Origin of the sequence: Microbacterium sp. ARD32 (assembly GCF_031844385.1) — a bacterium.
Classification (GTDB): Bacteria; Actinomycetota; Actinomycetes; order Actinomycetales; family Microbacteriaceae; genus Microbacterium.
Genome location: NZ_JAUZVD010000002.1, coordinates 282,171 through 337,122, shown reverse-complemented (window position 1 = coordinate 337,122; position 54,952 = coordinate 282,171). Strand labels below are relative to the sequence as shown.

The window sequence follows — 54,952 nt, the reverse complement described above, 5'->3', positions numbered from 1 at the left end:
CGATCACCAGGATGATCGCGATCAGCACCACGACGCCCAGTCCGATCAGCAGCGGCCACGGCATGGAGGCGTCCTGCGCGGGCGCCGGTGTGGAGCTCTGCGACGGAGCCGCGCTCGGGGCGTCGTTGGCGGTCGGCGCGGTGCTGGGCTCGGTGCTCGGAGCGGGGTCGGATGCCGCGATCGAGAACGAGTAGTCGCCCGACGTCGGGTGGCCGTCGCTGGAGACGACCTTCCAGGTCACGTCGTAGGCGCCGCCGGGCATCCCGCTCTTCAGCGGCACGGTGACGGTGTCGGCCTGCACCACGGGGTCGCCGGCCACCCAGTCGGTGCCGGCGTCGTCGACGACGGTCACGGCGGTGCCGCTGTTGTCACTCAGCGCCAGCAGGTCGTTCGAGAACGTGAGCACGACCTGCTCGGGTGCGCTGGTCAGTTGCTCGCCGTCGGCGGGAGTGCTCGACACGAGCTGGTCGTGAGCGGATGCCGGGGCGGCGACGGCCAGCATGGCGGCGACGGCCACGGCGGCCCCCGCCAGTGCGGTGCGGATTCGGAACATGGGAAACCTCTCTTCGGATGCCGCTGAGCGGCGTAAGCGTCTGTCTGCGGCGCGGGTGCGCCGGGGCGTGTGGCCGTCCGCATCGCGCGGTCGTCCGCAATCGCGCGCTTCCGTCCGCAATCGTGCGGACGAGCGCGATGGGCGATCAGGCGGCGAGCGGCGGACCCCGCCAGCGCAGGCCGGCGAGCGGGACCGCCTGCACGCGCGGCGCGACGAGCGCCGTCCACCGCGGACGGAGAGAGGGCCGAATGCGCACCGGCTCGAGCGGGCGCACCGTGCGCGCGAACCACGCGCGCACGTCTCGCGCCAGAGCCAGAAGGGCGCGGGCGATCAGCTCGCCGCGATGCAGCAGGAGCACCGTCAGCACCGCGGCCGCGCCGTGCGCCAGCCACATCCCGGCATCCTGCGGGGCGAGCGCGGCCGCGTCACCGAAGGAGATCGGCGCGATGCCGTGCACGTGCGGTCGGATGCCGCCCTGCGGCGTGATGCTGCCGAGCACGAACAGAGCGTGGAACAGCAGCTGCGAGACCAGCACCGAGGCGCTCAACCGCACGACCGACAGCCGGCGGCCTGCCAGCAGCGTGCAGACTGTGAGCGACAGGATCCAGGGCACGGCGATGCCCAGCATCCCGGGCATCCCGCCACCGACCCAGACGTGTGAGGCGAGCGCGACGAAGGTCGCGACGTTCGCGCCGACGAACCCGCGCAGCAGCGGGGTTCTCCGGGAGGGGCGCACCCTCCCATCCTTTCACGCCGGCGCGGTCACTCGGCCGCGGGCGCCTTGCAGATCGCGATGTCGGTGATGGTCTGCCCGTACTGCTCCGCCGTGAACGGCAGACCGAAGTCGGGGGCGGTCTGGCCCTTCGCCGCCGGCGCCTTCGACGCGATCGCGGCCACCTGCCAGGAGAGATAGGCGGCCACCGAGCTCCCCGACGAGGAGTTGTTCAGCGTGACGGCCACCGTGAAGCCGGTCGCCGGGTCGGAGTATGCCGCCGTGGAGTAGCCGGGAACCCAGCCCTGCTGGCCGATCATCGAGCCGACCAGCAGTGCGCCGCCGGTGGCCTGGTACCAGGCAGGCGCATTCGCCGAGACCGGCAGCGGGTTCTCGAATCGAGCCGGCTTCGCGTTCTTGTCGCGCAGCGCCTGCCGCGCCTCGGCCTGCAGATAGCGACCGAGGTCGGTGATGGTGGAGGTCACGCCGCCGTCGGTGAAGCCGATGCTGGCCGAGCTGGTGGTGATGTCCACCGGCGCGGTGCAGTCATACCCGGTGTCGGTGGCCGGCAGGTACGCGCCCTTGAGCGCAGGTGTGGGCTTCGGCTCGGCTGCGGTCGCGCCGGGGAGCGACGTGGACTTCAGCTCGAGCGGCCCGGTGACGTACTTCTTGATCAGCTGCGACGCGCTCAGGCCGGAGGCTCGCTCCAGGGCCAGGCCGAGCATGAGGTAGCCGGCGTCGGAGTCGCGGTACGCGGTGTGCGCGGGTCCGCGCTGCACGCCGAGCCCGAAACTGGCCTCCTGCAGCGGCGCCCACACGCGCTCCGGGGTGTTCAGCCAGTACGGCTTGACGGCCGCCTCTGACGAGCCGAGCCCGCTGGTGCCGTTGCACAGGTCGAGCAGGGTGATGTCGCTCAGGTCGGCGACGCCCGAGACGTACTTCGGCACCGGCGCGTCGAGCTTGATCCTGCCGTCGTCCGCCATGCCGTAGAGCACATCGCAGGTCATCAGGCGCGTCACATCGGCCACGCGGAAGGACATGTCGGCGGTCACCTCGGTGTCGTCCTCGGCCGACTGCGTGCCCAGTCCGGCGACCCACTGACCGCTCCACGGCACCCACACGCCGACGATCGCGCCGGTCGCCCCGGAGGCGACCATGGCGTGCTCGACGGCCGCCTGAAGCTGCGCGGTCATGTCGTCGGGAAGCGCCCCGTCGACCTGCTCGGGCGGGGTGTAGCTGAAGTCGGGTTCGTCGGATGCCGTGCATCCGCTCAGGGCCAGCATGAGGGCGACGGCGGCGACCGCGGCGGCGCGCAGACGGCGCGGCGAACGAAGATGCATGTATCGACTCTCCCGGGGATGGACCCTCCGAGTCTAGAGCGCTGTTCCTGAGAGCACGCCCCCTCAGCCCTCGACCTTCGCGGCCTGACGCGCCTCCCACGCCTCGCGCATGAAGCGTCGCACGTCCTCGTCCACCTGGATGTCACGCGGGCGTAGCGGCCGCGACAGGTACAGCCCGTCCAGGCTGGTCAGCCGCGACAGCGCCACGTAGGTCTGCCCCGGCGCGAACGCACCCGATCCCAGATCGACGATGGCGCGGTCGTAGGTCTTGCCCTGCGACTTGTGGATCGTCACCGCCCACGCCAGCCGCAACGGGAACTGCGTGAACTCGGCGACGACCTCGCGCGAGAGCGTCTTGGTGCCGGGGTTGTACGCATAGCGGAGCCGCTCCCACACCGCCGGCTCCACCTCGAACTCGTCGCCGTCGACCTCCACGCGCACCGTCCCGCCGAGGATGCGGGTGACCGTGCCGATCGAGCCGTTCACCCAGCGCGGCGGCTCGCCCTGCATGCCCACGTCGTTGCGCAGGAACATCACCTGCGCGCCGACCTTCAGCTTTAGCTCGGCATCGGCCGGGTAGTTCGACTCGCCGCGGCCGAAGTCGCCGCTCACCTCGGCGTGCGCGGTCTGCTCGCGGCCCGGGAGGGCCGCCAGATGCCGGCTGTTGATGCTGTTCACGATGTCGTTGCGGGTGGCGAGCGTGATGATCGGTGCCTCACCCGGCTCGGGCTCGGGCGGCGTGCGCGCGCCGCGCTCGTTGAGCACGTCGGCGATCTCCTTGGTGACCCGGCCGTACCGCACGGCGTTCAGCATGGCCTTGAAGCCGTCGTCGGACTGCCGGTGGATGTGCACCAGCTCGTGCACGTGCAGCTTCGCACCGTGCTCGCCGATGTCCAGCATCCCGCCGCCCTCGCCTGTCGAAGGGGAGATCCCGCCGGTCCACACCTTCGCGTCGAAGAACCAGAACGACCGGTAGTGGTCCTGGATGTAGCGCAGCTCGTCGCCGCGGGGCGGCACCGGCGCCAGCTGGTACGGGTCGCCGAACATGACCACCTGCACGCCGCCGAACGGCAGGCCGCGCTTGCCGCGCGCCTGGCGCAGCGACCGGTCGATCGCGTCCATGAGGTCGGCGTTCACCATCGAGATCTCATCGATCACGAGCGTCTGGATCGAGTTGAGGATGCGGCGGGTGGCATCCGACTGCTCGATCTCGCTCTCGGCGATCAGCCCGATCGGCAGCCGGAACAGCGAGTGGATCGTCTGCCCTTCCACGTTCAGCGCGGCCACGCCCGTGGGCGCGCAGATCGCGATCTGTTTCTCGGTGTTCCACGCGAAGTGCTGCAGCAGCGTCGACTTGCCGGTGCCTGCTCGTCCCGTGATGAAGACGTGCTCGTCGGTGTCCTCGATGAGACGGAACAGCGCCTGCTGTTCGTCGGAGAGTGTCACGGGCACGCACCCCATGTTAAGCGGACGGGTCGGCGCGTGACGTCGCTCGGCTTCGTCCCAGCCCGCGATCCCTAGACTTGACGGCATGATGCAGGGGCGGGTGTCACGGCGTGGTCGGTCGGCGCTCGGCACCGACCTGACGATCCTCGCGCTCGTGGGCGTGATGCTGTTCGCGGCCCTGGGTGCCGCTGGTGTCTCGCTGTACCAGCAGGTCTACAGCGCCTCCGCGTTCGTGCAGCGCTACCTCGACCTGCTCGCCTCCGGTCGCGCGGCCGACGCGCTGCGCGTACCCGGCGTGTCTCTGGATCTGGCGCTCCAGAAGGACACCGGCATCCACTCCACCGCATCCGAGGCGCTGCTGCGCAGCGCGGCACTGGCGCAGCTGACCGACTACGACGTCGTCTCGGAGCAGCAGAAGGACGGCGTGTACAGCGTCACGACCGAGTACCGGGCGGGCGGCGTGCGCGGCACCTCCACGTTCCACATCGTGCAGAACGGCTGGATCGGCGTGGTCCCCAACTGGGAGTTCGAGAGCAGCCCGCTCGCCGAGATCGAGCTCACCGTCCGCGGAGCGGACGTGTTCGCCGTCAACGGCTTCCAGCTCGACCGGCGGCAGGTCTCCAGCCACGGGATGGATGCCAAGCCGCTGGATCCCCTGCATCTGCTGGTGTTCACGCCCGGCGCCTACTCGGTGACCGTCGACACCTCGATCGCATCCACCCCCGGCGTGCGCGTGCTGGCCGACCAGCCGCTGGCACGCACTCCGGTGGACGTGCAGGCGCAGCCGACCGAGAAGTTCACCGAACTGGTGCAGCAGAAGGTGGAGGAGTTCCTCAGCGGCTGCGCCGAGCAGCAGGTGCTGCTGCCCACCGCCTGCCCTTTCGGGCTGGAGGTGTCCAACCGCATCGCCGACGGCACGCTGCCGAAGTGGTCGATCTCGCAGCAGCCGGTCGTCAAGGTGCTGCCGGACGGCGCGAACTGGAAGATCCCGCCGACGGATGCCGTCGCCCACATCGTGGTCAAGATCATGTCGGTGTTCGACGGCTCGGTGCGCAAGGTGTCGGAGGACGTGCCGTTCCAGATCGACGGGACGATCAGCATCCTCGCCGACGGCACGGCGTCGATCCGCGTGGGATCACCGGACATCGACCCGGACTGACGACCGGGACGGCGCTGAGAGAAGACCGCACCCCCGCCGGACAGGCCGGCGAGGGTGCGGAACGGTGCGACGTCGCGCGCCGGGTCAGCCCTGCGCCTCCTCGCGACGGCGGCGGGTGATCAGCAGCGCGCCGGCGCCGGTGATCAGCAGCAGGAGCGCGGCTCCGAGTGCCGTCCACGCCGGCTCACCGCCGGTGGTCGCCAGCGGCGGGTTCCGATCGAGCGGATGAACGGTGCACAGCGGCGAGTCCGGTGCGCACAGCGGCTCCTCACCCGTGACGGCCACGACATTCCCCAGTTCGTGGTCGCCCTGGTCCTGCCAGGAGCGCACCTTCACCGTGTACGAGACGGTGACCGTGCTGCCCGATGCCACCGCACCGGTCACGCGGATGCCGTCCGCAGACCGCTCCGCCGCCACCGAGTCATCCGTCGCGACGGGATCACCCGTCAGGTCGGCGTCGTCGAGCACGTCCTTCAGGTGGTCCGTGTAGTCGATCGCAGCGGGGGCCGCGCTCGGGTCCGCCGACACGTTGCGGAACGTCAGCGTGTAGGTGACGGAGCGTCCCTCCCCGACGTGCGTGCCGCTCTCGGGATCGGCCGCCTTGGAGGCGACCACATGCGAGACGTGGTTCACGGTGCAGTCGGGCCGGTCCTGATTCGCCGGGTCGCAGGTGGGCGGTGCGTCCTCGCCTGCGGGGACGAGGGCGTTCGCGAGGCGATCGTCACCCCGGTCGCCGTCGGCGTTCACCGTCACCGCGTATTCCACGGTGACGAGGGCGCCCGGCAGCAGCCGTCCGGTCACCGAGAATCTGCCGTCCTCGATGGGCGAGACGCTCAGTGCTGCATCCGAGGCGCGCGGAGCCGACGTCACGTCGGCGTCATCGAGCACGCCGGCGAGCACGTCGTCCCTGGCGACCTGAACCGGAGCGGTGCCGGTGTTCTCGAAGTGCAGCGTGTAGGTCAGCACCTGTCCCGGCTGCACGGACGAACCGGAAGCCGGGTCGACGGTCTTCCAGTCGTCGAGCTCGCCGATCGGGTGCACCGTGCACGACACGCCCGCGTCGGAGCAGTCCGGGTCGTCGTCGCCCGTGGGGGCCAGCACGTTCGCCAGGCGGTTGTCCCCCCTGTCGCCGTCGGCGCGGACGGTGGCCGTGTAGCTGACCGTGACCGACGCACCCGCCGGCAGCACGCCGGTGATGCGCACCTCGTCGCCGTCGCGCACGGCGCTCAGCGCTGCATCCGACACCGCGATGTCCGCGCCCAGATCGGCGTCGTCGAGCACACCCGCCAGGCGATCGGTGTGATCGACCGCACCCGCCGCGGCGCCCGTGTTCGCGAACGTCAGGGTGTAGGTCACCTGCTCCCCGGCCTGCACGTCCTCGCCGGAGCCGGGGTCGGACGACTTCGTCGCCGTCAGGTGCGGCAGCGGGGTGCTGGTGCACTGATCGGAAGCGGCGTCGCAGTCCGCGGACGGGTCCGCGCCGGGCTCGACGAGGAAGTTGTCGGCGGAATCATCCCCGCGCTCCTCCTGCGCTCGCACCGTGACTTCGTACGTGATGCGCGCGGTCCGCTGCGAGGCGAGTTCGCCGCCGATGCGGAACCGGCCGTCCTGCACGTCGGTGACGGTGACGGATGCCGTGTCGGAGCGCGGCGCGCTGGTCAGATCGGCGTCGTCGAGAACTCCGGCGAGCACGTCCTCACGAGCCAGGGTCGCTGCCGCGGCGCCCGTGCTGCGCACGGTGACCGTGTACGTCAGCACGGTGCCCTCCTCGATCGGCGAGGTGGAGGCGACCACCGACTTCTCGTACGTGACGGCAGCGATCGGCGTGGTGGTGCAGTCCGGTCGCTGAGCGTCGGAAGGAGTGCACGTGGGTTGCGTCGGCGGCTCCTCGCCGTCGTCCAGCAGGAAGTTCGCCGCGACATCGTCACCGCGCTCACCGTCGGCGCCGACGGTGATCTGATAGCTGACAGTGCGCGTCTCGCCGGCCGGCACTGCGCCGGTGATCACGATCCGCTCACCGCTGCGAACCGCGCTGAGACCGGCCTGCGCCGTCGGCTCCGTCGTCACTGCGGCGTCGTCGAGCACGTGGTGCAGGTCGTCGACGGCGTCGACCCGAGCCGCGGTGGCGCCGTCGTTCGCGAAGTGCAGAGTGTAGGTCAGCACGCTGCCGGCCACGGCCGGCGAGTCGGACGAGCTGACGCTCTTCCACTGGTCGAGGCCCGAGCCGGGCACGCGCACGCTGTCGCAGGGTTCACCGCTGGCCTGCGACGCGGGCACGCACGCGCTGTTGGTCAGAACGTGGTCACCCGCACCGGTGTACGTGACCGCATACCGGATGGTGGCGCTCTGCTCTGCGGCGAGCGCACCGCTCCACGCGAGCTCGCCGGCGTCGATCGTCGCCGTTCCGCTCGTCGCGGTGAGCGACCCGGCCACGAGGGTCGCGTCGTCGAGCACGTCCGACAGGTCGTCGGTCATCGCCGCGGGCGCGGCGAGGGTGTACGCGCCGGGGCCCGGGTTGGCGACGACGATCGTGTACTCCACCTGCTCCCCGACAGCCGGCAGCTCAGTGCGATCGGCCGACTTCGCGACGGTGAGCGCCGGCAGCGGGAAGCGGTGCGTCGCACACGGCTCGCCGGTGTCGGCATCCTGCCCGTCCGGCGCGGGATCGCAGGTCGGCGTCGTCGGGTCTGCCGGATCCGCTGGCGCCCACGCGACATTGGAGACGTCGCGATCGCCATCGGCTCCGAGCACCACCGAATACGTGAGCTCGACGCTCTCTCGCACCGGGAGCGCGCCTGTCCACGACAGCAGCGGCTCCTGATACGACACCGTGCCCGCACGGTCGGCAGCGGCGTCATCGACGAAGACGCCGTCGTCGAGCACGCCCGAGAGGTCGTCCATCACCACTGCCGGGTCGGCCTCGGTGTAGTCCGAGCTGCCGGTGTTCGTCGCGGTCACGGTATAGGTGACGGTGTCGCCGGCGCGGGTGTCGGCCGTCGCATCCGAGGTCTTCTGCACCTGCAGGCATCCGGCCGAGAGGGCGAGGGATGCGGACACGTCCACATCGCTGTACGCCCAGTGGTCGGATGCGACCTGATTGCCCCAGGGGTTGCTGCCGGTGTTCTCCCAGCGGTGCACCCCGTCGGCGCTGTCGACGCCGGCGGACGCGTCCAGCGGCGACGTCAGCGAGGTCTTGCCCGTGGTCGAGATCGATGAGTCGTTCCAGTGCAGCGTCGTGCTGCCCGGGGAGTTCCCGCGCAGCTGCTCCACGCGCATGCCGCCGGTCATGCCCTCGACATCCGCGAGAACCATGTGCAGCTCGTCGGCGCGGTCGATCGCGACTTCGGCGTTCAGAGCGGTGCAGGGATCCAGCAGCGCGCCCTCGCCGTCTCGTCCGTCCCACGCGTAGCTGTGCGATCCCGCCGATCCGCCGAGCGGGATGATCCGGTCGACGGCGTCGTCGAACGCGCCGTCTCCGTCGGCATCGATGCGCAGCTCGTACGCGCCCGTGAAGTCGGCCAGCTGGTAGGCGAAGGTGCCCGCCCAGGAGCCGTCGGCCGTGCGCTCGAACCTCAGCCCGTCCACGCGCGGCGCGGCCGCGGCGGGCAGCACCCAGAGCGGGCCGCGTGCGGATGCGGCGGTCGCGGGCAGATCCGCCGACGGCTCCTCGAAGAACAGTCGATACGGGTCGCCGCAGTCGGCCCCGGCCTGGTTGTAGCGGGGCACGTTGCCGGGAGTGGGGGTGGACTCGTAGGTCGGGGTGCAGGTGTCGCCGTCGACGATGCCGAACGCGTTGCTGTCCAGCGACCATCCGGCGCCGGAGAAGCCGTTCAGCTCAAGGCTGTACACAGCTCCGAACTCAGAGACGGCCCACAGCGCCACGTCGTAACCGCCCGACCTCTGGTCGTACGCCATGTAGAGGTCGGTCCACACCCGGCCGGGCAGCTCCGTCCCGCTGTCCGATACCGTGATGTCCCAGCGAAAGCGGCTGCTGGAGGTGGGGCGCAGGTAGCTGCTGCTCAGGTTCGTCAGCGGCGTCTCCTCGATGATCCACACGCCCGCCGGCCCCGAGAGTGCCTGCTGCTCGCAGAGCGTGCCGACCGCGGCGCCGCTCGCCAGCTCGCAGTCCATGCGCTCCGTTCCGGCGGGATCGGTGATGCGGAAGCGCACATCCGACCCCGCGGAGCCGACCATGTTGTTCCACTTCTCGAACCGCACGTCGAGCTGCTCGCCCGCGCCGACATAGGCGAAGTAGGTGTTCCCGCCCAGCGAGACCGTGCTGCCGACCGTCGCCGCCGAAGCCGGCACCACGGCGCCGAACGCCACCAGCGTCGCACTGATCACGCTGATCACCATCGCCATCGCGGTGGCACGTCGGGTGCCGGGCCGCTTCCCGTCGCGCTGCTCCACGCTGCCGCCCCTGCGCCAGGCGCGCCGCATCATGTTCGCCGTCATCGGCTCTTCCCTCCTCATCGACGCGATCGCACGCCCCTGCCGTTCGACCCACGCAGTGCAATCCAATCGAAGGGCGCGCGCACACCGGTATATCGTCCGGATTTCTCATCCCCCTCTCACCCCCTCTCACCCCCCCTCTCACCCGCACGCCCCGCGCCCGTCACCTGGGCGGGCGATGACGATCCGCGTCCGCATTGGCGCTGCGCTGCTGGCGCCGTCTTCCCGCAGGCCGGGTAACATACCGCCGGGGACGAGAAAGCGCGAGGCGATCATCACTGCAGAGCAGCACCCACAGTCGTTCGAGGACGGCATCCTTCCCGACGCACCGGTCGACCACATCGATCTGTCCCACGTGCAGCGGCTCGCCGATGCCATGCGGACAGGCGCTCTCGATGCGGCCGAGGACATCACCCGAGCGCACTGGTTCGACCTCGCTCTGAGCCTGCGGCACGGCGTCGCGGACGCACTGGAACAGGTGCCGACCTCACGCCTTCGCGACCGGCCTCTGCTGCTGATGCTGCTCGGCATGGCATACAACGTGATCCCCCATCGGCGAGCGCGCGGGATGCGGTGCTTCGTGACCGCCATCTTCGCCGTCCGCGCCTCGCGTCAGAACGTCAGGAAGTCCGATCGGGTGCTCGTGCTGACCTCGCAGAGCGCCGCCTTCCGACTGATCGGACGGCCATCGCTGGGCGTGCGGCCCGCGCGGGCAGCGCTGAGTGTGCTCGAGCGCATGGATGTCGGCGAGCTCGACGAGGTCTCGACCCGCTCGGACATCTACGCCCACCTCGGCATCAGCCTGTACTACGGCGGCCGACGCGCCGAAGCGCTGCACGCCTTCCGTCGGGGGCTGGCCGAGTCGCCGTCCGTCGGCTATGCCTCCGGCTTCGCCAACGTGTCGATGCTGTGCGGCATCCATGCCCTCGACGGCGGACTGAAGGAGGCTGCCGGATATGCCGCGATCGCCCGTGAGGACCGTTGGACCGATGTGCAGCGCTCCTGGTATCCGGGCACGTTCTACCGCGTCGGCGAAGCGCTGCTCGCCCTGGAGCGCTTCGACGCCGCCGCGGCATCCGCGCACCTGGACGCGATGGTGCACGATCGGCGCACCATCGAGCACTGGCGAGCCATCGCCTCGACGGAGGCCATCGCCGCGCTCGTGGCGGGCAGGCCCGGCGCGGGTCTGGCCGGACTCACCGCCTTCACAGCCCTCCGCGGTCACGAGAGCCGTCATGCCGAGGGCGAGGACCGCATGCGTGCCGTGCACTCGCTGCTGCACCTCGCCACCGGCAATCTCGACGCCGCGGCGCGTGCGCTGCATCCCGCGCGCGGATCGACCTCGGCGGAGATCCGGGTCGCCGCCGCCCGGATCGCGCTGACGAGGGGGCGGGCGGGCGAGGCGATGCAGGATGCCCGGGTCGCGGCCGATCGCGCATCACGACCACGGCCCGCCGTCGAAGCGGCGGCGATCGAAGCGGCCTGCACCCTGCAGATCCCAGGGAGTCGCCGCAGGCGCGCCGTCGTGGAGCATCTGGCCGAGCAGCTGATCTCCACCGGGCTGCGCCTTCCCGTCGCGCTGCTGCCTCCCGATGACTACCAGCGCCTGCGCACGGCGCTCGCCGAGAGCGGCTACACGGCGCTGCGCGATGAGCTGCCCGAGCGCTCGCTGCTCGAGTTCGGTGCTGCGGAGCCCCTGCTCACCTCGCGCGAGCTCGCCGTGCTGCGGACCATGGGCTCGAACGCATCGATCCCCGCCATCGCCGAGCAGCTCAACCTCTCGGTGAACACAGTGAAGACGCATCGACGCAACATCTATCGCAAGCTGGGCGCGGAGGATCGTGACACGGCGATCGCCATCGCCCTCGATCGCGGGCTCATCGCCGCCGGCCGCGACTGACCGTCCGTCGAGGCGGCACGGATCAGCGCACGCCGGCGCGGTGCAGCGCCGCGACGATCCGGGCCGACAGCCACGATCCCGCCGTCGAGGCGGCGACACGCGCCAGGAGAGTCGCCACGAGCAGGCCCGGCAGAAGGTGCTCGGCCGACATCACCGGCAGCGATACCGCGAACAGGGCGACGCCGACCACGCATCCGATCACCGCGTGCCGCAGCCAGCGGGGTGCGGCCGAGCGCTCCGACAGCCACATCATCAGATCGAACGCGCCGCCGGCCGTCACGAGGGGGACCGCGATGAGCCAGCCGATGGCGTTGAACGGCCCGACCAGCACGGCGGTGATGAGCGCCGCCAGGGTGGCGGCCCAGCGCAGCGGAACCATCCGCCGAGCGGTGAAGACGAACAGCGTCTGCAGTCCGGCGAGCAGCGCGTAGACCGGAGGCGACCATGCGGCCAGCTGCGGCATCACCGGCGACAGGGCGATCACCGGCAGCACCTGGACCGCGGCGAACGCGGCGATTCGCAGGTGCATCCGGGTCGTTCCGCGCCGCGGCGCGCGCTCGCCATGCGCGTCGGCACCGGCGCGCGGCCCGTCGGTGAATCGCAGCGTCACGCTCGATCAGCCCCGGCCCGGTCGCGCTCGGCCAGCTTCGCGAGCCTGGCGTTGTACTCCTCCAGCTCGGCATCCCCCGTGCGGTCGGCGTGCCGGTCACGGCGACGCTGCAGCCGCTCGTCCGACCGCGACCACTGGATCGCGACCGTGATCGCGAGGATCAGGGTGGGGATCTCGCCCACCGACCAGGCGATCCCGCCGCCGATGTACTGATCCTCCATCGGCGTCGGGCCCCAGGTGCGCCCCATCGAGCCGAACCACTCCGCCACCATCAGACCGGACTGCATCATGATCGCCATGCCGAAGAACGCGTGCATCGCCATCACGGCGATCAGCGTGATCAGCCGGCCCGCGTAGGGCATGCGGTACGGGACCGGATCGATGCCCACCAGCGACATGACGAGCAGATACCCCGAGATCAGGAAGTGGATCACCATCCACTCGTGACCGACGTGGTCGTACATCGCCCACCGCACCAGGTCGGTGAAGTAGAACGCCCACAGCGAGACGACGAAGATCGCGGCGGCGACGATCGGATGCGTGATCACGCGCGAGAACGGCGAATGCACCGCCCACATGATCCACTCCCTCGCGCCGCGGGTGCCGTCCTCGCGCTTGTGCACCGCGCGCAGCGCCAGCGTGATCGGAGCGCCGCTGACCAGCAGCAGCGGGATGGCCATGCTCAGCACCATGTGGCCGGCCATGTGCACGCTGAACAGGTACTCCTGATACAGGTTGAGCGGGCCCGAGGTGACCCACAGCAGCAGCAGCATGCCCAGCATCCAGAACACGGTGCGCTGCACCGGCCACGCATCGCCCCGGCGGCGCAGGCGCACGACGCCGGCGATGTAGAAGAACATCGCGAAGCCGATGACGACCATCCACAGGATGTCGAAATCGTACGAGGTGAACCAGCGATCCAGCGTCAGCTCGGGAGGCAGGGGCGAGTCGGTCAGCCGCTGCGCGGCCGTCGGGTTGACCGGATCCTCCTCACCGAACGGAGGCGGGGTGCGCGCCAGGGCCGCCGCCGCACCGGATGCCGCGCCCATCAGCGCCAGCTCGCCCAGGACCAGCGTCCAGAACGAGCGCCTCTCCCGCTCGCCCGAGAGCGCGGGGATGAGCCGACGTCGATACCAGGCGCCGAACAGACCCAGTCCCAGCAGCAGGATCGCCTTGCCGATCACGATCAGGCCGTACGGTGAGAACAGCTCGCTCCACTCGCCGAGGGCGACCACGGTGCGCGAGACGCCCGAGACGGCGACGACGATGAACGCGATGAGCGCCAGCGACGAGTAGCGCGCCACCAGTACCGGCATGTCCAGGGCATCCGCCCATGCCCCGCCCTTACCCCTGCCCGGATTGCGCTTGCCGACCGTGCCGCGCAGCACGACGAGCAGGAAGAGACCGCCGATCCAGACGGCCGCGCCGAGCGTGTGCATGAGGATCGCGTTGACCGCGATGTTGTGCCCCTCCGCGGCTCCCGAGTGTCCCTGCGTCGCCAGCGGAAGAAAGGATGCCGCCGCCAGGACGCCCGTGATCAGGGTGCCCGTCCACCCGCGCACGGCGAAGGTGAGCAGCGTGATCAGAGCGCCCATCAGCACCGTGATCAGCCAGGCCTGCCCGAGTTCCAGGGTCAGCAGGAACATGCCCAGCTGCTCACCGAACGAGCGGTCGGCGGAGAGCTTCGGGTTGAACGCCGCCAGCAGCGTCATCCCGGCGGCGAGCGCCGAGGTCACCGTGAAGATCGCGGCGCCGACGGAGGCCGCGTCCAGCGCCCGCTCGAAGGGACGTGAGCCGCTGCGCAGACCGAACAGCGCCAGCACGAGCGAGCCGAGCATGACCGCGCCGGCCAGGTTGGCGACGAGCTTGACCGCCGGCAGGCCCCACATCACGACGGGCCCGGGATCGAGGAGTTTGGGCGGCACGGCACCGCCGCCGACGGCGAGCGCCGCGAGGAGTCCGGCGGTCGCGCCGACGAGCAGGATCACGAGTCCCGCGAGGCGGTACGATTTCACCTCTCCAGCCTACGGCGGACACGCAGAAGGCCGCCCCCGCAGGGACGGCCTTCGCAGGTGCGGTCTTACTTGACGGCAGCCTTCAGCTTGGAGCCGGCGGTCACCTTGACGCGCTTGCCAGCGGGGATCTTGATCTCGGCGCCGGTCTGCGGGTTGCGGCCGGTGCGGGCAGCGGTGTCGACCTGCTCGAACGAGATCCAGCCAGGGATCGAGACCTTGCTGCCCTTGGCGACAGCGTCGGAGACGGTGCCGAAGAGCGAGTCGAGGACACGCGAAACGGTGGCCTGGCTCTCGCCGGTGGCGGAAGCGATGCTCGCGACGAGCTCGGTCTTGGTGATGGACTTGTCAGCCATGTCATCCTCCAGCGACGACGTCCGTCGCATCGTGTTGATTACGGGGTTTCCCCCGCCGGTCGTTCGACCGCCTCGAATGTACCAACCACAGCCGACAAATCCGCGTCATTTCGCGGGTTTTGGGGTGTTTCGTCGGCGTGTCACGCCACATCCGTCACATCAGTCACACAATCGGGGTCCGATTCGGCGTCGATCGCCCGCCGCGACATGCCTGCGCCTCATCACGACGATCTTCAGCCGCATCCAGCTCGCGGGGAACGACCGGCGCGGCCCAGTGAACCACGACGCGTTCCGCTGAATGCAGGAGATCTCACGAAGCACAGGAGCGGATGCCGCGCAGCATCCTGCATTTCGTGAGATCTCCTGCGTGTCATGCCGAAAGGGGCGAGGATCCGAAGATCCTCGCCCCTTTCGAAGAGAACTGCTTACCAGCTCGACTTGGTGATGCCGGGCAGCTCGCCGCGGTGCGCCATGTCACGGAAGCGGACACGCGAGATGCCGAACTTCGTGAGCACACCACGGGGGCGGCCGTCGATGGCGTCACGCGAACGCACGCGAACCGGCGACGCGTTGCGCGGCAGCTTCTGCAGGCCGACGCGGGCGGCCTCGCGGGCCTCGTCGGTGGCGTTCGGGTCGACCAGGGTCTTCTTCAGCTCGGCACGACGCTCCGCGTAGCGGGCGACGATGACCTTGCGCTGCTCGTTCTTGGCGATCTTGCTCTTCTTGGCCATGTCTTAACGCTCCTCTCGGAATTCGACGTGCTTGCGGACCACCGGGTCGTACTTCTTGAGCACGAGGCGGTCGGGGGTGTTGCGACGGTTCTTCTTGGTCACGTAGGTGTAACCGGTTCCGGCGGTCGAGCGCAGCTTGATGATCGGACGGACGTCCTGAGCCTTCTTGGCCATCAGAGCTTCACCCCCTTCGCCTGGAGGTCAGCGACGACCTTCTCGATGCCACGGGCGTCGATCACCTTGATGCCCTTGGCGGACACGTTCAGGGTGACCTTGCGGCCGAGCGACGGAACGAAGTAGCTCTTCTTCTGCACGTTCGGGTCGAAGCGGCGCTTCGTCCGGCGGTGCGAGTGCGAGACGTTGTGACCGAAGCCGGGAACAGCACCGGTCACCTGGCACACTGCTGCCATGTTGTGACTCCTTCTATACCGTGAGGCCGGACGGCCCCACCCAAGATCCCTTGTCTGCATCCCGCCTCCGCGCACGGCCGAAGACCGTTTCGAAGAGAGTGGGACGCGAACTGCGCACAGGAGAGCGCGCAGACAAGGAGTCAGTTTAGCACGCGAGAAGCGGATGCCCCGCCCGCGCTCACGACAGCGGGTGCGCTTCGCGGATCACCCCGCCCGCGTCCCATTCGGAGCGGATGTCGCGCAGGCGCTGCGCGGATGCGCCGTACAGCGCCGCTGCGGCCGTGCGGCGGTCCGCGAAGGTCTTGACCTGACGCGCAGATCCGAACCGGCGCAGGCGCGAGATCACGGCATCCGCCGCAGCGCGCACGGGCTCCAGCGCCTCGGCCACGGGGACCATGCCGACCATGTACAGCAGGCCCTCGCCGTCCACGCTCGTGACCGCGCCGTCGACCGATGCGTCGGATGCCGCTCCGCCGAGGTGGCGCAGCTCGATCGACAGGAGGGGCACGGCGACCGGCTCCGCCGCCACGGTCAGCAGTGCCTCGACGACCTCTGACGTGATCTCGGTGATCAGCAGCGAATCACCGTGCGCCGGTGTGGGCTCCGGCGGGTCGCCGTGCACCGCCGCGAGCCCGGCCGCCGTCGTCGGGGCGAAGGTGTCCTGCTCGGGCTCGAGGGCACGCAGCGGGGCGAGCAGCCGCGCCGTCGTCTCGGCATCCTCCTGGATCGCCGCCTCGACCCCGACGAAAGCGCGTCCGCGCAGCGGCTCGGGGATCTGCTCGATCGGCGGGAAGCGCAGCATCCGCAGCACCGAGGTGACGCTGCGCGGCACTCCGGCGATCCAGTCCTGCCAGGCCGTCGCGACCTCGGCCGCCCGTTCCGCCGGCCACATCAGCGCGCCGGCGGTCAGCTCGGGCACCGGGTGCAGTCGGATGACGACCGCCGTGAGGACCACAGGCAGCGCGCCCCCGCGCGCGGCCCACAGCAGCTCGGGATGCTGATGCTCGTCGACCGTCAGCATCCGCCCCTGAGCATCCACCGCCTCGAAGGAGACGACCGCGTTGCCGCCGAGTCCGTGCGACCGAGCGAACCAGCCCAGCCCGCCGCCGAGCAGCAGGCCCGCCACGCCCACGCTCGCGGCCATCCCGGCGACCGGAGCGAGCCCGTGCTCGGCCGCCGCGGCGGCGACCGCACCCCACCGCGCGCCCGCCTCGACCCGGGCTGTCCCCACGGCCGGGTCGATGGTGACCGCATCCAGACGCGAGGTGCGCAGCAGGATCGTGCCTCCCAGCGCCGACAGCGCTCCTGCCGCATGCCCCGTCGACTGCGGTGCGACGCCGAGCCCCAGCGCTCGGGCCGCACGCACCGTCTCGATGACGTCGTGCACGTCGGCCGCTTCGACGACCGCATCCGGATGCTGGTCGGCCAGCAGCTGCCAGGCGGCGCGCGCGTCGTCCCAGCCGGGCTCGCCCGGCAGCCGCAGCTCGCCGTGCAGTCTGTCCCTCAGATCCTGGAGGCTCGACGCCTCGGACCGATCAGTGCTCATCTCTCCCCATTCCCCGTGTCACGCGACCGGTGCCCTGAGACCGCGGAGCACGGACTCGATGCCGGCAGGCCCCGGCGCTGCCGCGATCTCCGCGCCGAGGCGCGCGGCGTTCTCGCGGAACGACGGCTCGTGCAGCACCCGCCGCACCGCCGTGCGGATGCTGTCGGCCGACACCCGGCGCACCCGCAGACCGGCGCCGCTCCAGGCGACGCGCGCCGAGACCTCCGCCTTGTCCTCCGTGCTGCCCGCCGCGACGATCGGCACACCCCGCGCGAGGGAGTGGTGCACTCCCCCGTACCCGCCGTTGGTGACGAAGGCGTCCAGGCGGGGGAAGAGGCGGTCATAGGGGAGGTACTCGGCGATGCGCGCATTCGCGGGCAGCGACGACGGCGGCACGGGGCGCCCGCCGGTGGACACGACCACGAGCACGTCCTCGTCGGCCAGCGCGGCAAGTGTCGGCAGCACGAGCTCACCCAGATCGCCGTTGGCGACGGTGCCCTGCGTGACGTGCACGACGCGGCGCCCGTCGAGATCGTCCCACCAGTCGGGAAGGTCGCCGGAGCCACCCGCGCCGCCTGCCGCGGCCACCGACACCGGCCCGACGAAGTGCACCGGCACGGCCAGGTCGCTGCGCGGGTACTCGAACGACTCGACGGTGAACTGCATCACGGCATCCGCCAGAGCCGGGTAGTTCATCGCCGCCGTCGGCAGCGGCGCCCCGGTCTCGGCCAGCGCCATCCGCTCGGCGTCGCGCTGCAGCTCGGCGAAGACGAAGCGGTCGGTCATCGCGTTCATCACAGAGTTGCGCAGCCGGCCGAACGGGCCCGGCAGCGGCGGGATGCCGAGGGCGAACGGAGCCGTGTCGCGACTGCGCAGTCCCAGCGGCACGATGCCCAGGTTGATCACCGGCGGCCGGGCGGATGCCGGGCGGCAGAGCAGCAGCATCGCACCGAGGAACATGCTCTCGGCCAGCACGGCGTCGACGGCGCGCAGCCGCAGCTGCTCGTCGACCGCGCGCAGCTGCGCCGGCGCCGGCTCGAGGAAGATGTTCCGCAGGTCCCACCGCGCTCCGTCGACGCCGCGCCGCCCGACCCGACCGGGAAAGGCACGGTCCATGTCGCGGTCGTCGTAGTCGGCCTCGGCCGGAAGCGGAACCCACTGGGCCCCGGCCTGCTCGACGAGGGTGCGATAGCGGATGCCGGTGAGGAAGCGCACGTCGTGCCCGGCCTGGACCAGTGTGCGTGTGACCGACAGCAGCGGCAGCACGTGACCGTGCACGGGCGTGCAGCAGATCAGCAGCGACATCGGCGTCGCAGACGACGCTCGGGATGCCGGCGCCCGATAGGATGTTGAAGACATGGTGGAAGTATTCACTACCCATTAAGGAAAGTCAATGGCTCGTTACGTATCCCCGCTGCGCGAGGCGCAGGCGGCGCAGACCAGGCAGCGCGTGCTCGACGCGGCGGTGGCGACGTTCCGCTCGTCGGGCTACTCCGGCACCTCTCTGGCGCGGATCGCCGAGGAGGCGGGAGTGTCGGTCGAGACGGTCAAGCAGCTCGGTCCGAAGTCCTCGCTGCTGCTCGCCGCATTCGGTCACGCGTTCACCGGGATGGACACCGATCTGCCGCTCAGCGAGCAGAGCGGGTTGGACTGGATCCGCGCACTGTCCGACGAGGAGTTCACTCCCGGCTGGCTGGGATTCATCGCAGACGCGAACAGGCGCGTCGCGCAGCTGTGGCCTCGCCTGCTCGAGGCGGCATCGGCCGATGCGGAAGTCAGCACGCGACTGGCGGCACTGCAGGCCAACCGCCGCAAGGACATGGACTCGGTCATCGCGCTGCTGCGCGAGCGCGGCCTGTGCCGCAGTGAGCGCACGGACGTCGAGCTGGCCGCCGAGCTGTCGTTCCTCATCTCACCCGAGAGCTATTCGCAGCTGGTGATCGATCGCGGATGGAGCGAGCAGGCGTACCGCGGCTGGCTCGGCCGCGCCGTGGAGCGGATGATCCTGCAGCCCTGACCGATCCGCTGCGCGCCCGTCACTTCTCCGAACCGGCCACCATGCCCTTGATGAAGTACTTCTGCATCAGCAGGTAGACGATCAGCACTGGCAGGGCCGAGAGCAGGGATGCCGCGGCCGCGGCCCCCACGTCGCTGGACGTGGTGGAGAAGAACGTCGCCGTCGCCGGTGCGATCGTGCGCATCTCGGGACTGCGCATCAGGTACACGCTCAGCGCGTAGTCGTTCCACACGTTCACGCTGGTGAGGATCACCACTGTCGCGGTGACCGGCTTGAGCATGGGCACGACCACGCGGAACAGCGCCTGCACGGCGTTCGCCCCATCGACCGCCGCCGCCTCCTCGATCGAGATCGGCAGTCCGCGCATGAACGCGGTGTAGAGGAAGATCGCCAGCGGAAGCTGGGTCGCCGTCATCACCAGGATCGTGCCCCAGTAGGTGTTGATCGCCTGCCACTGGCTCATCATCGAGTACAGCGGCACCAGGATCGACAGCGGCGGGATCATGATCAGCCCGACGACCGCGGCGAGCACGAGTCTGTTCCCGAGGGTGCTGCGCCGCGCGAGCGGGTAGGCGGCGAGCGCGCCGAGCACGCACACCAGCACGGTGGCGCCGAGCGTCACGATCGCGCTGTTGCCGATCGCGCGCAGGATGCCGCCCTCCTCGATCGCGGTGGCGAAGTTCTGCCAGTGGATGCCGGTGAGCGGAGGCAGCCACTGCGAGGACAGATCGCTGCGCGCCTTCATCGCCGAGGTGACCGTGATGTAGAACGGCAGCAGCTGCACGAGCACGGCCAGCAGCACGCCGGCCCCGATGGCGAGGCGGGCGGGCCAGGGCGAGCGGGCGCGCGCGGCCGTCACAGCTGCTCCAGCCTTCGCCGGTTGAGCATCGTGTTCAGCACCAGGGTGAACACCGCGATGATCAGGAACAGCACCACGCCCATCGCCGAGGCGTAGCCGGCGCGCTGACTGCCGAAGTACATCTTGGCGATCAGCGTCGACACCGAGTTGGTCGAGTAGCCGGGCCCGCCGGCGGTGAGCACCTGGATCACGTCGAACAGCTTCATGCCGCCGATCAGGTTCAGCACGACGCTGGTCGCGAACGCGGGCTGCAGCATCGGCAGCGTGATGCTGCGGAACGTCTGCCCCGCGGTCGCCCCGTCGAGCCGGGCCGCCTCGTAGTACATGGTGGGAATGGACTGCAGGCCGGCCAGGTAGATCACCATCGAGATGCCGACGAACTGCAGCGAGTTCACCAGCACGATCAGCGCGATCGCGGTGCCCGAGTCGCTGAGCCACGCCGTGCGCTGCCCGCCGAGCGCCATGACCAGGTCGTTGAGCCCGCCGCCGTTGTAGGCGAAGAACAGGTAGTACATGGTGCCCATCACCACCGGCGAGACGAGCACGGGCAGGTAGATCATCGCGCGGGCCGCACCGCGCCCGCGCACGCGACGGTCCAGCGCGAGTGCGAGCGCCAGGCCGAGCACCTGCTGCAGGATCGTCGAGCCCACCCCGTAGATGAAGGTGTTGCCGAGCGCGGTCAGGAAGTTGGGGTCGGCGAACAGCCGCAGGTAGTTCTCCACCCCCACGAACGAACGGTCCGGCGTGTAGCCGTCCCAGTTCGTCAGCGACAGCAGCACCCCGTTCACCAGCGGCCACAGCATGAACACGCCGAGCACCGCCAGCGCCGGCAGGTAGAGCAGGTTGAGCGCGCGACTCCTCATCGCAGCGAGTCGTAGCTCGACTTCATCTGCTCGGTGGCCTTCTCCGGCGTCAGCTGCCCGGTGATCACCCCGTCGGTGGTGGTGACCATCGTGTCCCAGATGCCGCCGGGCAGGTACACGCGGTCGAAGTAGGGCTGCAGCGGCAGCGTGCCCGGCTCGACGAACTGCTCGTAGCTGGAGGTGAGCACGCCCAGGTCGCTCTCGGCGTTCGTGAGCCCGGGGATGCCGCCGATCGAGCTCGCGAGCTGCGACAGGTTGCCGGGCTCGGCCAGGTAGGCCAGGTAGTCCAGCGCCTGCTTCTTGTCGGGCGAGGTCTTCGAGACGCCGTAGGCGCGACCCTCACCGCCCACCAGGAACGGCTGACCGCTCTCGGACGGAATGGGCATGTAGCCCAGGTCGGCGTCCGGGTTGAACCCGAGCGCCGTGGCGACCAGGTAGTTCTGCACGAACACGAACGCCGTCGTGCCCTCGGCCAGCGCACGACCGAGGTCGTCGGTCGTGGCCGAGGAGTAGTCGGGGTTGAACCAGCCCGACTTCTGCCAGGTGGCGACGTGATCCAGGATGCGGGTGTACCCCTTCTCGTCGAAGGTGCCGTCCTTGAATCCCTTCAGCTCGTCGTCGGTGAAGTCGCCCGACCCGATGAAGTCGGTGATGTTGCCCGCGAACCAGCTGTCCTTCCCGGAGGACGAGACCGGGGTGACCCCGGCATCCTTCAGCTTCTTCATCGCGCCCTCGAAGGCGGTCCAGTCCGTGAGCGTCGTCGGGTCTATCCCGGCATCCTTCAGCACGGTGCGGTTGTAGACGATCCCGGCGACGTCGGTGTCGATCGGCAGTGCGAAGAACTGGCCGTCGGCGTTCTGCATCGCGGGCGCCAGCGCCTCGTTGAAGTCCTTCGCCCACGGCTGGTCGTTCAGCGGCTCGAGGAAGCTGCTGTACCGCAGCAGCGACCAGCCGTGCGTGGCCCAGATGTCGGGGATGTCGTTGGCGGCGAGCCGCACCTTGATGTCGTCCTCGTACGTGTCGGTGGACGGCACGAGCTTGATCGTGACGCCGGGGTTGTCCTTCTCGTACGCGTCGGTGATCGTCTTCAGCACCTTCAGCGACGGGTCGGTCGCCCCGAAGTTGGTCTGCATCTCGAGCTGGACGTCGCCGCCACCGCCGCTCTCACCCGAGCAGGCGGTCAGCGCCAGCGCCGCGGCGGAGACGACCGCGAGGGCCGCCAGGGTGCGCTGGGATGCTCTGGATGTCTTCATGTCCGATCCTCACTGTTCTTCGAGTCACTGTCGTCGGCTCTTCGAGTCGCTGTCGATGGCGAGAAAACTGATGCGCAATCGCCTGGTTCGTGATATGTTACCCGCGTAGATCACTGGGGTACAGGGGGGTCTCGGAATCGTACTGAGGGGCGCGATTCCGGGGCCCCCGTCCATGTTGACACCCGTAGAAGCACGATGAAAGACTCAGGGCCATGGCGTTCAACTTGGGGATGGTCGGTGCCGGCCAGTTCGCCGGCCAGTTCGCGACGCTGTTCCACCACCACCCCGGCGTCTCCGCCGTGCACGTCACCGACGTGATCGGAGCGCGTGCGGACGAGCTGGTGCGCGCCGCGGGACTCGCGGGGACCTTCGCATCCTTCGACGACCTGATCGCGTCGCCCGCGATCGACGCCGTCGCCGTCTTCACCCAGCGCTGGACCCACGGTCCGCTGGTCGTGAAGGCGCTGCGCGCGGGCAAGCACGTGTACTCCGCCGTGCCGATGGCGATCGCCGCCGAGGAGATCTCCGACATCATCGATGCGGTGCGCGAGACCGGCCTCACCTACATGATGGGCGAGACCAGCTACTACAACCCGGCGACGGTGTTCGCCCGGCAGAAGCTCGCCGACGGCTCGTTCGGACGGCTGTTCTACGGCGAGGGCGACTACGTCCACGACATGGACCTGGGCTTCTACGAGGCCTACCAGTACTCCGGCGGTGAGAACTGGAGAGCCACCGCCAGCTATCCTCCGCTGCTGTACCCGACGCACTCCATCGGCGGAGTGCTGGGTGCCTGGCCCACGCACGCCACCTCGGTGTCGGCGATCGGCGTGGTCGACCAGCGCGGCGACGGCGTGTTCGACCGCTCGGTGAGCCAGTTCGACAACGACTTCTCCAATGCCACCGCCCTGTTCGAGCTCGCCGGCGGCGGCTCCATGCGCATCAACGAGTTCCGGCGCGTGGGGTACCCCTCACACCTGCGCGAGTCCCGGTTCCGGTGGTTCGGCACCGAGGGCTCCTTCGAGCAGCTGGCGCGCACCACCGTGTGGCAGAACCGCGACGGCGTGGAGGACATCTCGCACCTGATCGACACGCACGCCTCGGTCGCGCACGATGACCCGGCGCTGGCGCACGTCGCGCCGGCGCTGCGCGACGCATTCGTGTCGGGATACGCCGCGATCCACGAGGCCGAGAGGGCCCGCATCCCCGCCGAGCTGCGCTCCTTGCACAACGGACACGAGGGCAGTCACCATTTTCTTGTGGACGACTTCGTGCGCGCGGTCAACGACGGCGCCCTGCCGCCGGTGAACGCGTGGCAGGCGGCTCGCTTCACCCTGCCCGGCGTGATCGCGCACGAGTCGGCGCGGCGAGGCGGCGAGCGCCTCGCGATCCCCGATCTGGGGGCCCCGGATGCCCGATGAACGTCGGCCGCGTTCGGTCACCCGCGCCGATGTGGCGCGATACGCGGGTGTGAGCACGGCCGTCGTGAGCTACGTGCTCAACGACGGGCCCAAGGGCGTCGCTCCGCTCACCAGGGAGCGCGTGCTCGACGCCGTGCGCGTGCTCGGCTATCGGCCCAACGCGGCCGCTAGGGCGCTGTCGATGGGCGCCGCCGACATGTTCGGCCTGCTCGTGCACGACAACCGCAGCCCGTTCTTCGCCGAGCTGTGCCATGCGCTCGACCAGGCGTCGGCGGATGCCGGGCGTTCGCTGCTGATCGTCAACTCCGACCGGTCGCAGGTGGCCACGTCGGAGCAGCTCCGCGATCTGGCGTCCCGGCAGATCGGCGGGCTGATCATCGCCGACGTGCTCACCGCGAGCGAGCAGTCGCTGGTGGAGTCGCTCGGCATCCCGGCCGTGGTGATCGGCCAGTTCGGCGAGACCGACGGCCTGCACAGCGTGGGTGTGGACTTCCCGGTGGGGGCGCGGCGGGCCACAGAGCACCTGATCGGCCACGGCTACCGCGAGATCGCGTTCGCGGGAAGCGCCGCGCGCTATGACGCCCGCGAGCGCGGCTGGCGCGATGCGCTCTCCGCCGCCCGCCTGCCGCTCGGCCCGCTGGTGCACACGCCGTTCGGCTATCAGGGCGGCTACGACGCGGCCGTGCAGTTGATCGACGGCGAGCGGATGCCGCGGGCCGTGCTGGCCGCGTCGGATCAGATCGCGATCGGCATGCTCGCGGCGTTCGGCGAGCGCGGCATCCGCGTTCCCGACGACATCGCGATCGTCTCCTTCGATGGCACGGTGAGCGCCGACTTCGTCTGGCCCCGGCTCACGACCGCCGTGCAGCCGCTCGAGCGGATGGCGGAGGTCGCGGTGCAGCTGCTGCTGGATCCGGATGCCGAGCGCGAGCACCGTGCGCTCAGCGCCCGTCTGCGCATCCGCGAGTCGTGCGGCTGCACCGCCGAGCCGGGTCACTGAGCCCCACAATCTGGGTCACTGAGCCTGTCGAAGTGCCGCCTCGGCCGCGCCCCTCCCCCAGCGGAACGGCGAGACCGTCGGGTCGCCGGTGATCCAGAACCGCCACGGGAACGCCATCGTGCCCGCGATCCCGGCCACGCCGACGCGCGGCCCGGCCGACACGTCCGGCATCGGCTGGTCGGCGAGCATCAGCCGCGCCACCGCGCCGTTCCGCTCCGCCCCCGAGACGACGTCGATGCCGTCGTGCAGCGCGTGCGTCAGGCCGACCGCCTGCCCCAGCCGGCCGGGGCCGCGGGCGAGGTCGCGCAGCCCGATGCGGCTCAGCGGCGTCGCCGCGCCGCGGCGCAGGGCGGCGGCATCCACTCCCGCGACCACCTCACCCGCGCGCAGCAGCACCCCGCCGGCCTCGCCCTCGGGACCGCAGACGATGTTGACGCAGGAGTGGATGCCGTGGCTCAGGTACACGTACAGATGCCCGGGTTCGCCCCACATGGTGGCGTTGCGGGCCGTCGGGCCCATTCGCGCGTGCGACCCCGGGTCGGGCACGGGGCCGGTCCCCTTGCCGTGGTACGCCTCGACCTCGGTGATCCGCAGCCGCGTCTCGGCGCCGGCGACGACGGTGATCAGCTGGGCGCCGAGCAGCCGGGGGGCCACCTGCACGGGCATCCCGAGCAGCTCGTCACGCTCGACCGGCCGCATCACTCCTCCTCACGCCGTCCGCTCACGGCTGCGGCGACTGACCGCACCACGAGACGTCGAAGCCGTTCAGGGTCGGCAGCTCGCGATCGCCGTCCAGGGCGATCAGCTGGGTGTGCAGCGTGCCCGGCAGCGGCAGCAGCATGTCGTCGTACGGGTTGTTCGGCAGGTCGGGAGCGACCACGACCGCGGCGTACTGGCCGCTGGGCGACACGCAGGTCTGCAGGATGGCATCCGCTCCGCTCACCTCGGTGAGCACGGTGGCCGCGCCCTCGTCGTCGACCCGCACCACGGCCTGACCTGTCGGCATGCCGCCGTCGTCGCGCTGCACCACGTGACGCAGCGTGCCGCCGGGGAACGGCACCACCTCGCTCGCCGGGCCGTAGTCGGGATCGGAGGCGGGCAGCGGCGTCTCGTCGCCGCCGGTCAGGTCGACCTGCACGATGGCGCCGTCGGCGCGCTCGATGATCGCCGTGTACGTGCCGCGCGTCACGCCCAGGATGCTGGCGGCGACCCCCATCGAGGTCACGTCGGTGCCGGCGCGCAGATCCTGCAGGCCCAGGGCGCCGTCGAAATCGATGAACAGCAGCGACGAGCTGTCGGGCACGAACTGCCACTCCGCCACGCTGGCATCCTCGCCCGCCACCTGCACGATGCTCGGCTCGCCCTTGCCGCTGAGCGGTTCGGTGACGAGCACGCTGGCGCGGCCGCTCGTCTCGGTCAGCTCGCGGTCGGAGTAGCTGTAGCCGATGTAGCCCCCGCGATCGGAGAGCTGCACCGACGAGACGAAGCCCTCGCCGGGCAGCTCGAGCTCTCGCCGGCCCGACCCGTCGCGGTTCATCGCGATCAGCCGCGAGCCGTCGTCCTCCTCCACGGCGACCACGATGGTGTCGCCGCTGACGCGGTAGTCGTCGATGCGCGGATGCTCGAACACGGGCGTCGCGCGCTCACCGGTCAGGTCGGTGCGGAAGATCTTGTCGTCGCCGTCGGCCGAGCGCTGCAGCAGCAGCACGCGGGAGGCGGGCGTGCGGAACGTCGTCGTCAGATCGGATGCCGGTCCGCCGCCGGCCCCGACGACTCCGGCGATCTCGACGGTGTACGTGGTGGCATCATCGAGCGCGTTCGTGAAGCGGATGCCGATGCTGCGGCCGGCCGTGTCGACGGTGAACGGTGCAGCGGGGGTGACGGTGACCCGCTTCGCGTCGATGTCGTCGACACGCTGATTGAGCGAGAGGGTCAGGCGGCTGCCGGAGCTCTCGATGGCCTGCGCGCCGTCGACGGTCGTGGCCGTGATGCGCGGCCCCTGCGTGAGGCTGACCACGCCGAGCACGGCGACGACGAGCGCGAGCACCCCGAGCACCGCCAGCAGCGTGAGGACGAAGCGGCGGTCGCGCGGCTGCCGGGCAGGCGCCTGTGTCGCAGACGGCGGTGCGGCGGGGAGCTGGGTGGCCGGGAGCTGGGTGGCCGGTGTCAGCGTGCTCCTGCCGCGGATCGGGCCGGGGACGGAGGCGCCACGACGGTGTGGTTCCGGCGCCGGCAGCGACAGCCCGGTCGTGATCGGAGTGGTCGGAACCGGGACGGCCGGTGCCTGGGTGGCGGCGTCCTGTGCCGGCGCCTGGGCACCGGCGTCCGGGGCGGCGGTGTCCGGCGCGGTGTCCGCGTCCCTGCGCCGATACACATCGGGGGCCGGGTCCGCCGGGGCCGGGTCCACCGGGGTCGACTCCGCGGGGGTCGGACGGGCCGGGGCGTCCGGGCTCTCGGCGCGGGCGGCCTCGGCGGCACGGCGCGCGCGCAGCTGGGCGCGGGTGAGGGGCGCCTCGCCGTCAGTACTCATACGGGTCCTTCGGCTCGGCGACCTTCTTCACCGACGTCGGCTCGATGCGCAGCGTCCCGTCGGCGTCGGCGCGCACCGCACCGGTCACCTCGATCCACTGGCCCGTCTCGTACTCCCCCGCGACGCCTCCGACCGGCACGGTGGCGGGCTGCGCGTCGATCACGCAGTGCGTGATCATCATGCGGGTCAGGCCCACGGCATCCGCTTCTCCTGGCGTCACGAACCCGGTCAGCGTGACGGAGGCGCCGTCGTACTCCTCGGGCCGCGTCGACGTGGCGAACGCGCTCGCCCAGTCCCCGATGCCGAACGTCGTCGTGTCGGCGACGCCCAGGGTCACGTCGTCGGCACCGGCGAACAGCCCCGGGTTGTCGCCGGCGCGCGAGACCGCGAGCTGGGCCGACAGCGAGGCGGGCGGCAGCATCAGCGCCGCCAGCACCACGGCCGACGCGACCACGCCGCCGGTCACGACGCCGGCGGTCTGCAGGATCCGGCGGCGGTGCGCCCCGGCATCCGCCGCCGACGCCGACCCGGTGTGGTCGTGGTCGCCCTCCGCGCCCAGCGGCACCGTGCACGACCAGACCGCCACGACGAGCAGCAGCGCGGCCGCCGCGCACGCGAACCACACCGTGTCGGGGCTGATGTACAGGGTGAGCCGGCCGGTCAGCCCCAGTCCGAGCGTGACCACGGCGACGACGGTCGCCAGGCCCAGCCCCAGCCAGCGGCCGGCGAGCGCACGGGGGCGGGTCGGCTCAGCCAAAGACATTCACCCCGATCCCGATCGCGCAGGCGCTGAGCACCACCAGACCGACCAGCCCGGCGAGCACGCGCGCGGCGAAGGTGGTGCGCAGCAGTGCGAGCATCTTCACATCGACGAGCGGACCGACCAGCAGGAAGGCGATGATCGCGCCCGACGAGAACGTCGACGCGAACGACAGCGCGAAGAACGCGTCGACATTCGAGCAGATGGCCACGGTCATCGCCAGTGCGACCATCGCCAGGATCGACAGCACCGGGTTGGCGCCGATCGCCAGCAGCACATCTCGCGGCACGAGCACCTGCACGGCCCCGGCCAGCGCCGAGCCGATCACCAGGGCGGGCATGACGGCGCGCAGCTCGACGAGGAACTGGATCAGGCTGCGGCGCGTCGGCGAGCCCACCTCGTGCACGACCTGCTCGCACGTCTCCACGAACCGCTCGGTCAGCAGCGACCGGGGGTCGGGGTGACGGCTGTACACCCAGCCGATCAGGTTGGCGATCAGGTAACCGCCCACCAGACGCGCCACCAGGACGCCACCGTCCCAGCCGAACGCGGCGTGCGTGGTGAGGATGACGATCGGGTTCACGATCGGAGCCGCCACCAGGAAGGTCAGCGCTTCGGCCGGCGCGAGCCCGCGCATCATGAGTCCGCGCGCGAAGGGCACGTTGCCGCACTCGCACACCGGGATGAACATGCCCAGCAGCGACAGCACCGCGCGCCGCGCCCACGCATTGCGAGGGAGCCAGCGCTGCACGGCATCCGCGGGGAGCCACACCTGCACCACGATCGACAGCAGCACGCCCAGCGTCACCCACGGCAGCGCCTCGATGAGCACGCTGAGGGTCAGGGTCAGGCCGTCCTGCGCACGGTCGGGCAGGGCATTCACGAACAGGTTCGGCGCGAACACGTCGATCAGCACGAGCACGGCGACGACGCCGACGCCGATCGCGATGGCCCGTCCGAGCGGAACCCGGCGGGGCGGATGCCGGTGGGCGTGCACTCTGCTGCCGGACGCCGCGCTCGAGGACGCCGTGCTCGAGGACGCCGTGCTCGAGGACGCCGCCTGCGGCATCCCGGACGGCGCTGTCGTCACTCGCCCGCTCCGGCCGCCTCGCGCTCACGGCGCGCGGAGCACTCGGCGCACAGCCCGAAGATGTCGACCACGTGCTCGGCCTGCGTGAAGCCGTGCACGGCGGCGGTGCGCTGCGCCCACTGCTCCACGTCCTTGGCCTCGATCTCGACGGCGCGCCCGCAGGAGCGGCAGATCAGGTGGTGGTGGTGGCCCTGCGTGGAGCAGGCGCGGTAGAGCGCCTCGCCCTCGGGGCTCTGCAGCGAGTCCGCATCACCGGATGCCGCCAGTCCCGCCAGCGCCCGGTACACGGTGGCCAGGCCGATGCCGGTGCCCTCCTGACGCAGGTCGGCGTGCAGGGTCTGCGCGCTCACGAAACCGCGCGCGTCGGCGAGCGCATCGCGCACGCGCTCCCGCTGCCAGGTGTTCCGCTGAGCCATGCTCCGAGTCTAGGCCGGGTCGCTGTGCGTCGCTCGGGTGCTCATGCGCCCGCTTCAGGCGACGCGGCGGATGCGGGTGCGCAGGCGCTGCGCGATCCAGCATCCGCCGTAGATGAGGAACGAGATCGTCGTGATGTAGGGGCTCACCGGAAGGGTGCCGGCCAGCGCCAGCAGGATGCCGCCCACCGCCGACACGAAGCCGAACAGCGCAGCCAGCAGCGGCACGGCCAAGGGCCCTGCCGACAGCCGCATGGCCGCCGCCGCCGGCGTGACCAGCAGCGCCATCACGAGCAGTGCGCCGATGATGTGCACGCTCACCGCCACGATCAGCCCGAGCAGCACCATGAACAGCAGGCTCACCGTGCGCACCGGCACGCCGCGGGCCGCGGCGGATTCCGGGTCGAGCGAGTCGAAGCGCAGCGGGTTCCAGATCAGCAGCAGCCCGAGCAGCACGATCAGGCTCATGCCGATCAGCCAGCCCAGGTCGGGGTTGGAGACCGAGACGATCTGACCGGTCAGCAGACCGAAGCGGTTGGCGGTGCGCCCCTGCACCAGCGAGAGGAACAGGATGCCCAGGCCCAGCCCGAACGGCATCAGCACCCCCACGATCGAGTTGCGGTCGCGTGCTCGCGCGCCGAGGATGCCGATCAGGATCGCGGCGATCAGCGCTCCGGCGACGGAGCCGACCACCACGCTGCCGCCGAACAGCAGCGCCGCGGCGGCGCCGGCGAAGGACAGCTCGCTCACGCCGTGCACGGCGAAGGCCATGTCGCGCTGCATCACGAACACGCCGATCAGCCCGCCGACCACGCCGAGCACGGCGCCGGCGATCAGGGAGTTCGACAGCAGGACGAGCAGCTCGCCGTAGTCCTGGAACGAGAAGATGTCGCCCCAGTTCAGCATCCCGGTCATACGGCGCCCCCGGCGATGATGGTGGCCGTGCCCTCGGAGGCATCCTCGCCGTGATCGTGATGGGTCTCGGCATCCGGCACCCCCACGACCACCAGGCGACCGCCCGTGCGGAACACGTACACCGGCGTGCCGTACAGCGCGGTGAGCACCTCGGTGCGCAGCACCTCGTCGGGGGTGCCGAGCAGGAAGCGCCCGCCCGCGATGTAGAGGATGCGGTCGACGCGATCGAGGATCGGGTTGATGTCGTGGGTGACGAACAGCACGGCGGTGCCGTGCTCGCGCCGGCGGTGGTCGATGATCTCGGTCACCGCGCGCTGGTTGGCGAGGTCGAGGTTGGACAGCGGCTCGTCGCACAGCAGCAGCATCGGGTCGTCGGCGAGGGCCTGACCGACGCGCAGTCGCTGCTGCTCACCGCCGGAGAGCAGCCCCACCGGACGGTCGCCGAAGTGCGAGGCGCCCACGCCGTCGAGCAGCACATCCACGCGCTCCCGATCGCCGCGGTGCGGGATGGGGAAGCCGAAGCGCGCACCGCGCACCCCGAGCGCGACCACGTCACGGGCGCGCATGCTGGTGTCGGGCGGCAGCGGACGCTGCTGCGGCACGTAGCCGATGCGCGGGTCGCCGCGCCGGTGCGCCGGAGCCCGGTGGGCTCCGCCGCCCACCTCGATCGACCCGGCCGACAGCGGCTGCAGGCCGAGGACGCTGCGCAGCAGCGTGGTCTTCCCCGAGCCCGAGGGACCGAGCACGGCGATGAACTCGCCCGCGGCGATGTCGAGGTCGAGGCCCGACCACAGCTCGCGGTCGTCACGGCGCAGCCCGGCGCCGCGGATGCTGAGCACGGGCGCTCCCGCACCGGCAGGCTCAGGGTTGGTCGGCTCTGTGCTGGTCGACTCTGTGCTCGTCGACGCCGGGCTCGTCGGCTCTGGGGTCGTGGGCTCTGGGGTCATCGATCGAGCGCAGTGGTGAGGTCGTCGATCGCGGAGCGCATCCACTGAGCATACGTCTGGTCGGGGCCCAGCAGCTCCGAGAAGGTCGCCACCGGGATGCCGGCCTGCTTCGCGGCATCCGTCACCCGCGTCGTCTCCGACCCGCCGGTCTGCGCCGTGGTGAGCACGGCGCGCACGTCACCGCTGTCGATGACCCGGAGCGCGTCGAGCAGTGTCGACGGCGCGACGTCGTCGCCCTCCTCGACGGCCGAGGCGAAGCCGTCGGGAGCGACATCATCGAGACCGGCGGCGGCGGCGAGCAGGCCGGGCAGCGGCTCGGTGATGAACACCTGCTGTCCCTCGTGCTGCTCGTGCAGAGCGTCGAGGTCGGACTCGATCGCGGTGAGCTCGTCGTTCACCTTCTTCTCGGCGGCGGCGAAGTCGGCCTTGCCGTCGGGGTCGAGCTCGGTCAGGTCGGCAGCGATCTGCTCCACCACGTGCGTGATCGTGTGCACGTCGAACCAGACGTGCTCGTTGAAGCCCTCGATGTGCGAGTGGCCGTCGTGATCGTGCTCGGCGTGCTCGTCCTCGTGATCGTGCTCGGCGTGCTCGTCCTCGGCGTGCTCGGCGGCATCCGCGCCGGGGTAGTCGTGCGAGAACTCCGCGGCGGTGATGACCGCGGCATCCGACCCCTCCCGCAACTCGGTCATGTAGGCGTCGTAGCCGCCCCCGTTCTCGACCACCAGGTCTGCCTTCTGCACGGCCAGGCGGTCGCGAGCGGTCGCCTCGTAGGAGTGCGGGTCCTGCGCCTGCGAGTCGATCAGGCTGGTGACCTCGACCCGGTCGCCGCCGACCTGGGCGACCAGTGAGCCGTACACGTTCGTCGACGCCACGACGTGCAGGCGCCCGTCGTCCGCAGCACCGTCGTCCTGTGGGCTTGTGGCGCATCCGGTCAGAACAAGAGCGGATGCCAGGGTGAGGGCCGCACCGGCCAAGATCTTTCGCATGATCCCCATGCTAAACGCTAATGAGAACCATTATCAACTTGAGCGCTGCCGGGTTTCGCGACCCGACCCTGCTCGCGGGTCCTGAATCGCGGCCTCACGCGCGATGAGGCCGCAATATGGGACCCGCGAAGGTGCGTGGTGCGGCGGCGGGATGAGGCGCGTCCGTCGCCCAGGGGCGTCAGTCGACGAGCAGCGCGGGCTCCTCCAGGATCGAAGCGACGTCGGCGACGAAGCGGCTCATGGCGTCGCCGTCGAGCACGCGGTGGTCGAACGATCCGGCCACAGTGGTCACCCAGCGTGGGCGCACCTCGCCGTCGACCACCCACGGCTTCTGCGCGATCGTGCCCATGGCCACGATCCCGGCCTCGCCCGGGTTGATGATCGGGGTGCCCGCGTCCATGCCGAACACGCCGATGTTCGTGATGGTGATGGTGCCGCCCTGCTGGTCGGCCGGGCTCGTCTTCCCCTCACGGGCGGTGATCGTGAGCCGGTTCAGCGCGCGGGCGAGCTCGCGCATACCCATGTCCTGCGCGTCCTTGATGTTCGGCACCAGCAGCCCGCGCGGGGTGGCCGCCGCGATGCCCAGGTTCACGTAGTGGCGCACCGCGATCTCGGCGCCGTCGTCGGTGTCGACCCAGGCTGCGTTCACCATCGGGGTGCGGCGGGCGGCCCAGATCACGGCGCGAGCCATGATCAGCAGCGGCGAGACGCGGATGTCGGCGAAGTCGGGCGAGGCCTTCAGCCGCTTGACCAGCTCCATCGTGCGGGTCGCGTCGACCTCCTTCCACACCGTCACGTGCGGCGCGGAGTAGGCGCTCTGCACCATGGCCGAGCTGGTCGCCTTGCGCACGCCCTTGACCGGGATCGACTCGGTGCGCTCATCGGGTTCCTGGGGCTGTCGGAGGATGCCGCGAGCAAGACCGACCGGCCGTTCGACAGGCTCAGGAACCGAAAGCGTCTCCTCGCGCACGTCGCCCCACTCGGGAGTCTGGATGTTGCGGAACACGCTGGCCTGCTCGGCGTGCTTCACGACGTCGTCGCGGGTGACCTCGCCGTCGGCACCGGTGGGCGTCACCTCGGTGAGCTCCACGCCCAGGTCCCGGGCGAGCTTGCGGATCGGCGGCTTGGCGATCACGCCGACCGAGGAGCGCACCTGTCGCTGGGGCGGGCGCTTGCGCCGTGAGGTCGCGCCCCCGCCGCTGCCGTAGCCGACGAGCACGGACCCGCCGCCCTCCTCCGCCGCAGGAGCCGCGCCCCCCTGGGACGCTGAGCCTGTCGCAGCGGCGGCATCCGCAGCATCCGTCACGAACGTGATGATCGGCGCGCCGACCTGCACCGTGACCCCTTCCGCGACGAGGATCTCGCCGACCGTGCCGGCGTGCGGCGAGGGCAGCTCGACGAGCGACTTGGCGGTCTCGATCTCGCAGATCACGTCGTTGATCGCGACCGTGTCACCCGGCGCGACCTTCCAGGTGACGATCTCGGCCTCGGTGAGGCCCTCGCCGACGTCGGGGAGGGTGAAGGTCTGAGTGGTCATAGCGGGTCCTTTCGACTGCGCGAACGCCACAACTCCGGAGATCTGGTGGCCTCAGGGGCAGAATCGCGGCAGGAGCGCGAGATCCCGTGTGAATCTCCGGAGTTATGGCGGCAGAACATGGGTCAGTAGGCCAGCGAGCGGTCGACGGCTTCGAGGATGCGATCGGCATCCGGCAGGTACACGCCCTCGAGCTTGGCGGGCGGGAAGGGCGTGTCGAACCCCGAGACGCGCAGCACCGGGGCCTCGAGGGCGTAGAAGGCGCGCTCCTGCACGGTCGCGGCGATCTCGCTGCCCAGGCTGGTGAAGCCGGGCGCCTCCTGCGCGTAGACCATGCGTCCGGTGGAGCGCACCGAGTCGAGGATGGGGCCGTAGTCCACCGGCGAGAGCGAGCGCACGTCGACGACCTCGCAGCTGGTGCCCTCCGACTCGGCGAGCGCGGCGGCCTGCAGCAGGGTCGTGACCATCGCGCCGTGACCGACGAGGGTCACGTCGGACCCGCGGCGCACGATCCGCGAGGAGTGCAGCGGAAGAGCGGATGCCTCGAGCTCGACCTCGCCCTTGGGCCAGTACCGGCTCTTCGGCTCCATGAAGATGATCGGGTCGTTCGAGCGGATCGCCTCCTGGATCATCCAGTACGCGTCGTTCGGAGTCGACGGCGACACCACCCGCAGGCCCGGAGTGTGCGTGAAGTAGGCCTCGGGACTCTCCTGGTGGTGCTCCACCGCGCCGATGTGCCCGCCGTACGGGATGCGGATGACGATCGGCATCGACAGCCCGCCCTCGTGGCGGTTGGTGATCTTCGCCAGCTGCGAGGTGATCTGGTCGAAGGCGGGGAACACGAAGCCGTCGAACTGGATCTCGCACACCGGCCGGAAGCCGGCCATGGCCAGGCCGATCGCGGTGCCGACGATGCCGGATTCCGCCAGCGGCGTGTCCAGCACGCGCCGGTCCCCGAACTCCGCCTGCAGCCCCTCGGTGACGCGGAACACCCCGCCGAGCCTGCCGATGTCCTCGCCCATCAGCAGCACGCGCGGGTCGTCCTGCAGTGCCTTGCGCAGCCCGGCGTTCAGCGCCTTCGAGAAGGGCATGTTCTCCAGGCTCACAGTGCGCCTCCCTCGGCTCCATCTGCCGCTCCGCCGGTGGCGAACGACGCCTCGTACTGCTCCAGCCACGCCCTCTGCTCGTCGATCAGCGGATGCGGCTCGCTGTACACGTGGTCGAAGATCGCACCGCGTCCGGGTGCGGGGAGTGCCACGGTGCGCGCACGCAGGTCCTCTGCGGCATCCGCCGCCTCGGAATCCACGCTCTCGAAGAACGCCTCGCCGGCGCCGCGCCCCAGCAGGAACGCGCGCATGCGCGCGATCGGGTCGCGCTGCGCCCATCGCTGCTCCTCGTCGGAGCCGCGGTACTTGGTGGGGTCGTCGCTGGTGGTGTGCGCGCCCATCCGGTAGGTGACCGCCTCGATCGCCCGCGGGCCGAGCCCGGCGCGCGACTCGTCGAGCAGCGCGCGGGAGACCGCGTAGCTGGCGAGCACGTCATTGCCGTCGACGCGGACCGAGGGGATGCCGTAGCCGGGGCCGCGTCCGACCAGCGGCACCTTCGACTGGGTCTCGACGGGCACCGAGATCGCCCAGTGATTGTTCTGCAGGAAGAACAGCACCGGGGCGTCGTAGCTGGCCGCGAAGACCATCGCCTCGTGCACGTCGCCCTGGCTGGAGGCGCCGTCGCCGTAGTAGACCACGACAGCCTCGTCGCGCTCCGGGTCGCCGCTGCCGGTCTTGCCGTCGAAGGCGAGACCCATGCCGAAGCCGGCGGCGTGCAGGGTCTGCGAGCCGAGCACCAGCGTGTAGATGCGGGTGTTGCCGTTGCGCGCGTCGGACGGGTCCCAACCGCCGTGCGAGAGCCCGCGCATCACCTTGATGATGTCGATGGGATCGACCCCACGGATGCGGGTGACCACGTGCTCGCGGTAGGAGGGGAAGATCGTGTCCTGCCGGCGCGCGGCGTGGGCCGAGCCGACCTGGGCCGCCTCCTGCCCGCGGCTCGGCGGCCAGAGCGCCAACTGGCCCTGACGCTGCAGGTTGGTGGCCTGGGCGTCGATGGCGCGGATGATCACCATGTCGCGGTAGAACTGCTCGAGCTCGGCGTCGGTGAGGGCGTCGATCAGCGGCAGGTAGGGCTCGGATGCCGGCGACGGAGCGAATGATCCATCCGCTTCCAGGACGCGAACGAGGGGTGTTTCGGTCGAGGTCACGGCTCCACGCTACCCACGTCGGCATGCCTGGTCACGCATAGTTCGGGGCCCCTAGTATGTGCCCGGGACCTGGACTTACAAGCATCCGCGCGCTGTTCGCGGGTCCCGTTCGACGGGCTCCGTCGACGGAAGGCAGCCACTCGGGACCCGCGAACGACGCGATCCGCGTCCAGGCCTCAGCGCCCGTGCGCCTGTGCGAGCCTCTCCAGCGCCGCGGCGATCGCGTGGCGAGGGGCGGCCAGGTTCATGCGCTCGAAGCCCTCGCCCTCGGGGCCGAACATGGCTCCCTCGTCGAAGAACACCAGCGCCTCCTGCTCGTGGATGCGCTTGAGCTCCTGGTGCGACAGTCCCAGCCCACGGAAGTCCATCCACTGCAGGTAGGTGCCCTCCAGATCGTGGACGACGACCTCGGGCATCCGCTCGGCCAGGAACGACCGCACCAGCTCGTGATTGCCGTGCACCAGCTCGATCAGCCCGTCCAGCCAGCCGCCGGCCTTCGTGTACGCCAGCCGGCACGCCTGGAAGCCGAGCGCGTTCAGCGTGAAGAAGCCCGTGCGGCCCTGCTCGACCGTGTACTTCTCGCGCAGCGCGGCATCCGGGATGACGATGTTGCTGGTGGCCATGCCGGCCAGGTTGAACGTCTTGCTGGGCGCGGTGCACACGATCGTGCGCGCGGCGGCGTCGTCGTTCAGCGTCGAGAAGACGGTGTGCGCGACGTCAGGCATCAGCAGGTCGAAGTGGATCTCGTCGCTGATGACGGTGAGGTCGTTGTCGCGGGCGATGCGCCAGACGGCTTCGAGCTCGTCGCGGTCCCACACCCGGCCGGTGGGGTTGTGCGGGCTGCAGAACAGCAGCGCGGTGGTGCGCGGGTCGGCGGCCTTCGCGGCGAGGTCGTCCAGGTCGATGCGCCAGCGGCCCTCCTGCAGCACGAGCGGGTTGCGCACGACCACGCGGTCGTTGCCCTCGATCGCGCCGAAGAACGGGTAGTACGCCGGGGTCTGCACGATCACACCGTCGCCGGGTGCGGTCACCGCCCGCACGGCCGTGTTGAACGCGGGCACGACGCCGGGCGCGAGCACGATCTGCTCCCGGTCGACCGCCCAGCCGTGCCGGTCGCGGAACCAGCCGGTCACCGCATCCCAGTACTCGTCGGTGGCGAGCGTGTAGCCGAGCACCACGTCGTCCAGGTGCGCGCGCAGTCCGTCCAGGATCTCCGGCGCGAGCTTCAGGTCGATGTCGGCGACCGAGAACGGCGAGATGCCGGCGGGCACGTTCGGGTTCGCGGTGAACATGTGCTGCCATTTGGAGGCGCCCGTGCCGGTGCGGTCGACGACGGTCTCGAAGTCGTAGGTCATGCGCGCACCTGCTCCGCCGCGACGGCGAGCACTCCGTCGAGCGACTCCTCCTCGCCGACCGAGATGCGGATGCCGTCGCCGGAGAACGGCCGGACGATGAGGTCCGCGGCCACGAACGCCGCGGCCACCTCGTCGGTGCGGTCGCCCGCGGGCAGCCACACGAAGTTCGACTGCGTGTCGGGCACCTCCCAGCCCTGCGCGCGCAGCCCCTCAGCCAGCCGGGTGCGGCGCTCGACGATCACCGCGACGCGCTCGCGCAGTTCGTCCTCGGCATCCAGGCTGGCGATCGCCGCGCGCTCGGCGGCGCTGGTCACCGACAGCGGGATGCCCGTGGTGCGGGCGGCATCCAGCACGTGCGGGTGCCCGATCGCGTAGCCGACGCGAAGACCGGCGAGCCCGAACGCCTTGGAGAAGGTGCGCAGCACGACCACGTTCGGATGCTTCTCGAACACGCGCTCGGCCAGCCCGTCGACGGCATCCGGGGCGGTGACGAACTCTGCGTACGCCTCGTCCAGGATGATGAGCACGTCCTGCGGCACGCGCGCGACGAAGGCGGCGAACTCGGCTCTGGTCACGATCGGGCCGGTCGGGTTGTTGGGTGTGCACACGATGACCACGCGGGTGCGGTCGGTCACGGCATCCGCCATCGCCTGCAGGTCGTGCCGTCCGCCCGGCGCGAGCGGCACCTGGATGCCGGTGGCGCCGGCCACCAGCGGAAGGCTCGGATAGGCCTCGAAGGAGCGCCACGCGTAGACGACCTCGTCCCCGACCGTGGAGGTGCCGAGCACCAGCTGGTGCAGGATCGCGACGGAGCCGGATGCCACGTGCACGGCGTCGACCTCGACGCCGAACTTCTCGCCCAGGCGGGCACGCAGCGCGCTGGCCGTCGCATCGGGGTAGCGGTTGATCGGGGCGGTGTTCGTGAGCGCCTCGAGCACCGACGGCAGCGGCTCGAACGGGTTCTCGTTGCTGGAGAGCTTGAACGCGTTCGCGCCCGCCTGCTTGCCCTGGCGGTACGGCGGCAGGGCGGCGATCTCGGGGCGGATGCGGGGCAGGATGGGCTCGGTCACGGGATCAGTCTAAGGAAGCGAGGATCCTCACGATCGATCCGAGCTGCTCCAGCCATGTCTTCCCGTCGGATCCAGCCAGTTCCTCGCGCCCCGCATTCGCTACATGCTTGCCGATGGTCTTGACGTCACGCCCGAACTCGTCGGCCTTCACCGGGAAGCCCTCCTCGCCGATCCGATACACATCCATATCCAACGTCGTTCTCCTGACGTATCCGCCGCCGCCGACAAAAGTGGAGCTTCCCGTGGCACCATCGACAGATGCGATTCATCATCCGCGTCGTCATCAACGCCTTCGCCATCTGGGTGGTCACCCTCATCCCCATCCTCGGGATCGACGTGCGGCCGTTCTCTCCGGGCGAGACCCTGCAGCTGGTGCTCACCCTGCTCGCGGTCGCCGCGATCTTCGCGCTGGTCAACTCGATCATCGGCACGGTCATCAAGATCGTCGCCTTCCCGCTCTACATCCTGACGCTGGGGTTGATCTCCTTCATCGTGAATGGGTTCCTGCTCTGGCTCACCGCCTGGATCACGAGCGGCTTCGGCTGGGGTCTGAGCGTGGACTCCTTCTGGTGGGGCGTGGTCGCGGCGATCGTCATCTCCATCATCAACGCCGTCTTCGGTGCCATCCTGCGCCCGCAGAAGAAGAAGCACCGCTGACGCCACTCACAGCCGCTTCGCGCTGAACTCCATACGCTCAACGGTGACGGCCTTCCCGAGTTCGCCGAAGTAGCGCTCCCGCCAATCGCGCACGCGCACGTCGTTCGACGCGTCGGTCTCCTGTGCGGTCTGTATATAGGGGTCAATCAGATGCGGGTCGATCGGAGAGGCCATCGCGCTGTCACGGTGCACCGTGAAGCTGTCCGGCGCCCCGGTGCCCCCCACGGCGCCGCCTGTGGCCAGGGCGTTCACCGGGTCGGCGCCGTTCTCCAACCGGACCAGGGTCTGATCGCTGCGCAGCGCCGGATCCACAGGATCGCCCGCGACGATCAGGGTCCCGACCTCGTACGGACTGTCCATCGCGATGTGCGAGGCGATCATCGCACCCTGCGAATATCCGACCAGATCGACGGCGTCACCCGGGTCCGCACCGGCCTCCTTCAACGCCTGCAGAACGGCCTGGTGGGATGCCGCAGCATGACGCTCCATGTACAACCGCCAGTCGGATGTCCCATCGAACGGTTCGTCGGTCCCCGGCATCAGCTCCCGTGTGCCGTCGATGTACGCGAGGTATCTCGTCGAACTGTCCGGCATCGTGTACTTCTCGACGACCACCTGGCCCTTGACTTCACCCGGGTGCTCATATGGCACTCGTGCGATCGAATCCTTCAGGCTCGCCACCGGAGTGGTCGCACCCGATGCCACCTTCGTCACCTGCACCGCGGGAGATACGCCCTGGAGCTTGGTGCCCACCGGCAGCACACCCCGATCGGCGGTCACCGCCAGATCCCGCAACTCGCCCATCACCTTCCCGACCGGCCGTGTCTGCGTCAGATGCAGCAGGGGAAGGAACGCCGGCACGAGCATCGCCGTAGCCAGGCCACCGGCCGCGAGCCAGGTGTCCCAGGGCTGATCGGTCAGGCCTTCGAATCTCTGCTTCTCCCACTCCTCGACCAGTCGCGCGGCCATCGGCTCCACCCGCGGATCGGATGCGATCAGCGCATCGATCCGCGCCTGAACCGTGATCGCCTCGCCCCGGTCGCCTACCCCGCGCACCTCTTGCTCGGTGCGCAGCTCGACCAGTTCGAAGACATCAGCCATCAGCTGCGTGTTCGCTGCGTTCTCGCCCGCCTGGCGCGCGAGTCCCTCCAGACAGAACTCGATCGACGAGAGCTCGAACACCCACCCGCTCCGCGACCGGCCCGGCAGCGGGCCCAGAAGCTGCTCGGCCCTCCGGATCAGATCGATCGCACACACGAGCTCCCACGAGAGCCTCTCCACCTGCCGGCCGACTGCCCGGAACGCCTCCGAGTCGACGCTGATCGCACCGCCCGAGGTGATCTCCACTCCCGAGCTCATGCGAACGCCGTCCGAGCCACTCGGTCCCGCACGACCATCAGCTCGCCTCGCTGCTCGCCCAGTTCGACATGCAACTGCGACAGCTTGCGCCGCAACGCGCGCACACCATCGTTCTCCCAGCTCGACTCAGCCCCGAGTCGTTCCGCCTCCGCCGCGGCATCCCCCACCGCATCGGCCGCTTCGTCGAGAAGTCGCAGGGCGGAGAACACCACCCAGAGGTCGTCGCCTGCCAGCCCGTCGGCCGCTGTGATCGTCTGCATGCCTCCAGCGTGCGCGAAGCACGGCATCCGCTCGGTACGGAATCCCACTGATTGTGGACAACTCCCCATAACCGACGATTGGGGAAGGAAGTCGCAACCGGCAGAATGGAGCAATGACCGACCCGGATCCCTTCCGCGTCATCTTCGTCTGCACCGGCAACATCTGCCGATCCCCGATGGCCGAGGTGGTGCTCCGCGCGCTCGCCGTGCAGCGCGGGCTGGCATCCCGCGTGCTCTCCCGCAGCGCCGGAACCGGAGACTGGCACCTGGGCGAACGCGCCGACGAGCGCACCCTGGACTGCCTGACCCGCCGCGGCTACGACGGCTCGGCGCACCGGGCGAGGCAGTTCAGCGCCGCATCCTTCGCCGAGAACGACCTGATCGTCGCACTGGACCGCACCCACGAGCGCATCCTGAAGGCGTGGGCGCGCAGCGACGACGACAAGGGCAAGGTCACCCTGCTGCGGGCCTTCGACCCGCACGCCTCGAGCATGGACGTGCCCGATCCGTACTACGCCGGCCCGCCGATGTTCGACTCGGTGCTGGCTATGATTGAGACCGCGACGCGCGGCCTCTTCTCGCAGCTCGAGCCGGCTGTGCGCGCCCCCCGTACGACGCTCCGCGCGCTGCGGCGCCCCGATCAGGAGGACCTCCCCTGAGTTCCCAGCCTTCGCTCCCGTCCCTTCCGGATCAGCCGCTCAGCCCCCTCGACGGCCGCTATCGCACCGCCGTCGCCGGACTCGCGGACTTCCTCTCCGAGGCGGGACTGAACCGTGCCCGCGTCGAGGTGGAGGTGGAGTGGCTGATCGCCCTCACCGACCGCTCGCTGTTCGGCACCTCCCCCCTGCCGGATGCCGATCAGCAGCGCCTGCGCGCGCTGTACCGCGACTTCGGGCAGCCCGAGATCGACTGGCTCGCCGAGAAGGAGGCGGTCACGCGTCACGACGTGAAGGCCGTCGAGTACCTGGTGCGCGACCGGCTGTCGACGCTGGGGCTGGATGCCATCGCCGAGCTGACGCACTTCGCGTGCACCAGCGAGGACATCAACTCCGCCTCGTACGCGCTCACGGTCAAGCGCGCCGTCGAGGGCGTGTGGCTGCCGGCGCTGGATGCCGTGATCGCGAAGCTGCGCGAGCTGGCCGTCGAGCATGCGGATGCCGCGATGCTGTCCCGCACTCACGGCCAGCCGGCCACCCCGTCGACCATGGGCAAGGAGCTGGCCGTCTTCGCGTGGCGCCTGGAGCGCGTGCGCGGGCGTATCGCGGCATCCGAGTACCTGGCGAAGTTCTCCGGCGCGACCGGCACCTGGTCGGCGCACCTGGCCGCCGACCCGGACGCCGATTGGCCGGCGATCTCCCGTGCGTACATCGAGGGCCTGGGTATCGACTTCAACCCGCTCACCACCCAGATCGAGTCGCACGACTGGCAGGTGGAGCTGTACGACCACGTGCGGCACGCCGGCGGCATCCTGCACAACCTCGCCACCGACATCTGGACCTACATCTCGCTGGGCTACTTCGCGCAGATCCCCGTGGCGGGCGCGACCGGGTCGTCGACCATGCCGCACAAGATCAATCCGATCCGGTTCGAGAACGCCGAGGCGAACCTGGAGCTGTCCGGCGCGCTGCTGAACTCGCTGTCGCAGACGCTGGTCACCAGCCGGATGCAGCGCGACCTGACCGATTCCACCACGCAGCGCAACATCGGCGTCGCGTTCGGGCACTCGCTGCTGGCGCTGGACAACCTGCGCCGCGGGCTGGACTCCATCTCGCTGTCGCGCGACGTGCTGCTGGACGACCTGGACCACAACTGGGAGGTGCTGGCCGAGGCCATCCAGACCGTCATCCGCGCCGAGGTCGTCGCCGGGCGCTCGAGCATCACCGACCCGTACGCGCTGCTGAAGGACCTCACTCGCGGACACCGCGTGGGCGCGGCCGAGCTGGCCGAGTTCGTGCAGAAGCTGGAGATCGGGGATGCCGCGAAGCAGCGCCTGCTCGCGCTGACTCCGGCCACGTACACCGGCGTCGCCGAGCAGCTCGCGCGCTGACCCGGAGCGCGGCGCCGCGCGGCATCCGCCTCGCCCCGCTTCGCGAGATGAAAACCGCTGGTTGCAAGGCCTTCGGAGCGACGTTTTCCATCTCGCGCATCATGAGCCGGATGGAAAGCGCAGGTCCACGCCCTCCGGGAGCGACGTTTTCCATCCGGGGGCGTCACGGCGCACGCGCAGCCCGACGCGCAGCCAGCCCCAGCCCCGCAGCGCCCCGCCTCAGCCCGCGGGCGCGTCGCGCGGCATGAACAGCACCGCGACCAGCGTGATCGCGGCCGTGACGGCGGCGCCGACGAACACCCAGGTGGATGCCGCGATGATCGTCGCCGGATCCTGCGGGCCCGTGCCCTGGGCGATCACGGCGTTCGAGATCGCGCCCAGCACGGCGACGCCCACGGCGCTGCCGGCCGACCGGGCGAAGGTGTTCATTCCGGTCACGACGCCGCGTTCGCTCCAGTCGACGGATGCCTGTGCCGAGATCAGCACGGGTGCCGACGACCAGCCCAGCCCGAAACCGAGCACGAACGCGATCCCTGCCAGCACGAACACGTTCGGCCACGGCGCGCTGACCGCCAGCGCGATCGCCGCGACGGTCGTGGTGCCCATCCCGATCAGCGCCGTGCGCCGGAACCCGATGCGCAGGTACAGGTGCCCCACGTTCGCGGCGGCGATCGGCCAGCCCAAAGTGAGCGCGGCGACCGCGAGACCGGAGAGCAGCGGCGCGATGCCCAGCGAGCCCTCCAGGTAGGCGGGCGCGAAGCTCGTGACGCCGATCAGCAGGGCCCCGATCCCGAACGAGACGATCGTGGTGCTGAGGATCAGCCGCCGTCCGATCAGTGAGAGGTCGATGATCGGCTCGGCCGCGCGGCGCTCCACGACAGCGAATGCCACCAGGGCGAGTGCGCCCCCACCGAAGCAGATGGCGCTCGGCACCGACAGCCACGGCCACGCGCTGTCGCCCTCGAGCAGCCCCAGGATGACGCCGGTCAGTCCGGCCGTGAGCAGGGCCGCGCCGGCGTAGTCGATCCGGTGCGCGCGGGTCTGCTTCTGCTCGTGGTAGCGGCTGAGCAGCATCCATGCGGCGAGCGCGCACAGCGGCACGTTGACGAAGAAGATCCACCGCCAGGCATCCAGCTGGGCGAAGACGCCGCCCAGCGCGGGCCCGACGACCGACGCGATCGCCCACACGCTGGCGGTGTACCCCTGCACCTTCGCGCGCTCGCGCACCGTGTAGATGTCGCCGATGATGGTCATCGCCATCGGCCCGACCGCGCCCGCTCCCAGCCCCTGCACGATGCGGAACACGATCAGCCACAGCATGGTGCCGGCGAAGCCGCACAGCACCGATCCGAGCAGGAAGAGCGCGATGCCCAGCAGGATCACCGGCTTGCGGCCGATCAGGTCGGAGAACTTCGCGTAGATCGGCACGCTCACCGCCTGCGCCAGCAGGTACACCGAGAACAGCCACGGGAACTGCGTGTACCCGCCGAGGTCGCGCACGATGGTGGGCACCGCGGTGGCGAGGATGGTCGCGTCGATCGCGATGAGTCCGGTGGCCAGCATCAGCGCCGCCAGGATCGGCCCCCGCTCCGAGCGCAGTCCGACGGACGCGCGATCGACGGAGGAGGCCATGACAGGGTCCAACTCCCCCGGCTCCCGGGTATTCCCCTTCTCCGGTCGACTGCGGTGTGCGGGGTGGTGCGCAGAGGGAACGGGAGGGATGCTGGAGTGCAGCGGCGCAGAGGAGGAGGCGTGCGGATGAATGGGCGCTCGAGACGCGCGGTGTCGGTGCTCGGCATCGCGGTGGCCGGCATCGCGGTGGCGCTCACCGGCTGCACCTCACCGGCCTCCACGCTGCAGGAGGAGCCCGTGACACTGGCGAGCGGCCTGCAGTCGCCGTGGTCGGTGGTCGTGCTCGACGACGGCGGAGCGCTGATCTCGCAGCGCGACGACGGCACGGTGCTCGAGCGCACGGCATCCGGCGAGCTGCGCACGGCCGGCACGGTGCCCGGCGTGGTGTCGGGCGGCGAGGCGGGGCTGAACGGCCTCGCGGTGCGCGAGATCGACGGCGTCCGCTGGTTGTACGCGTACCACGCGACCGGCGACGACAATCGGGTGGTGCGGATGCCGCTGACCGGTGACCACGGAGCGCTGGAGCTGGACGCCGATGCCGTCGAGGACGTGGTCACCGGCATCCCGCGCGCCGCGAACCACGACGGCGGGCGCATCGCCTTCGGACCGGACGGGATGCTGTACATCGGAACCGGGGATGCCGGGCAGCGCGAGCGCGCCCGGGACCGGGACTACCTGGGCGGCAAGATCCTGCGGGTCACGCCGACCGGTGACCCGGCCCCCGGCAACCCGTTCGGCACCCGGGTGTACTCGCTGGGCCACCGCAATGTGCAGGGACTCGCGTGGGACGAGTCGGGCACGCTGTGGGCCAGCGAGTTCGGGCAGGACACCTGGGACGAGCTGAACAGGATCGAGCCCGGCGGCGACTACGGCTGGCCCGACCACGAGGGCAGGGCGGGCGCGGCGGACGCCATCGACCCGGTGGCGGTGTGGAAGCCGGCGGATGCCAGTCCCAGCGGCATCGCGATGGTGGACGGGACCCTGTTCATCGCGGCTCTGCGCGGAGAGCGGGTGTGGACCTTCGACCCGTCACGGCCGGACGAGGAGCCCTGGGAGGCGGCGTTCACAGAGGAGTACGGCCGGGTGCGCGATGTCGCCGCGGGGCCGGAGGGCGGACTGTGGCTGCTGACCAGCAACACCGACGGCCGCGGACAGCCGCGCGAGGGCGACGACCGGCTCGTGCAGCCGGCGTTCCCCGAGGGGTGAGAGTCAGCTCTGTGTTGCGTCCGGCTGCTCGGGCTCCCCGCCTGCGGCATCCGCCGACGCGGCATCCGCGCTGCCCCGCGACCTCTTCTGCTTGGGCTCGAGCAGCACCGGCTTGTCGATCGTCTTGGTGACATCGGACGGGTTCACGGCCAGCATGAGCATCGCGAGCAGCAGCAGGGTGACGATGAACGAGATCCCGCCGATGACCAGCCCCAGGGTGACCGGCGGCAGGTCGTGGTAGGTGCCGTTGGCGATGGCGCGCCGCACCCGCGAGGTGAAGCCGCCGGTGGAGAAGATCGTCACGAGCATCGCGAAGACGCCGCACGCCAGGGCGATGCCCAGCAGGTGCAGGGGACGCAGGATCTCGCGTCGGGTCGGCTTCTGGTCGGTCATGCGTGTCCTCCGTGGTCGGCCAGGCTGCTCGTGGCGTCGCGCCCACCGGCATCCGTCGTCGTCTTCGCCGCCGGGGTGAGCCCGGCGATGGCCAGGAAGACCGCGACGATGGCGGCGTAGCCGCCGAACAGCCCGACCCCGATGATGATGCTGGTCAGCGTGGAGGTCGCGCCCTCGGCCGTGACAGACTCCTGCACGAAGCCGGCCGGCACGAGCGCCAGCAGCAGCGCCAGCAGCAGCCCGAGCCCGCCGATCAGGATCGCGTCGCGGGCGCCCGCGGTCCCGCGGGTGCGGACGCCGGCGATCAGCTCCACCAGGCCGGTGACGGCAGCCCAGGCGATGACGACGGCGAAGAAGAGTCCATCGGAGCGGATGCCGGGGACGCTGCCCACCATCCCGAGCACGAGCGACGCGGCGCCCATGAGGATCGCCGGCCAGCGCTGCCCGGCGGGGTGCACGAGGATCGCGGCCAGCACCAGCACCAGGCCCGTCGTGATCGCGAATCCGCCGAACACCGACAGCCCGATGAACGCCGAGTGGTCGGGAGAGAACGTGATCATCACGGCTGCCACGGCGGCGAGGGCGGCACGCGTCAGCTGCACGTGACGCGCAGTGAAAGTGCGGGGGGCGGCGGGCATGACAGTCCTCGGATCGGCGACCCTCCCAGTCTACGTCGCGCGCCCAGGAACCCGGACCGGACAGTAGGGGCGGGGTCTCTGCGCTGGGCTTTCTGCGCTGGCGTTCTGCTCTGGCGTTCTGTTCCGGCGTTCTGCTCTGGGCGGAAGAGCTGGATGCCCGGCGCCATCCGTGCATACCGTGAGCCATGGCCTCGATCCTCCCGTTCCCCTCGTCCCCCCGCCACCGCGAGCCCGAGCCGCTCTGGCGCGAGCTGCTCGGCACCGAGCTGCGCCGCCGCCGCCATGAGCGCGGCGACACCCTCAGCGAGACCGCGGATGCCGCCGGCGTCTCTCCGCAGTACCTGTCCGAGATGGAGCGCGGGCTCAAGGAGCCCTCCAGCGAGATGATCGCCGCGGTGGCGGGCGCCCTCGAGACATCGCTGCTCGAGCTCACCAGCTCGGTGGCGGCGGGGCTGCAGCCCCCGGCAGCCGCACCGATCGCCACCGCCCAGCCCGCCAGCGGCGGCGCCTTCGCGCTCGCGGCCTGAGTGCTCGCGGTCTGAGCGCGAGGCATCCACCTCCCCATCCTCGCCGGGGAGCACCTGCACGACCCGGGCGCTCGGCTCACCGCGGTGCGAGCACCTGGTCGATGAGCCCGTAGTCGCGGGCGGCGTCCGCGGAGAAGACCCGGTCGCGGTCGGTGTCGGCGCGCAGCGCCTCGACCGTGCGACCGGTGTGGCGGGCGAGCACCTGCTCCATCTCCGACCGCACCCGCACCACTTCGTCGGCGGCGAGGATCAGATCGGGCACGGCGCCGCGGGTCTGGGCGGCGGGCTGGTGCAGCACGATCCGCGAGTGCGGCAGCGCCGAGCGCATGCCGGGCGCTCCTGATGCGACGAGCAGCGCACCCACGCCGATCGCCTGGCCGACACAGGTCGTCGTCACCCGGGGCCGGATGTGCTGCATCGTGTCGTAGATCGCCAGCGCGGCGCTCGGGTCACCGCCCGCGCAGTTGATCGACAGCTGCACGTCGCTGTCGGGAGCGTCTGCGTCGAGGTGCAGCAGCTGGGCGATGATCGTGTTGGCGACTCCGGCATCCACCTCGGTGCCGAGGTAGACGATCCGCTCGGCCAGCAGGTGCGAGTAGACGTCCATGATGCGGTCACCACGCGGATGCTGCGCGACGACGTTCGGGATGGTGTAGCCGCTCATCTCGGCTCCTCCTTGTTCTCTGCAGGTGCTGCTTCGCCGCCGAGCCCGATCCGCGTGCGCCGGTGAGGGAACACGTCGGACAGCGAGGTGACGATGCCGTCGATGAAGCCGTAGTCGAGCGCCTCGTCGGCGGTGTACCAGTGGTCGTGCAGCGAGTCCTCGAACACCCGCTCGCGCGGCTGGCCGGTGTCGTCGGCGATCAGGCCGATCACCGTGTCGCGCATGTGGCGCAGGTCATCGGCCTGCACCTCGATCTCGACGGCCGACCCGCCGATGCCCGACGACCCCTGATGCAGCAGGATGCGGGCGTGGGCGAGCGACCGCCGCTTGCCCGTGGCGCCCGCGGAGAGCAGGAACTGCCCGGCGCTGCAGGCGAGGCCCAGCGCGACCGTCGCCACGTCGTTGGGGATGGCGCGCATGACGTCGCGGATGCCGAGCATCGCCGGCACGGAACCGCCCGGCGAGTGGATCCACAGGGCGATGTCCGCCGCCGGATCCTCGGCCGCCAGGCTGAGCAGCTGGGTCATCAGCAGGGTGCCGTTGTCGTCGTCGAGGGGTCCGTCGAGCACGAGCACCCGGTCGTGGAAGAGCGCGCGTCTGGCATCGGGCCCGAACTGGGGAATGGGCTTGTCATCGGTCATGACCTCAGCCTGCGCCGCGTGCGCGGATGCTGTCGCGCGGATCTGCCGACGGCGGATCCGCGGTCGGCGGAGGCGTGGCCGATTGAAACCTTGTATTGCAATACTTGCGATGCAAGGTTAGTGTGGCGTCATGACCGAGAGTGCTGAGCGCATCGCCACCAACCTCCGCAAGGGGGTGCTGGAGTTCTGCGTGCTCGGCCTGCTGGCCGCGAACGAACGGTACGGTCTGGAGCTGGCATCCGATCTGCAGGGCCGCGGCCTGATCGCCGGCGAGGGCAGCCTGTATCCGCTGCTCGCGCGCATGCGCGAGGGCGGCCTGGTCGACACCCGCACCGAGGCCATCGGCGGCGGGAGACCGCGCCGCTACTACACGATAACGGCCGCCGGCCGCGAGCAGCTCGACGCGTTCGCCGCCGTCTGGCGCGCGATGGGCGCACAGGTCGACACGATCATCGAGGGGACATCATGACGACGAAGCACGACTACCTGCGATCGGTGGAGCGGATGCTGAGGGGCATCGACGCCGAGCACCGCACCGCCGTGCTGGAAGATCTGCGCGGGCACTTCGCCGATGCCGAGGACGCCGGCCGCCCGGTCGACGAGATCATCCGCGGTCTCGGCGCCCCGCGAGAGATCGCCGACCGCGCGGTCGAGGAATTCGGAGCGGATGCCGGAGCGACGGATGCGAGGGCCGAGCGCGCCTGGCGCGTGCTGCAGGGCGCGGCCGTGGCGCTGGCGGTCGTCATCGGCGTGGTGGCGGCGTTCATCATGCCGAGCTTCCGAACGGACAGGGGCGACCTGACCCTGTTCGAGATGGAGGGACTGTGGCTCGCGCTGCTGCCCCTGGCCCCGGTTCTCGCCGTCGCCATTCCCCTGGTGGTCTCCCGCGCCGCGCGCACCGCGCTGACCCTGATCTCGATCATGCTGCAGCTGATGGTCAGCGCGATTCTCTGGCTTCAGTTCGGCGGCCTCTTCCTGCCGTCGGTGGCGCTCACGATCGCCGCTCTGACCGTATGGCACGGCATGCGCGCCCGAGGTTTCGGACTCGCATGGCGCATCCTCGGCGCGGTGCTGACGATCGGCCCCTTCGTCGGCCTCTTCGCGCTGCACGGTGACTTCCTGCCGTTGAGCCGAATGCCCCGCCGATACGCCGACTACAGCGCCGTCGACGGCGGCGGGCCGAGCATCGGGATCGACGCGGCGGGCTGGCTGATCGCAGGTGGCATCATCATCCTCGCGGTGCTGATGGTGATCGGCATTCGCTGGGCAGGCTGGGCACTGGGCGCGGCGGGCCTGGTGCTGCTGCTCGGCGGCCTGCTCTCGGGAGCACTCCTCACGCTGCTGCTCGTCTGGCTCGGCGGTCTCTGGCTCACGATCGGGCTCGCGCACTCGGTCACAGCATCCCGCCGAACGTGACCTGACGCGGCGGAGAGGGGTGTCGGCCGGCGGCGTCCCCAGAAGCCGCCGGCCACCTGCTCGCCGACAGGGGCTGGGCGATCAGGACGGAGTGTGCATGCTGACCGACGGCCCGCACGTCCCTCTATGATCCGATGCGCTTCACGTCCCCAGCCGTGCCGCCCGCCGAACCATGTGCCAATCTATGCGTGGGGCGTTCACATACCGAGGGGGTATCTGTGACGATCGAGAAAAATTCTGACGATCAGGCGGTGATGTCATTCGCGCAGGCGCTGAGCGCCGCGATCCGCATGCGAGGGCTCACACTCTCCCGCCTGCATGCGCGTCTCGCCGCCCGCGGCAATCCGGTGTCGATGGCCACCCTGAGCTACTGGCGCTCCGGCGCGCGGCATCCCGAGGGCGCACAGTCCCTGGCGGCGATCGCCGACCTCGAGGAGCTGCTCGATCTCGACCGCGGTGCACTGCTCGACCGGCTCGGCCCGACGATGCGCACCGGTCCGCTCGGCGCGACGGCGTTTCCGTTCGATGAGGAGCTGATGGAGCAGCGCGTGCGCGAGACCTTCGTGGCTATGGGCGGTGTCTATCCCGATCCGACGCGCGAGCAGACGATCCACGTGGTCACCGACGTCGGGCCTGACGGACGGGTGCTGCGCCGCACGTCGCGCATCCTGATACAGGCGACCTCGGGCGTGCTCTCGGCAACTCCCTATGTCGAGATGTCTCCGGGCACGCCCATCCCGGCACCGGAGTTCACGGCCATCGGCGGCGGCCGGGTCGGCGCGCGGCACTCGCACCCCAGTGGTGTGGTGCACGGGTTCATGTTCGAGCTGGAGCATCCGATCACCGCGCCCGCGTCGGCGCTCATCGAGTGGGCTGTGGAGTATCCCCCCGACTTCCCGGACAACGACGGAACCGGGTACGGGATCGCGCTGCAGTCGCGGGAGCTGCTGCTGTGGACCCGGTTCGATCCCGCCGCGGTGCCGGACTGGGTCGAAGAGATCGAGGAGACTCCGGCCGGCGAGGTCGTCACGCCGCGCACGCTCGACGGCGCCACCTCGCTGCATGCGATCCGGCGCAGCTTCGGCCCCGGCGCCCTGTCGATGCGGTGGGGGTACGGCGAGCACCCGGACGACTGACCCGCGCCGCGCCCGGTCGTGGGCGCCGCCACCACCCCGGCGTCCCGATACGCTGGCGTTCATGCCTACCGTGATCCCCGCCATCGTCGCGCCGTCCGCCACCGATCCGCTCTTCACCGGCACCATCGAGCGCCGCGACGTCGGCACCGACGATGTGCGCATCGACATCCGCTGGGCCGGCATCTGCCACTCCGACATCCACACCGTGCAGGGCGACTGGGGAAGCCAGCAGTACCCGCTGACCGTGGGCCACGAGATCGTCGGGACGGTCGCCGAGATCGGCTCCGATGTCACCAGGTTCGCCGTCGGCGACCGCGTGGGCGTCGGATGCCTGGTGAACTCCTGCGGCGAGTGCGCGAACTGCCTCGCCGGCGAGGAGCAGCACTGCGAGAAGGGCGCGGTCGGCACGTACGCGGCAAAGGATGTCGACGGCACGATCACTCAGGGCGGCTACTCCACCTCGATCGTGGTGACCCAGGACTTCGTGCTGCGCGTGCCCGAGGCGATCCCGTACGAGAAGGCTGCGCCGCTGCTGTGCGCCGGCATCACCACGTACTCGCCGCTGCGGCACTGGAACGCGGGCCCCGGCAAGAAGGTCGCCGTGATCGGGCTCGGCGGGCTCGGCCACATGGCCGTGAAGATCGCGCACGCCATGGGCGCCGAGGTCACCGTGCTGTCGCGCTCGCAGTCGAAGAGGGATGATGCGCTGAAGCTCGGCGCGGACCACTACTTCGCGACGGAGGATCCCGAGACGTTCCGCACGCTGCGGAACTCGTTCGACCTCATCATCAACTCGGTGTCGGCGGCGATCGACATCGATGCGCACCTGAAGCTGCTCGCGCTGAACGGCACGCTCGTGAACGTCGGCGCGCCGGCTGAGCCGATGGCGGTGCGAGCCGGAACGCTGATCGGCGGGCGCCGCTCGTTCGCGGGGTCGAACATCGGTGGCATCGCCCAGACCCAGGAGATGCTCGACTTCTGCGCCGAGCACGGCATCGCTCCCGAGGTCGAGATCACCTCGGCCGATCAGGTCAACGAGGCGTGGGCGCGGGTGCTGGCGTCCGACGTGCGCTACCGGTTCGTGATCGACATCGAGTCGCTGACGAGCTGAGCGGCGGGGTGACGCTGGACGGCGTGATCACCGCGGCGACCGACCCTACGCGGCTGCGTGGATGCCGTCGGCCACCGGCGTGGACGCACGCACCTGCGCCGGTGCGACGCGCGTCGGCTTCGTTCGCGGCTCGCGGACACCGGTCGCGTGGACACCGGCTTCGTGAGCACCGGCGTCCCGAGCGCCCGACGGCTGACCGCGATCGAGCCGACGCGATGCGCGCAGGCCGCCGATCAGCACCCGCAGCAGTGCTCCCCCCACGACGGCGGCGCCGAGGGCACCCACGGCGACGAGCAGCGGCAGCCACAGGTCGGCGAAGGATGCCGCGAGGCTGAGCATCGCGCCCACGATCCACACCCCGATCGCTCCGCCGGCGAGCCCGGCCGCGCCGCGTGCGATCGCGAAAGCGGCGACCAGTGCGCAGGCGAGCGCGATGACCGCGCCGGCGACCCCGACCGGCACGAAGAACGCTGTCAGCGACTGCGTGAAAGCGAGCATGGACATGATGACGACCCCCCGTCGGTGATGCGCCCCCGCGCATCTTCTTCTCCAAGGTTACGCGGGTTGATCCGACGCCGGCATCCACCGGAAGGACGATTCAGGGTCATCCCCGAGAACGATCGGTGAACACCCCGTTCGCCGGCGCGCGAGCGTCAGGACAGGACCGCGAACCGCGTCGGGCCCGCGAATCGGATCATGCCCGCGGGCGTCGCCGCGGCAGCCGCAGCCGGGTCAGCCGCGGTGGCACCACGGGCACGGGCGCGGTGAACACGGCATCCACCACCATCGACCCGTCCGTCGGGCCGATCACCGGGATCGGCGTCGTCAGCGTCGTCTCGGCGGGCGCCACCGGCATCCGCGCCAGCGCGCGGTGCGCGCTCACGTAGGCGGGGGCGAGCAGAGCGACCGCGCCGATCCACGCCAGCGGGTTGCTCATCGCCACTCCCGCGAAATCCAGCACCGCGCCCAGCGCGAGCGCGGCGACCACGCGCGCGACCAGCTCGATCACGCCCGTGACCGTGGGGACGAGCACGCGCCCGATCCCCTGCAGCACGCCGCGGAGCACGAACAGCACGCCCAGCAGCACGTACGTGCAGCCGTTGATGATCAGCATCAGGTGCGCCTTGGCGACCACCTCGTCGGCGCCTTCGCCGACGAACAGCCGCACCACCGGCACACCGAGTGTGATCATGATTGCGCCGAGCACCAGCGCGGCGATCACCGCCATCCACAGCGCCTGGATCGTGCCGCGGCGCACTCGATCCGGCCGGCGGGCGCCCAGGTTCTGCGCGGCGTACATCGACGCGGCCAGGCCCAGCGAGGCCAGCAGCGCGCTGGCCAGGCTGTCCACCCGGGATGCCGCGGTGTAGGCGGCCACGGCATCCGCCCCCAGCGTGTTCAGCGCGACCTGCACGATCAGCGCGCCGATCGCGATGATCGACGCCTGGAAGCCCATCGGCAGGCCCAGCCGCAGGTGCTCGACGATGTCGGCGCGCGCCACCTTCCAGTCGGCGCGCTGCACGTGCAGGACGGGCACGCGCCGCCACACGTACAGCAGGCACAGCAGCACCGAGACGGCCTGCGCCACCACCGTGGCCCAGGCGGCTCCGGCGACTCCCCACTCCAGCGTGCCGACCATGAGGATGACCAGCCCGACGTTCAGCGCGCAGGAGATCGTGAGGAACACCAGCGGCGTGGTCGAGTCGCCGATCGCGCGGATGATCGCGGCCAGGTAGTTGAAGAACATGATCGTGCTGCCGCCGATGAAGGTCACCTGCGTGAATGCGGTGGCCTCGGCCAGCAGCTCGGGCGGGGTCTGCAGCAGCTGCAGGAACGGCTCGGCGATCAGCGGACCCACCACGGTGAGGATCAGGCTGGTGGCCGCTGTGAGCAGCGTACCGGTGGCGACCGAGCGGCGCACGCCGCGCCCGTTCGACGCGCCGAACGCCTGCGCCGTCGGGATCGCGAAGCCGCTGGACAGACCCCAGGCGAAGCCGATCACGAGAAAGATCAGGCTGCCCGTCGCGCCGACCGAGGCGAGCGAGTTCACTCCGAGGTGCCGCCCGACGACGACGGCGTCGACGAACTGGTACAGCTGCTGAACGACGTTGCCGACGAGCAGCGGCACGGAGAAGGCGAGGATGACGCGCCAGGGGCGTCCGGTGATGAGAGTGGTGGCCATGAGGGGAGGGGGGTGAGGCCGGAGGGGCGGGGAACAGGAACGGCACCGTGATCGGTCACGGTGCCGCTGCCATCATATCGAATCGTTTCGGCGGATCAGGGAAGATCCTCCACCTGAATGGTGTCGCCGTCGGCATCCTGCTCGCCGGCATCCTGCTGGTCAGTGATCACGCCGGTGGGCGGCGCGTCGTCGACCGTGTGCACGGTTCCGGCCGCCAGGGCGAGCCGGCGCCCCTCCTCCACGGCCTCCTCCTTCGAGGCGTACCCCTGGGAGAGCTCGTCCTCCCCCTCCACGCGGTTCACCCACTGTCCGTTCTTCGAGAGCGTCTCGACGTCTCCGAGTGCCATCGGAATCCTCCCTTCCTGCGCCCGCCGCACGCGCGGCGGATCCGGCAGGATAACCATCCCGAGACCGTCGCAGGGAGGGGGTTGCGTCGCGCGGGAGCGGCACGGTAATCCGTAGGGGATGACCCGTCTCCGACGCAGCGACCCGCACGGGCCGGGCCTGACCCGGGTCCGCCGCGGTCGCGGCTTCGAGTACCGGATGCCGGACGGCGTGCGCATCGACGATCCCGAGCTCATCGAGC

55 protein-coding genes (2 of these 55 only partly in view) are annotated in these 54,952 nt (G+C 70.5%); 15 read left to right on the top strand and 40 right to left on the bottom strand.

What is annotated here, in order from left to right; all coding sequences use genetic code 11:
• From Q9R19_RS09825 to Q9R19_RS09810, 4 genes are all read right to left on the bottom strand, one after another.
• Positions 1-553: the 5' portion of a copper resistance protein CopC gene (locus Q9R19_RS09825; protein WP_311256203.1), read on the bottom strand. 29 nt of this gene lie to the left of the window's left edge; 553 of the gene's 582 nt are visible here — the first part of the coding sequence; it begins with the start codon at positions 551-553; its stop codon lies beyond the left edge, outside the window.
• 145 nt (positions 554-698) lie between these two features.
• Complete coding sequence (locus tag Q9R19_RS09820) at positions 699-1,289, bottom strand: hypothetical protein (protein WP_311256202.1); 591 nt, start codon at positions 1,287-1,289, stop codon at positions 699-701.
• Positions 1,290-1,315: 26 nt separating this feature from the next.
• Complete coding sequence (locus Q9R19_RS09815) at positions 1,316-2,605, bottom strand: serine hydrolase domain-containing protein (protein WP_311256201.1); 1,290 nt, start codon at positions 2,603-2,605, stop codon at positions 1,316-1,318.
• A gap of 63 nt (positions 2,606-2,668) precedes the next feature.
• Entirely contained in the window at positions 2,669-4,057 is a 1,389-nt protein-coding gene (locus Q9R19_RS09810; RefSeq protein WP_396653473.1) for an ATP-dependent RecD-like DNA helicase, read from the bottom strand.
• Between the two features lie 79 nt (positions 4,058-4,136).
• On the opposite strand from Q9R19_RS09810, the gene Q9R19_RS09805 reads away from it, so the two are divergent.
• A complete protein-coding gene (locus tag Q9R19_RS09805; protein WP_311256199.1) occupies positions 4,137-5,210 on the top strand; it encodes a hypothetical protein in 1,074 nt (357 codons plus the stop codon).
• An 84-nt stretch (positions 5,211-5,294) separates the two neighbouring features.
• On the opposite strand, the gene Q9R19_RS09800 is transcribed toward Q9R19_RS09805, so the two are convergent.
• Entirely contained in the window at positions 5,295-9,683 is a 4,389-nt protein-coding gene (locus tag Q9R19_RS09800; protein ID WP_311256198.1) for a hypothetical protein, read from the bottom strand.
• A gap of 157 nt (positions 9,684-9,840) precedes the next feature.
• Between Q9R19_RS09800 and Q9R19_RS09795 the strand changes: the two genes are divergently transcribed.
• Positions 9,841-11,562 (top strand): LuxR C-terminal-related transcriptional regulator, encoded by a 1,722-nt coding sequence (locus Q9R19_RS09795; RefSeq protein WP_311256197.1) that lies wholly within the window; start codon positions 9,841-9,843, stop codon positions 11,560-11,562.
• A gap of 22 nt (positions 11,563-11,584) precedes the next feature.
• Here the strand turns inward: Q9R19_RS09795 and Q9R19_RS09790 are convergent, their stop codons facing one another.
• The 8 genes from Q9R19_RS09790 to Q9R19_RS09755 form a co-directional block, all read right to left on the bottom strand.
• The gene (locus Q9R19_RS09790; RefSeq protein WP_311256196.1) at positions 11,585-12,172 is read right to left on the bottom strand and encodes a hypothetical protein; all 588 of its coding nucleotides are present in this window, start codon (positions 12,170-12,172) and stop codon (positions 11,585-11,587) included.
• Entirely contained in the window at positions 12,169-14,187 is a 2,019-nt protein-coding gene (locus Q9R19_RS09785; protein ID WP_311256195.1) for a cytochrome c oxidase assembly protein, read from the bottom strand. Before Q9R19_RS09785 ends, Q9R19_RS09790 begins: the two co-directional genes overlap by 4 nt.
• A gap of 65 nt (positions 14,188-14,252) precedes the next feature.
• Positions 14,253-14,540, bottom strand: a complete 288-nt coding sequence (locus Q9R19_RS09780) for an HU family DNA-binding protein (protein ID WP_087129650.1) — start codon at positions 14,538-14,540, stop codon at positions 14,253-14,255.
• Between the two features lie 425 nt (positions 14,541-14,965).
• Positions 14,966-15,271 carry a 30S ribosomal protein S14 gene (rpsN, locus tag Q9R19_RS09775; protein ID WP_292704185.1) on the bottom strand — a complete coding sequence of 102 codons (306 nt, stop codon included), beginning with the start codon at positions 15,269-15,271 and terminating at the stop codon, positions 14,966-14,968.
• Positions 15,272-15,274: 3 nt separating this feature from the next.
• Positions 15,275-15,445, bottom strand: coding sequence for a 50S ribosomal protein L33 (rpmG, locus tag Q9R19_RS09770; RefSeq protein WP_046014935.1), 171 nt, complete (start codon positions 15,443-15,445; stop codon positions 15,275-15,277).
• Entirely contained in the window at positions 15,445-15,681 is a 237-nt protein-coding gene (gene rpmB, locus Q9R19_RS09765; protein WP_311256194.1) for a 50S ribosomal protein L28, read from the bottom strand. Before rpmB ends, rpmG begins: the two co-directional genes overlap by 1 nt.
• A gap of 178 nt (positions 15,682-15,859) precedes the next feature.
• A complete protein-coding gene (locus tag Q9R19_RS09760) occupies positions 15,860-17,227 on the bottom strand; it encodes an FAD-binding protein (RefSeq protein WP_311256193.1) in 1,368 nt (455 codons plus the stop codon).
• 18 nt (positions 17,228-17,245) lie between these two features.
• The gene (locus Q9R19_RS09755) at positions 17,246-18,586 is read right to left on the bottom strand and encodes a nucleotide disphospho-sugar-binding domain-containing protein (RefSeq protein ID WP_311256192.1); all 1,341 of its coding nucleotides are present in this window, start codon (positions 18,584-18,586) and stop codon (positions 17,246-17,248) included.
• A 34-nt stretch (positions 18,587-18,620) separates the two neighbouring features.
• On the opposite strand from Q9R19_RS09755, the gene Q9R19_RS09750 reads away from it, so the two are divergent.
• Positions 18,621-19,244 (top strand): TetR family transcriptional regulator, encoded by a 624-nt coding sequence (locus Q9R19_RS09750; protein WP_311256191.1) that lies wholly within the window; start codon positions 18,621-18,623, stop codon positions 19,242-19,244.
• Between the two features lie 19 nt (positions 19,245-19,263).
• Here Q9R19_RS09750 and Q9R19_RS09745 read toward each other — a convergent pair whose 3' ends face one another.
• From Q9R19_RS09745 to Q9R19_RS09735, 3 genes are read right to left on the bottom strand one after another with little or no spacing between them, the layout of a single operon-like run.
• Positions 19,264-20,103, bottom strand: a complete 840-nt coding sequence (locus Q9R19_RS09745) for a carbohydrate ABC transporter permease (protein ID WP_311256190.1) — start codon at positions 20,101-20,103, stop codon at positions 19,264-19,266.
• Complete coding sequence (locus Q9R19_RS09740) at positions 20,100-20,966, bottom strand: sugar ABC transporter permease (protein WP_311256189.1); 867 nt, start codon at positions 20,964-20,966, stop codon at positions 20,100-20,102. The genes Q9R19_RS09745 and Q9R19_RS09740 overlap by 4 nt, the downstream gene beginning before the upstream one ends.
• Positions 20,963-22,219 carry an extracellular solute-binding protein gene (locus Q9R19_RS09735; RefSeq protein ID WP_311256188.1) on the bottom strand — a complete coding sequence of 419 codons (1,257 nt, stop codon included), beginning with the start codon at positions 22,217-22,219 and terminating at the stop codon, positions 20,963-20,965. The genes Q9R19_RS09740 and Q9R19_RS09735 overlap by 4 nt, the downstream gene beginning before the upstream one ends.
• Before the next feature lie 212 nt (positions 22,220-22,431).
• On the opposite strand from Q9R19_RS09735, the gene Q9R19_RS09730 reads away from it, so the two are divergent.
• Positions 22,432-23,640 (top strand): Gfo/Idh/MocA family oxidoreductase, encoded by a 1,209-nt coding sequence (locus Q9R19_RS09730; RefSeq protein WP_311256187.1) that lies wholly within the window; start codon positions 22,432-22,434, stop codon positions 23,638-23,640.
• Entirely contained in the window at positions 23,630-24,640 is a 1,011-nt protein-coding gene (locus tag Q9R19_RS09725; protein WP_311256186.1) for a LacI family DNA-binding transcriptional regulator, read from the top strand. Before Q9R19_RS09730 ends, Q9R19_RS09725 begins: the two co-directional genes overlap by 11 nt.
• Before the next feature lie 15 nt (positions 24,641-24,655).
• Here Q9R19_RS09725 and Q9R19_RS09720 read toward each other — a convergent pair whose 3' ends face one another.
• From Q9R19_RS09720 to Q9R19_RS09655, 14 genes are all read right to left on the bottom strand, one after another.
• Positions 24,656-25,339: a DNA-3-methyladenine glycosylase gene (locus tag Q9R19_RS09720; RefSeq protein ID WP_311256185.1), complete on the bottom strand. Its 684-nt coding sequence runs from the start codon at positions 25,337-25,339 to the stop codon at positions 24,656-24,658.
• A 22-nt stretch (positions 25,340-25,361) separates the two neighbouring features.
• The gene (locus Q9R19_RS09715; protein WP_311256184.1) at positions 25,362-27,170 is read right to left on the bottom strand and encodes a hypothetical protein; all 1,809 of its coding nucleotides are present in this window, start codon (positions 27,168-27,170) and stop codon (positions 25,362-25,364) included.
• The gene (locus Q9R19_RS09710; protein ID WP_396653472.1) at positions 27,160-27,933 is read right to left on the bottom strand and encodes a TIGR03943 family putative permease subunit; all 774 of its coding nucleotides are present in this window, start codon (positions 27,931-27,933) and stop codon (positions 27,160-27,162) included. The genes Q9R19_RS09715 and Q9R19_RS09710 overlap by 11 nt, the downstream gene beginning before the upstream one ends.
• The gene (locus Q9R19_RS09705) at positions 27,920-28,999 is read right to left on the bottom strand and encodes a permease (protein WP_311256533.1); all 1,080 of its coding nucleotides are present in this window, start codon (positions 28,997-28,999) and stop codon (positions 27,920-27,922) included. The genes Q9R19_RS09710 and Q9R19_RS09705 overlap by 14 nt, the downstream gene beginning before the upstream one ends.
• A gap of 17 nt (positions 29,000-29,016) precedes the next feature.
• Positions 29,017-29,436, bottom strand: coding sequence for a Fur family transcriptional regulator (locus tag Q9R19_RS09700; protein WP_311256182.1), 420 nt, complete (start codon positions 29,434-29,436; stop codon positions 29,017-29,019).
• Positions 29,437-29,490: 54 nt separating this feature from the next.
• The gene (locus Q9R19_RS09695; protein ID WP_311256180.1) at positions 29,491-30,348 is read right to left on the bottom strand and encodes a metal ABC transporter permease; all 858 of its coding nucleotides are present in this window, start codon (positions 30,346-30,348) and stop codon (positions 29,491-29,493) included.
• Positions 30,345-31,187, bottom strand: a complete 843-nt coding sequence (locus Q9R19_RS09690) for a metal ABC transporter ATP-binding protein (RefSeq protein ID WP_311256179.1) — start codon at positions 31,185-31,187, stop codon at positions 30,345-30,347. Before Q9R19_RS09690 ends, Q9R19_RS09695 begins: the two co-directional genes overlap by 4 nt.
• A gap of 104 nt (positions 31,188-31,291) precedes the next feature.
• Positions 31,292-32,281 carry a metal ABC transporter solute-binding protein, Zn/Mn family gene (locus Q9R19_RS09685; RefSeq protein WP_311256178.1) on the bottom strand — a complete coding sequence of 330 codons (990 nt, stop codon included), beginning with the start codon at positions 32,279-32,281 and terminating at the stop codon, positions 31,292-31,294.
• Positions 32,282-32,459: 178 nt separating this feature from the next.
• Complete coding sequence (locus Q9R19_RS09680; protein WP_311256177.1) at positions 32,460-33,818, bottom strand: dihydrolipoamide acetyltransferase family protein; 1,359 nt, start codon at positions 33,816-33,818, stop codon at positions 32,460-32,462.
• A 122-nt stretch (positions 33,819-33,940) separates the two neighbouring features.
• On the bottom strand, positions 33,941-34,906 hold the full coding sequence (locus tag Q9R19_RS09675) for an alpha-ketoacid dehydrogenase subunit beta (protein ID WP_311256176.1): 966 nt from the start codon (positions 34,904-34,906) through the stop codon (positions 33,941-33,943).
• 11 nt (positions 34,907-34,917) lie between these two features.
• Positions 34,918-36,072, bottom strand: coding sequence for a thiamine pyrophosphate-dependent dehydrogenase E1 component subunit alpha (locus Q9R19_RS09670; RefSeq protein WP_311256175.1), 1,155 nt, complete (start codon positions 36,070-36,072; stop codon positions 34,918-34,920).
• A gap of 176 nt (positions 36,073-36,248) precedes the next feature.
• On the bottom strand, positions 36,249-37,427 hold the full coding sequence (locus tag Q9R19_RS09665) for a MalY/PatB family protein (RefSeq protein WP_311256174.1): 1,179 nt from the start codon (positions 37,425-37,427) through the stop codon (positions 36,249-36,251).
• Positions 37,424-38,497, bottom strand: a complete 1,074-nt coding sequence (locus Q9R19_RS09660; protein ID WP_311256173.1) for a histidinol-phosphate transaminase — start codon at positions 38,495-38,497, stop codon at positions 37,424-37,426. The genes Q9R19_RS09665 and Q9R19_RS09660 overlap by 4 nt, the downstream gene beginning before the upstream one ends.
• Before the next feature lie 4 nt (positions 38,498-38,501).
• Entirely contained in the window at positions 38,502-38,690 is a 189-nt protein-coding gene (locus Q9R19_RS09655) for a hypothetical protein (protein ID WP_311256172.1), read from the bottom strand.
• A gap of 65 nt (positions 38,691-38,755) precedes the next feature.
• Between Q9R19_RS09655 and Q9R19_RS09650 the strand changes: the two genes are divergently transcribed.
• Positions 38,756-39,154 carry a phage holin family protein gene (locus Q9R19_RS09650; protein ID WP_311256171.1) on the top strand — a complete coding sequence of 133 codons (399 nt, stop codon included), beginning with the start codon at positions 38,756-38,758 and terminating at the stop codon, positions 39,152-39,154.
• A 6-nt stretch (positions 39,155-39,160) separates the two neighbouring features.
• Here the strand turns inward: Q9R19_RS09650 and Q9R19_RS09645 are convergent, their stop codons facing one another.
• Together Q9R19_RS09645 and Q9R19_RS09640 are read right to left on the bottom strand one after the other, a co-directional pair.
• Positions 39,161-40,513 (bottom strand): alpha/beta hydrolase, encoded by a 1,353-nt coding sequence (locus Q9R19_RS09645; RefSeq protein WP_311256170.1) that lies wholly within the window; start codon positions 40,511-40,513, stop codon positions 39,161-39,163.
• Positions 40,510-40,773, bottom strand: coding sequence for a hypothetical protein (locus Q9R19_RS09640; protein ID WP_311256169.1), 264 nt, complete (start codon positions 40,771-40,773; stop codon positions 40,510-40,512). Before Q9R19_RS09640 ends, Q9R19_RS09645 begins: the two co-directional genes overlap by 4 nt.
• A 113-nt stretch (positions 40,774-40,886) precedes the next feature.
• On the opposite strand from Q9R19_RS09640, the gene Q9R19_RS09635 reads away from it, so the two are divergent.
• Both Q9R19_RS09635 and purB read left to right on the top strand, forming a co-directional pair.
• Positions 40,887-41,432 carry a low molecular weight protein-tyrosine-phosphatase gene (locus Q9R19_RS09635; RefSeq protein WP_311256168.1) on the top strand — a complete coding sequence of 182 codons (546 nt, stop codon included), beginning with the start codon at positions 40,887-40,889 and terminating at the stop codon, positions 41,430-41,432.
• Positions 41,429-42,820, top strand: a complete 1,392-nt coding sequence (gene purB / locus Q9R19_RS09630; RefSeq protein ID WP_311256532.1) for an adenylosuccinate lyase — start codon at positions 41,429-41,431, stop codon at positions 42,818-42,820. Before Q9R19_RS09635 ends, purB begins: the two co-directional genes overlap by 4 nt.
• 219 nt (positions 42,821-43,039) lie before the next feature.
• Here the strand turns inward: purB and Q9R19_RS09625 are convergent, their stop codons facing one another.
• A complete protein-coding gene (locus Q9R19_RS09625; protein WP_311256167.1) occupies positions 43,040-44,452 on the bottom strand; it encodes an MFS transporter in 1,413 nt (470 codons plus the stop codon).
• Between the two features lie 126 nt (positions 44,453-44,578).
• Here Q9R19_RS09625 and Q9R19_RS09620 point away from each other — a divergent pair, with 126 nt between their 5' ends.
• Positions 44,579-45,658 carry a PQQ-dependent sugar dehydrogenase gene (locus Q9R19_RS09620; protein WP_311256166.1) on the top strand — a complete coding sequence of 360 codons (1,080 nt, stop codon included), beginning with the start codon at positions 44,579-44,581 and terminating at the stop codon, positions 45,656-45,658.
• Between the two features lie 3 nt (positions 45,659-45,661).
• Here Q9R19_RS09620 and Q9R19_RS09615 read toward each other — a convergent pair whose 3' ends face one another.
• Both Q9R19_RS09615 and Q9R19_RS09610 read right to left on the bottom strand, forming a co-directional pair.
• Positions 45,662-46,051, bottom strand: a complete 390-nt coding sequence (locus Q9R19_RS09615; protein ID WP_311256165.1) for a hypothetical protein — start codon at positions 46,049-46,051, stop codon at positions 45,662-45,664.
• A complete protein-coding gene (locus tag Q9R19_RS09610; protein WP_311256164.1) occupies positions 46,048-46,689 on the bottom strand; it encodes an acyl-CoA synthetase in 642 nt (213 codons plus the stop codon). Before Q9R19_RS09610 ends, Q9R19_RS09615 begins: the two co-directional genes overlap by 4 nt.
• 185 nt (positions 46,690-46,874) lie before the next feature.
• On the opposite strand from Q9R19_RS09610, the gene Q9R19_RS09605 reads away from it, so the two are divergent.
• A complete protein-coding gene (locus Q9R19_RS09605) occupies positions 46,875-47,216 on the top strand; it encodes a helix-turn-helix transcriptional regulator (RefSeq protein WP_311256163.1) in 342 nt (113 codons plus the stop codon).
• A gap of 76 nt (positions 47,217-47,292) precedes the next feature.
• On the opposite strand, the gene Q9R19_RS09600 is transcribed toward Q9R19_RS09605, so the two are convergent.
• Together Q9R19_RS09600 and Q9R19_RS09595 are read right to left on the bottom strand one after the other, a co-directional pair.
• Complete coding sequence (locus tag Q9R19_RS09600) at positions 47,293-47,880, bottom strand: ATP-dependent Clp protease proteolytic subunit (protein WP_311256162.1); 588 nt, start codon at positions 47,878-47,880, stop codon at positions 47,293-47,295.
• On the bottom strand, positions 47,877-48,521 hold the full coding sequence (locus Q9R19_RS09595) for an ATP-dependent Clp protease proteolytic subunit (RefSeq protein WP_311256161.1): 645 nt from the start codon (positions 48,519-48,521) through the stop codon (positions 47,877-47,879). The genes Q9R19_RS09600 and Q9R19_RS09595 overlap by 4 nt, the downstream gene beginning before the upstream one ends.
• Before the next feature lie 130 nt (positions 48,522-48,651).
• Here Q9R19_RS09595 and Q9R19_RS09590 point away from each other — a divergent pair, with 130 nt between their 5' ends.
• The 4 genes from Q9R19_RS09590 (at position 48,652) to Q9R19_RS09575 (ending at position 52,184) form a co-directional block, all read left to right on the top strand.
• Positions 48,652-48,990 carry a PadR family transcriptional regulator gene (locus Q9R19_RS09590; RefSeq protein ID WP_311256160.1) on the top strand — a complete coding sequence of 113 codons (339 nt, stop codon included), beginning with the start codon at positions 48,652-48,654 and terminating at the stop codon, positions 48,988-48,990.
• Positions 48,987-49,937 (top strand): HAAS signaling domain-containing protein, encoded by a 951-nt coding sequence (locus tag Q9R19_RS09585; protein WP_311256159.1) that lies wholly within the window; start codon positions 48,987-48,989, stop codon positions 49,935-49,937. The genes Q9R19_RS09590 and Q9R19_RS09585 overlap by 4 nt, the downstream gene beginning before the upstream one ends.
• Before the next feature lie 254 nt (positions 49,938-50,191).
• On the top strand, positions 50,192-51,073 hold the full coding sequence (locus Q9R19_RS09580; RefSeq protein ID WP_311256531.1) for a hypothetical protein: 882 nt from the start codon (positions 50,192-50,194) through the stop codon (positions 51,071-51,073).
• Between the two features lie 61 nt (positions 51,074-51,134).
• Positions 51,135-52,184 (top strand): NAD(P)-dependent alcohol dehydrogenase, encoded by a 1,050-nt coding sequence (locus Q9R19_RS09575; protein ID WP_311256158.1) that lies wholly within the window; start codon positions 51,135-51,137, stop codon positions 52,182-52,184.
• A gap of 45 nt (positions 52,185-52,229) precedes the next feature.
• Here the strand turns inward: Q9R19_RS09575 and Q9R19_RS09570 are convergent, their stop codons facing one another.
• The 3 genes from Q9R19_RS09570 to Q9R19_RS09560 form a co-directional block, all read right to left on the bottom strand.
• Positions 52,230-52,688, bottom strand: a complete 459-nt coding sequence (locus Q9R19_RS09570; RefSeq protein ID WP_311256157.1) for a hypothetical protein — start codon at positions 52,686-52,688, stop codon at positions 52,230-52,232.
• Between the two features lie 190 nt (positions 52,689-52,878).
• Positions 52,879-54,366, bottom strand: coding sequence for an MATE family efflux transporter (locus Q9R19_RS09565; protein ID WP_311256156.1), 1,488 nt, complete (start codon positions 54,364-54,366; stop codon positions 52,879-52,881).
• 95 nt (positions 54,367-54,461) lie between these two features.
• Positions 54,462-54,713, bottom strand: coding sequence for a DUF2188 domain-containing protein (locus Q9R19_RS09560; protein ID WP_311256155.1), 252 nt, complete (start codon positions 54,711-54,713; stop codon positions 54,462-54,464).
• A gap of 118 nt (positions 54,714-54,831) precedes the next feature.
• Between Q9R19_RS09560 and Q9R19_RS09555 the strand changes: the two genes are divergently transcribed.
• Positions 54,832-54,952 carry the 5' end (the start) of a DNA topoisomerase IB gene (locus tag Q9R19_RS09555; RefSeq protein WP_311256154.1) on the top strand. 860 nt of this gene lie beyond the right edge of the window, so the window shows 121 of its 981 coding nt (coding positions 1-121); its start codon is at positions 54,832-54,834; its stop codon lies beyond the right edge, outside the window.

What these genes read in the sequence shown, in the direction of transcription:
- Q9R19_RS09590 (WP_311256160.1), top strand. Translation starts at nt 48,652, where the DNA reads ATGACCGAGAGTGCTGAGCGCATCGCCACCAACCTCCGCAAGGGGGTG.
- Q9R19_RS09755 (WP_311256192.1), bottom strand. Translation starts at nt 18,586, where the DNA reads ATGTCTTCAACATCCTATCGGGCGCCGGCATCCCGAGCGTCGTCTGCG.
- Q9R19_RS09740 (WP_311256189.1), bottom strand. Translation starts at nt 20,966, where the DNA reads ATGAGGAGTCGCGCGCTCAACCTGCTCTACCTGCCGGCGCTGGCGGTG.
- Q9R19_RS09635 (WP_311256168.1), top strand. Translation starts at nt 40,887, where the DNA reads ATGACCGACCCGGATCCCTTCCGCGTCATCTTCGTCTGCACCGGCAAC.
- Q9R19_RS09700 (WP_311256182.1), bottom strand. Translation starts at nt 29,436, where the DNA reads ATGGCTCAGCGGAACACCTGGCAGCGGGAGCGCGTGCGCGATGCGCTC.
- Q9R19_RS09805 (WP_311256199.1), top strand. Translation starts at nt 4,137, where the DNA reads ATGATGCAGGGGCGGGTGTCACGGCGTGGTCGGTCGGCGCTCGGCACC.
- Q9R19_RS09680 (WP_311256177.1), bottom strand. Translation starts at nt 33,818, where the DNA reads ATGACCACTCAGACCTTCACCCTCCCCGACGTCGGCGAGGGCCTCACC.
- rpsN (WP_292704185.1), bottom strand. Translation starts at nt 15,271, where the DNA reads ATGGCCAAGAAGAGCAAGATCGCCAAGAACGAGCAGCGCAAGGTCATC.
- Q9R19_RS09615 (WP_311256165.1), bottom strand. Translation starts at nt 46,051, where the DNA reads ATGACCGACCAGAAGCCGACCCGACGCGAGATCCTGCGTCCCCTGCAC.
- Q9R19_RS09730 (WP_311256187.1), top strand. Translation starts at nt 22,432, where the DNA reads ATGGCGTTCAACTTGGGGATGGTCGGTGCCGGCCAGTTCGCCGGCCAG.
- Q9R19_RS09735 (WP_311256188.1), bottom strand. Translation starts at nt 22,219, where the DNA reads ATGAAGACATCCAGAGCATCCCAGCGCACCCTGGCGGCCCTCGCGGTC.
- Q9R19_RS09600 (WP_311256162.1), bottom strand. Translation starts at nt 47,880, where the DNA reads ATGAGCGGCTACACCATCCCGAACGTCGTCGCGCAGCATCCGCGTGGT.
- Q9R19_RS09650 (WP_311256171.1), top strand. Translation starts at nt 38,756, where the DNA reads ATGCGATTCATCATCCGCGTCGTCATCAACGCCTTCGCCATCTGGGTG.
- Q9R19_RS09565 (WP_311256156.1), bottom strand. Translation starts at nt 54,366, where the DNA reads ATGGCCACCACTCTCATCACCGGACGCCCCTGGCGCGTCATCCTCGCC.
- Q9R19_RS09710 (WP_396653472.1), bottom strand. Translation starts at nt 27,933, where the DNA reads ATGTCTTTGGCTGAGCCGACCCGCCCCCGTGCGCTCGCCGGCCGCTGG.
- Q9R19_RS09675 (WP_311256176.1), bottom strand. Translation starts at nt 34,906, where the DNA reads ATGCCCTTCTCGAAGGCGCTGAACGCCGGGCTGCGCAAGGCACTGCAG.
- Q9R19_RS09815 (WP_311256201.1), bottom strand. Translation starts at nt 2,605, where the DNA reads ATGCATCTTCGTTCGCCGCGCCGTCTGCGCGCCGCCGCGGTCGCCGCC.
- Q9R19_RS09560 (WP_311256155.1), bottom strand. Translation starts at nt 54,713, where the DNA reads ATGGCACTCGGAGACGTCGAGACGCTCTCGAAGAACGGACAGTGGGTG.
- Q9R19_RS09580 (WP_311256531.1), top strand. Translation starts at nt 50,192, where the DNA reads ATGTCATTCGCGCAGGCGCTGAGCGCCGCGATCCGCATGCGAGGGCTC.
- Q9R19_RS09760 (WP_311256193.1), bottom strand. Translation starts at nt 17,227, where the DNA reads ATGAGCACTGATCGGTCCGAGGCGTCGAGCCTCCAGGATCTGAGGGAC.
- rpmG (WP_046014935.1), bottom strand. Translation starts at nt 15,445, where the DNA reads ATGGCCAAGAAGGCTCAGGACGTCCGTCCGATCATCAAGCTGCGCTCG.
- Q9R19_RS09715 (WP_311256184.1), bottom strand. Translation starts at nt 27,170, where the DNA reads ATGAGTACTGACGGCGAGGCGCCCCTCACCCGCGCCCAGCTGCGCGCG.
- rpmB (WP_311256194.1), bottom strand. Translation starts at nt 15,681, where the DNA reads ATGGCAGCAGTGTGCCAGGTGACCGGTGCTGTTCCCGGCTTCGGTCAC.
- Q9R19_RS09595 (WP_311256161.1), bottom strand. Translation starts at nt 48,521, where the DNA reads ATGACCGATGACAAGCCCATTCCCCAGTTCGGGCCCGATGCCAGACGC.
- Q9R19_RS09780 (WP_087129650.1), bottom strand. Translation starts at nt 14,540, where the DNA reads ATGGCTGACAAGTCCATCACCAAGACCGAGCTCGTCGCGAGCATCGCT.
- Q9R19_RS09640 (WP_311256169.1), bottom strand. Translation starts at nt 40,773, where the DNA reads ATGCAGACGATCACAGCGGCCGACGGGCTGGCAGGCGACGACCTCTGG.
- Q9R19_RS09795 (WP_311256197.1), top strand. Translation starts at nt 9,841, where the DNA reads ATGACGATCCGCGTCCGCATTGGCGCTGCGCTGCTGGCGCCGTCTTCC.
- Q9R19_RS09750 (WP_311256191.1), top strand. Translation starts at nt 18,621, where the DNA reads ATGGCTCGTTACGTATCCCCGCTGCGCGAGGCGCAGGCGGCGCAGACC.
- Q9R19_RS09575 (WP_311256158.1), top strand. Translation starts at nt 51,135, where the DNA reads ATGCCTACCGTGATCCCCGCCATCGTCGCGCCGTCCGCCACCGATCCG.
- Q9R19_RS09570 (WP_311256157.1), bottom strand. Translation starts at nt 52,688, where the DNA reads ATGTCCATGCTCGCTTTCACGCAGTCGCTGACAGCGTTCTTCGTGCCG.
- Q9R19_RS09585 (WP_311256159.1), top strand. Translation starts at nt 48,987, where the DNA reads ATGACGACGAAGCACGACTACCTGCGATCGGTGGAGCGGATGCTGAGG.
- Q9R19_RS09800 (WP_311256198.1), bottom strand. Translation starts at nt 9,683, where the DNA reads ATGAGGAGGGAAGAGCCGATGACGGCGAACATGATGCGGCGCGCCTGG.
- Q9R19_RS09625 (WP_311256167.1), bottom strand. Translation starts at nt 44,452, where the DNA reads ATGGCCTCCTCCGTCGATCGCGCGTCCGTCGGACTGCGCTCGGAGCGG.
- Q9R19_RS09605 (WP_311256163.1), top strand. Translation starts at nt 46,875, where the DNA reads ATGGCCTCGATCCTCCCGTTCCCCTCGTCCCCCCGCCACCGCGAGCCC.
- Q9R19_RS09705 (WP_311256533.1), bottom strand. Translation starts at nt 28,999, where the DNA reads ATGCCGCAGGCGGCGTCCTCGAGCACGGCGTCCTCGAGCACGGCGTCC.
- Q9R19_RS09720 (WP_311256185.1), bottom strand. Translation starts at nt 25,339, where the DNA reads ATGCGGCCGGTCGAGCGTGACGAGCTGCTCGGGATGCCCGTGCAGGTG.
- Q9R19_RS09620 (WP_311256166.1), top strand. Translation starts at nt 44,579, where the DNA reads ATGAATGGGCGCTCGAGACGCGCGGTGTCGGTGCTCGGCATCGCGGTG.
- Q9R19_RS09610 (WP_311256164.1), bottom strand. Translation starts at nt 46,689, where the DNA reads ATGCCCGCCGCCCCCCGCACTTTCACTGCGCGTCACGTGCAGCTGACG.
- Q9R19_RS09685 (WP_311256178.1), bottom strand. Translation starts at nt 32,281, where the DNA reads ATGCGAAAGATCTTGGCCGGTGCGGCCCTCACCCTGGCATCCGCTCTT.
- Q9R19_RS09725 (WP_311256186.1), top strand. Translation starts at nt 23,630, where the DNA reads ATGCCCGATGAACGTCGGCCGCGTTCGGTCACCCGCGCCGATGTGGCG.
- Q9R19_RS09695 (WP_311256180.1), bottom strand. Translation starts at nt 30,348, where the DNA reads ATGACCGGGATGCTGAACTGGGGCGACATCTTCTCGTTCCAGGACTAC.
- Q9R19_RS09645 (WP_311256170.1), bottom strand. Translation starts at nt 40,513, where the DNA reads ATGAGCTCGGGAGTGGAGATCACCTCGGGCGGTGCGATCAGCGTCGAC.
- Q9R19_RS09665 (WP_311256174.1), bottom strand. Translation starts at nt 37,427, where the DNA reads ATGACCTACGACTTCGAGACCGTCGTCGACCGCACCGGCACGGGCGCC.